The 56207-nt window shown below is 57.1% G+C and carries 63 protein-coding genes and 2 tRNA genes (2 of these 65 only partly in view); 22 read left to right on the top strand and 43 right to left on the bottom strand.

Annotation, left to right across the window (positions count from 1 at the left end; translation table 11 throughout):
* Positions 1-100, top strand: the 3' portion of a protein-coding gene (locus tag C3B54_RS00930; protein WP_104912840.1) for a hypothetical protein. 269 nt of this gene lie to the left of the window's left edge; only the last 100 of its 369 coding nucleotides appear in the window; the start codon falls outside the window, past its left edge; it ends in the stop codon at positions 98-100.
* A gap of 61 nt (positions 101-161) precedes the next feature.
* On the opposite strand, the gene C3B54_RS00925 is transcribed toward C3B54_RS00930, so the two are convergent.
* The 12 genes from C3B54_RS00925 to C3B54_RS00870 all read right to left on the bottom strand — a co-directional run bounded on the left by C3B54_RS00925 (position 162) and on the right by C3B54_RS00870 (position 8992).
* Positions 162-1097, bottom strand: coding sequence for a DMT family transporter (locus C3B54_RS00925; protein WP_104912839.1), 936 nt, complete (start codon positions 1095-1097; stop codon positions 162-164).
* A gap of 105 nt (positions 1098-1202) precedes the next feature.
* Entirely contained in the window at positions 1203-1475 is a 273-nt protein-coding gene (locus C3B54_RS00920) for an HU family DNA-binding protein (protein WP_104912838.1), read from the bottom strand.
* Positions 1476-1539: 64 nt separating this feature from the next.
* Entirely contained in the window at positions 1540-1845 is a 306-nt protein-coding gene (gene rpsN / locus C3B54_RS00915) for a 30S ribosomal protein S14 (RefSeq protein WP_104912837.1), read from the bottom strand.
* Positions 1846-1848: 3 nt separating this feature from the next.
* The gene (gene rpmG / locus C3B54_RS00910; protein ID WP_104912836.1) at positions 1849-2016 is read right to left on the bottom strand and encodes a 50S ribosomal protein L33; all 168 of its coding nucleotides are present in this window, start codon (positions 2014-2016) and stop codon (positions 1849-1851) included.
* On the bottom strand, positions 2016-2252 hold the full coding sequence (rpmB, locus tag C3B54_RS00905; protein WP_104914173.1) for a 50S ribosomal protein L28: 237 nt from the start codon (positions 2250-2252) through the stop codon (positions 2016-2018). The genes rpmG and rpmB overlap by 1 nt, the downstream gene beginning before the upstream one ends.
* Positions 2253-2407: 155 nt before the next feature.
* The gene (locus tag C3B54_RS00900) at positions 2408-2800 is read right to left on the bottom strand and encodes a Fur family transcriptional regulator (RefSeq protein ID WP_104912835.1); all 393 of its coding nucleotides are present in this window, start codon (positions 2798-2800) and stop codon (positions 2408-2410) included.
* On the bottom strand, positions 2797-3600 hold the full coding sequence (locus C3B54_RS00895; RefSeq protein ID WP_104912834.1) for a metal ABC transporter ATP-binding protein: 804 nt from the start codon (positions 3598-3600) through the stop codon (positions 2797-2799). The genes C3B54_RS00900 and C3B54_RS00895 overlap by 4 nt, the downstream gene beginning before the upstream one ends.
* Positions 3597-4442 carry a metal ABC transporter permease gene (locus C3B54_RS00890; protein WP_104912833.1) on the bottom strand — a complete coding sequence of 282 codons (846 nt, stop codon included), beginning with the start codon at positions 4440-4442 and terminating at the stop codon, positions 3597-3599. The genes C3B54_RS00895 and C3B54_RS00890 overlap by 4 nt, the downstream gene beginning before the upstream one ends.
* A 4-nt stretch (positions 4443-4446) precedes the next feature.
* Positions 4447-5508 carry a metal ABC transporter substrate-binding protein gene (locus C3B54_RS00885; protein ID WP_104912832.1) on the bottom strand — a complete coding sequence of 354 codons (1062 nt, stop codon included), beginning with the start codon at positions 5506-5508 and terminating at the stop codon, positions 4447-4449.
* 42 nt (positions 5509-5550) lie between these two features.
* Positions 5551-6882 (bottom strand): dihydrolipoamide acetyltransferase family protein, encoded by a 1332-nt coding sequence (locus tag C3B54_RS00880; protein WP_104912831.1) that lies wholly within the window; start codon positions 6880-6882, stop codon positions 5551-5553.
* Between the two features lie 17 nt (positions 6883-6899).
* Positions 6900-7859, bottom strand: coding sequence for an alpha-ketoacid dehydrogenase subunit beta (locus C3B54_RS00875; RefSeq protein ID WP_104914172.1), 960 nt, complete (start codon positions 7857-7859; stop codon positions 6900-6902).
* An 8-nt stretch (positions 7860-7867) separates the two neighbouring features.
* Entirely contained in the window at positions 7868-8992 is a 1125-nt protein-coding gene (locus C3B54_RS00870; RefSeq protein WP_104912830.1) for a thiamine pyrophosphate-dependent enzyme, read from the bottom strand.
* Between the two features lie 132 nt (positions 8993-9124).
* Between C3B54_RS00870 and C3B54_RS00865 the strand changes: the two genes are divergently transcribed.
* Positions 9125-9544, top strand: coding sequence for a phage holin family protein (locus C3B54_RS00865; protein ID WP_170006119.1), 420 nt, complete (start codon positions 9125-9127; stop codon positions 9542-9544).
* Here C3B54_RS00865 and C3B54_RS00860 read toward each other — a convergent pair.
* The 4 genes from C3B54_RS00860 to C3B54_RS00845 form a co-directional block, all read right to left on the bottom strand.
* Positions 9504-10655: an alpha/beta hydrolase family protein gene (locus C3B54_RS00860; RefSeq protein ID WP_158665450.1), complete on the bottom strand. Its 1152-nt coding sequence runs from the start codon at positions 10653-10655 to the stop codon at positions 9504-9506. The genes C3B54_RS00865 and C3B54_RS00860 overlap by 41 nt on opposite strands.
* Entirely contained in the window at positions 10652-10924 is a 273-nt protein-coding gene (locus C3B54_RS00855) for a hypothetical protein (RefSeq protein WP_104912828.1), read from the bottom strand. The genes C3B54_RS00860 and C3B54_RS00855 overlap by 4 nt, the downstream gene beginning before the upstream one ends.
* Before the next feature lie 100 nt (positions 10925-11024).
* Positions 11025-12527, bottom strand: a complete 1503-nt coding sequence (locus tag C3B54_RS00850; protein WP_104912827.1) for a sensor histidine kinase — start codon at positions 12525-12527, stop codon at positions 11025-11027.
* Entirely contained in the window at positions 12524-13255 is a 732-nt protein-coding gene (locus C3B54_RS00845; RefSeq protein WP_104912826.1) for a response regulator transcription factor, read from the bottom strand. Before C3B54_RS00845 ends, C3B54_RS00850 begins: the two co-directional genes overlap by 4 nt.
* 132 nt (positions 13256-13387) lie before the next feature.
* Between C3B54_RS00845 and purB the strand changes: the two genes are divergently transcribed.
* Positions 13388-14773, top strand: coding sequence for an adenylosuccinate lyase (purB, locus tag C3B54_RS00840; RefSeq protein ID WP_104912825.1), 1386 nt, complete (start codon positions 13388-13390; stop codon positions 14771-14773).
* Here purB and C3B54_RS00835 read toward each other — a convergent pair.
* The 9 genes from C3B54_RS00835 to kdsB all read right to left on the bottom strand — a co-directional run bounded on the left by C3B54_RS00835 (position 14770) and on the right by kdsB (position 20937).
* On the bottom strand, positions 14770-15012 hold the full coding sequence (locus C3B54_RS00835; protein WP_158665449.1) for a hypothetical protein: 243 nt from the start codon (positions 15010-15012) through the stop codon (positions 14770-14772). The two genes, purB and C3B54_RS00835, sit on opposite strands and share 4 nt — an antisense overlap.
* Complete coding sequence (locus tag C3B54_RS00830; RefSeq protein WP_104912823.1) at positions 15012-15584, bottom strand: hypothetical protein; 573 nt, start codon at positions 15582-15584, stop codon at positions 15012-15014. The genes C3B54_RS00835 and C3B54_RS00830 overlap by 1 nt, the downstream gene beginning before the upstream one ends.
* Positions 15581-16657 (bottom strand): polysaccharide pyruvyl transferase family protein, encoded by a 1077-nt coding sequence (locus C3B54_RS00825; protein ID WP_158665448.1) that lies wholly within the window; start codon positions 16655-16657, stop codon positions 15581-15583. The genes C3B54_RS00830 and C3B54_RS00825 overlap by 4 nt, the downstream gene beginning before the upstream one ends.
* Positions 16658-16747: 90 nt before the next feature.
* Positions 16748-17335, bottom strand: coding sequence for a glycosyltransferase family 29 protein (locus C3B54_RS00820; RefSeq protein ID WP_104912821.1), 588 nt, complete (start codon positions 17333-17335; stop codon positions 16748-16750).
* On the bottom strand, positions 17325-17906 hold the full coding sequence (locus C3B54_RS00815; RefSeq protein ID WP_104912820.1) for a glycosyltransferase family 29 protein: 582 nt from the start codon (positions 17904-17906) through the stop codon (positions 17325-17327). Before C3B54_RS00815 ends, C3B54_RS00820 begins: the two co-directional genes overlap by 11 nt.
* 5 nt (positions 17907-17911) lie before the next feature.
* Positions 17912-18415, bottom strand: coding sequence for a KdsC family phosphatase (locus C3B54_RS00810; protein WP_158665447.1), 504 nt, complete (start codon positions 18413-18415; stop codon positions 17912-17914).
* Positions 18412-19239, bottom strand: a complete 828-nt coding sequence (gene kdsA / locus C3B54_RS00805) for a 3-deoxy-8-phosphooctulonate synthase (RefSeq protein WP_211286299.1) — start codon at positions 19237-19239, stop codon at positions 18412-18414. Before kdsA ends, C3B54_RS00810 begins: the two co-directional genes overlap by 4 nt.
* Entirely contained in the window at positions 19236-20216 is a 981-nt protein-coding gene (locus tag C3B54_RS00800) for a KpsF/GutQ family sugar-phosphate isomerase (RefSeq protein WP_158665446.1), read from the bottom strand. The genes kdsA and C3B54_RS00800 overlap by 4 nt, the downstream gene beginning before the upstream one ends.
* The gene (gene kdsB / locus C3B54_RS00795) at positions 20209-20937 is read right to left on the bottom strand and encodes a 3-deoxy-manno-octulosonate cytidylyltransferase (protein ID WP_158665445.1); all 729 of its coding nucleotides are present in this window, start codon (positions 20935-20937) and stop codon (positions 20209-20211) included. Before kdsB ends, C3B54_RS00800 begins: the two co-directional genes overlap by 8 nt.
* Positions 20938-20974: 37 nt before the next feature.
* Here kdsB and C3B54_RS00790 point away from each other — a divergent pair, with 37 nt between their 5' ends.
* Both C3B54_RS00790 and C3B54_RS00785 read left to right on the top strand, forming a co-directional pair.
* Entirely contained in the window at positions 20975-22216 is a 1242-nt protein-coding gene (locus C3B54_RS00790; RefSeq protein ID WP_104912815.1) for a hypothetical protein, read from the top strand.
* Positions 22217-22218: 2 nt separating this feature from the next.
* Positions 22219-23463: a hypothetical protein gene (locus C3B54_RS00785; protein WP_104912814.1), complete on the top strand. Its 1245-nt coding sequence runs from the start codon at positions 22219-22221 to the stop codon at positions 23461-23463.
* Here C3B54_RS00785 and dnaB read toward each other — a convergent pair.
* The 6 genes from dnaB to C3B54_RS00755 form a co-directional block, all read right to left on the bottom strand.
* Positions 23460-24833, bottom strand: coding sequence for a replicative DNA helicase (gene dnaB, locus C3B54_RS00780; RefSeq protein ID WP_104912813.1), 1374 nt, complete (start codon positions 24831-24833; stop codon positions 23460-23462). The two genes, C3B54_RS00785 and dnaB, sit on opposite strands and share 4 nt — an antisense overlap.
* A gap of 432 nt (positions 24834-25265) precedes the next feature.
* Positions 25266-25718: a 50S ribosomal protein L9 gene (gene rplI, locus C3B54_RS00775; protein ID WP_104912812.1), complete on the bottom strand. Its 453-nt coding sequence runs from the start codon at positions 25716-25718 to the stop codon at positions 25266-25268.
* 3 nt (positions 25719-25721) lie between these two features.
* Positions 25722-25985, bottom strand: coding sequence for a 30S ribosomal protein S18 (gene rpsR, locus C3B54_RS00770; protein WP_104912811.1), 264 nt, complete (start codon positions 25983-25985; stop codon positions 25722-25724).
* 46 nt (positions 25986-26031) lie between these two features.
* Positions 26032-26523 carry a single-stranded DNA-binding protein gene (locus C3B54_RS00765; protein WP_104912810.1) on the bottom strand — a complete coding sequence of 164 codons (492 nt, stop codon included), beginning with the start codon at positions 26521-26523 and terminating at the stop codon, positions 26032-26034.
* A gap of 4 nt (positions 26524-26527) precedes the next feature.
* Positions 26528-26866 (bottom strand): 30S ribosomal protein S6, encoded by a 339-nt coding sequence (gene rpsF / locus C3B54_RS00760; RefSeq protein ID WP_104912809.1) that lies wholly within the window; start codon positions 26864-26866, stop codon positions 26528-26530.
* A gap of 122 nt (positions 26867-26988) precedes the next feature.
* Positions 26989-28413: a CCA tRNA nucleotidyltransferase gene (locus C3B54_RS00755; RefSeq protein WP_104912808.1), complete on the bottom strand. Its 1425-nt coding sequence runs from the start codon at positions 28411-28413 to the stop codon at positions 26989-26991.
* A 57-nt stretch (positions 28414-28470) separates the two neighbouring features.
* Here C3B54_RS00755 and C3B54_RS00750 point away from each other — a divergent pair, with 57 nt between their 5' ends.
* The 6 genes from C3B54_RS00750 (at position 28471) to C3B54_RS00725 (ending at position 35775) form a co-directional block, all read left to right on the top strand.
* Positions 28471-30417, top strand: a complete 1947-nt coding sequence (locus C3B54_RS00750) for a DUF6049 family protein (RefSeq protein ID WP_104912807.1) — start codon at positions 28471-28473, stop codon at positions 30415-30417.
* Positions 30410-32077 (top strand): murein biosynthesis integral membrane protein MurJ, encoded by a 1668-nt coding sequence (murJ, locus tag C3B54_RS00745; RefSeq protein ID WP_104912806.1) that lies wholly within the window; start codon positions 30410-30412, stop codon positions 32075-32077. Before C3B54_RS00750 ends, murJ begins: the two co-directional genes overlap by 8 nt.
* Positions 32078-32142: 65 nt before the next feature.
* The gene (gene trxB, locus C3B54_RS00740) at positions 32143-33069 is read left to right on the top strand and encodes a thioredoxin-disulfide reductase (protein ID WP_104912805.1); all 927 of its coding nucleotides are present in this window, start codon (positions 32143-32145) and stop codon (positions 33067-33069) included.
* A gap of 45 nt (positions 33070-33114) precedes the next feature.
* Positions 33115-33438: a thioredoxin gene (gene trxA / locus C3B54_RS00735; RefSeq protein ID WP_104912804.1), complete on the top strand. Its 324-nt coding sequence runs from the start codon at positions 33115-33117 to the stop codon at positions 33436-33438.
* A 72-nt stretch (positions 33439-33510) separates the two neighbouring features.
* Complete coding sequence (locus tag C3B54_RS00730) at positions 33511-34812, top strand: aminotransferase-like domain-containing protein (protein WP_104914170.1); 1302 nt, start codon at positions 33511-33513, stop codon at positions 34810-34812.
* Between the two features lie 12 nt (positions 34813-34824).
* Positions 34825-35775, top strand: coding sequence for a D-alanine--D-alanine ligase family protein (locus C3B54_RS00725; protein WP_104912803.1), 951 nt, complete (start codon positions 34825-34827; stop codon positions 35773-35775).
* A 5-nt stretch (positions 35776-35780) separates the two neighbouring features.
* On the opposite strand, the gene C3B54_RS00720 is transcribed toward C3B54_RS00725, so the two are convergent.
* The 8 genes from C3B54_RS00720 to rpmH all read right to left on the bottom strand — a co-directional run bounded on the left by C3B54_RS00720 (position 35781) and on the right by rpmH (position 40625).
* The gene (locus C3B54_RS00720; protein ID WP_104912802.1) at positions 35781-36731 is read right to left on the bottom strand and encodes a ParB/RepB/Spo0J family partition protein; all 951 of its coding nucleotides are present in this window, start codon (positions 36729-36731) and stop codon (positions 35781-35783) included.
* Positions 36721-37611 (bottom strand): ParA family protein, encoded by an 891-nt coding sequence (locus tag C3B54_RS00715; RefSeq protein ID WP_104912801.1) that lies wholly within the window; start codon positions 37609-37611, stop codon positions 36721-36723. The genes C3B54_RS00720 and C3B54_RS00715 overlap by 11 nt, the downstream gene beginning before the upstream one ends.
* 51 nt (positions 37612-37662) lie before the next feature.
* The gene (gene rsmG, locus C3B54_RS00710; protein WP_104912800.1) at positions 37663-38298 is read right to left on the bottom strand and encodes a 16S rRNA (guanine(527)-N(7))-methyltransferase RsmG; all 636 of its coding nucleotides are present in this window, start codon (positions 38296-38298) and stop codon (positions 37663-37665) included.
* Between the two features lie 10 nt (positions 38299-38308).
* A complete protein-coding gene (locus C3B54_RS00705) occupies positions 38309-38785 on the bottom strand; it encodes a Jag family protein (RefSeq protein WP_245867952.1) in 477 nt (158 codons plus the stop codon).
* Positions 38786-38790: 5 nt separating this feature from the next.
* Positions 38791-39834 carry a membrane protein insertase YidC gene (gene yidC, locus C3B54_RS00700; protein ID WP_104912798.1) on the bottom strand — a complete coding sequence of 348 codons (1044 nt, stop codon included), beginning with the start codon at positions 39832-39834 and terminating at the stop codon, positions 38791-38793.
* Positions 39835-39837: 3 nt separating this feature from the next.
* The gene (yidD, locus tag C3B54_RS00695; protein WP_425440315.1) at positions 39838-40098 is read right to left on the bottom strand and encodes a membrane protein insertion efficiency factor YidD; all 261 of its coding nucleotides are present in this window, start codon (positions 40096-40098) and stop codon (positions 39838-39840) included.
* A 53-nt stretch (positions 40099-40151) separates the two neighbouring features.
* Positions 40152-40424, bottom strand: a complete 273-nt coding sequence (rnpA, locus tag C3B54_RS00690) for a ribonuclease P protein component (protein WP_245868025.1) — start codon at positions 40422-40424, stop codon at positions 40152-40154.
* A gap of 63 nt (positions 40425-40487) precedes the next feature.
* Positions 40488-40625 carry a 50S ribosomal protein L34 gene (gene rpmH / locus C3B54_RS00685; protein ID WP_104914169.1) on the bottom strand — a complete coding sequence of 46 codons (138 nt, stop codon included), beginning with the start codon at positions 40623-40625 and terminating at the stop codon, positions 40488-40490.
* A 164-nt stretch (positions 40626-40789) separates the two neighbouring features.
* Here rpmH and dnaA point away from each other — a divergent pair, with 164 nt between their 5' ends.
* The 9 genes from dnaA (at position 40790) to C3B54_RS00640 (ending at position 50594) form a co-directional block, all read left to right on the top strand.
* Positions 40790-42235: a chromosomal replication initiator protein DnaA gene (dnaA, locus tag C3B54_RS00680; RefSeq protein ID WP_425440306.1), complete on the top strand. Its 1446-nt coding sequence runs from the start codon at positions 40790-40792 to the stop codon at positions 42233-42235.
* Positions 42236-42553: 318 nt separating this feature from the next.
* Complete coding sequence (gene dnaN, locus C3B54_RS00675) at positions 42554-43696, top strand: DNA polymerase III subunit beta (protein WP_104912794.1); 1143 nt, start codon at positions 42554-42556, stop codon at positions 43694-43696.
* Between the two features lie 13 nt (positions 43697-43709).
* Entirely contained in the window at positions 43710-44825 is a 1116-nt protein-coding gene (recF, locus tag C3B54_RS00670) for a DNA replication/repair protein RecF (RefSeq protein ID WP_104912793.1), read from the top strand.
* On the top strand, positions 44818-45306 hold the full coding sequence (locus C3B54_RS00665) for a DciA family protein (RefSeq protein ID WP_104912792.1): 489 nt from the start codon (positions 44818-44820) through the stop codon (positions 45304-45306). Before recF ends, C3B54_RS00665 begins: the two co-directional genes overlap by 8 nt.
* 148 nt (positions 45307-45454) lie before the next feature.
* A complete protein-coding gene (gyrB, locus tag C3B54_RS00660) occupies positions 45455-47419 on the top strand; it encodes a DNA topoisomerase (ATP-hydrolyzing) subunit B (protein WP_104912791.1) in 1965 nt (654 codons plus the stop codon).
* A gap of 27 nt (positions 47420-47446) precedes the next feature.
* Positions 47447-49978 carry a DNA gyrase subunit A gene (gene gyrA / locus C3B54_RS00655; RefSeq protein WP_104912790.1) on the top strand — a complete coding sequence of 844 codons (2532 nt, stop codon included), beginning with the start codon at positions 47447-47449 and terminating at the stop codon, positions 49976-49978.
* Positions 49975-50385: a DUF3566 domain-containing protein gene (locus tag C3B54_RS00650; protein ID WP_104912789.1), complete on the top strand. Its 411-nt coding sequence runs from the start codon at positions 49975-49977 to the stop codon at positions 50383-50385. Before gyrA ends, C3B54_RS00650 begins: the two co-directional genes overlap by 4 nt.
* A 51-nt stretch (positions 50386-50436) precedes the next feature.
* A tRNA-Ile gene (locus tag C3B54_RS00645) sits at positions 50437-50510 on the top strand.
* Between the two features lie 11 nt (positions 50511-50521).
* Positions 50522-50594 (top strand) — tRNA-Ala (locus C3B54_RS00640).
* Positions 50595-50605: 11 nt separating this feature from the next.
* Here the strand turns inward: C3B54_RS00640 and C3B54_RS00635 are convergent.
* On the bottom strand, positions 50606-51853 hold the full coding sequence (locus C3B54_RS00635) for an MFS transporter (RefSeq protein ID WP_104912788.1): 1248 nt from the start codon (positions 51851-51853) through the stop codon (positions 50606-50608).
* 216 nt (positions 51854-52069) lie between these two features.
* Here C3B54_RS00635 and C3B54_RS09030 point away from each other — a divergent pair, with 216 nt between their 5' ends.
* Positions 52070-52564, top strand: coding sequence for a GNAT family N-acetyltransferase (locus C3B54_RS09030; RefSeq protein WP_104912787.1), 495 nt, complete (start codon positions 52070-52072; stop codon positions 52562-52564).
* Positions 52565-52704: 140 nt separating this feature from the next.
* On the opposite strand, the gene C3B54_RS00625 is transcribed toward C3B54_RS09030, so the two are convergent.
* Complete coding sequence (locus C3B54_RS00625; RefSeq protein WP_104912786.1) at positions 52705-53517, bottom strand: tryptophan-rich sensory protein; 813 nt, start codon at positions 53515-53517, stop codon at positions 52705-52707.
* A 133-nt stretch (positions 53518-53650) separates the two neighbouring features.
* Between C3B54_RS00625 and C3B54_RS00620 the strand changes: the two genes are divergently transcribed.
* On the top strand, positions 53651-54046 hold the full coding sequence (locus C3B54_RS00620) for a nuclear transport factor 2 family protein (RefSeq protein WP_104912785.1): 396 nt from the start codon (positions 53651-53653) through the stop codon (positions 54044-54046).
* Positions 54047-54077: 31 nt separating this feature from the next.
* Here the strand turns inward: C3B54_RS00620 and C3B54_RS00615 are convergent, their stop codons facing one another.
* Entirely contained in the window at positions 54078-55571 is a 1494-nt protein-coding gene (locus C3B54_RS00615) for a glycosyltransferase family protein (RefSeq protein WP_104912784.1), read from the bottom strand.
* Between the two features lie 52 nt (positions 55572-55623).
* On the bottom strand, positions 55624-56207 hold the 3' portion of the coding sequence (locus C3B54_RS00610; protein WP_104912783.1) for a quinone oxidoreductase family protein. Its footprint extends 385 nt past the window's final position; the window shows 584 of its 969 coding nt (coding positions 386-969); the start codon falls outside the window, past its right edge; its stop codon occupies positions 55624-55626.

Genomic DNA, 56207 nt, shown 5'->3' with positions numbered 1-56207 from the left:
AATGGCCATTGGTGCAGCCACCGTTGCCGTCGTGGGTTATGCGATTTGGAGCACTCTGCGTGCTGATGAAGATTTGTGGGTCGAATCAGACGACGCGTAGTTCCCCACTGAGGGCTCTCGCCCCGGTGATCTGATTTACCGAGGTCGGGAAATACGCCTCGTTAGGGGTGCATTGGAAGTCCAATTTCACCCGTCGGCTCCTTCAAGCGGTCCCGCTTCTTGACGTATACGCCTCTGCGTTGCGACGCGAGGAAACTTCCCAACACGACAAGGGGAAACCCGACAAGGAATCCGGGAGTGAGTGGCTCATTTAAGAACACCACTCCGAGGAGTATGGCGACCACCACATTCACGTAAACGATGAGCGTGGAACGGCCCGGACCGACCTCTTTAATGAGTTGAAAAAAGAAGATAAAGCCCAAGGCCGAAGCCACAACGCCGAGGTATGACACAGCGACAAGCGCGTTGGGGGGTGGCCCTGCGGCAATCTCGCCGGGAAGGTTCAACGCTGCCGGAATTGCATACACCGCGGAAACCATCATCATCGACAGAGTGATCACACCGAGGGTGGGGACGTCGTGCAGTTTTCGATCCGCAATGATCGGAGCAACGGCGTAGCCGGTTGCCGCTCCTAAGAGCATCAGCACCGGCAGCAGGGCAATCCGGCCCGAGAAAGCGTCAATGCCGACCAAGGCCACAACCCCAGAGAAACCCAGCACGAGGCCAAGAACAGTCATGGGGTGCCACGCTGAGCGATCACCCAACAACCCGATAATGAAAGCCGCGATGAACGGCACGGTGGTAATTAGTAGCCCGGCCAAGCTCGAGGACACCGAGCGTTCCGCTTCAGTAATCAATGCCCAGGGACCCACCATTTCGATGGCGGCAAAAGCCAACACAAAAGGCCACGCTTTCAGGGCGGGACGTAAGGCACCTCGCGCCAACGCAATCGGCAGCAACACGAGGGCTCCAATGGTCACTCGAATCCACACAATGCTGGGCGTGGAGAAGGACTCAATGGCGAGCGCGATGAAGAAATAAGGCGTTCCCCAAATGATTCCCGTGATGAGGAAGTAGACGAAACCCCGTGCAGACATCAGGCCATGCTAGTACCCCTCAACGCCCCATTTTGACCACTATGGGGGGGAACACAAAGGGGGCGAGTCCGACATGGACTCGCCCCCTTATGAGGTGTCTGTGGGCTACTTGACGGAAGCCTTCAACTTCGATCCAGCCGACACCTTCACACTGTTTGCTGCAGCGATCTGAATGGTCGCACCCGTCTGGGGGTTGCGTCCGGTGCGAGCTGCACGGTGGGTGCGCTCGAAAGCGATCCAACCGGGGATAGTAACTTTGGTGCCCTTCTTCAGTTCACCGGTAACAACAGTGAACATTGCGTCGAGTACACCGTTCACAGCGGCCTGAGTGTGGCCGGTCTCAGCTGCAACAGCAGCAACGAGCTCTGAGCGATTCATTTGGTCTGGTCCTCCTCGGACTTTGTGAGCGAGCTAAACCCGGTATCACCGAGCCGTTAGAAAGCTACCAGCTGGACTTCGTGATGCCCGGTAATTCGCCACGGTGTGCCATATTGCGGAATCTCACACGAGAAATGCCGTATTTGGTGAGCACACCACGCGGACGACCATCGATTGCGTCGCGGCTGCGCACCCGAATGGGGGACGCATCGCGTGGCAGCTTCTGGAGGCCTTTGCGGGCTGCTTCGCGTGACTCGTCGGTACCCTTCGGGTCGACCAAAGCCTTCTTCAGCTCGAGACGCTTTTCGGCGTAGCGCTCGACAATGACCTTGCGCTGTTCGTTCTTGGCAATCTTTGACTTTTTCGCCATCGGTTATCGCTCCTCGCGGAATTCCACGTGCTGACGCACGACTGGGTCGTATTTCTTCAGCACCAAACGGTCGGGGTCATTCCGGCGGTTCTTCCGGGTGACATAGGTGTAGCCGGTGCCAGCTGTCGACTTCATTTTGATGATCGGTCGAACATCTTGTGCCTTAGCCATTAGAGCTTCACCCCCTGATCGAGAAGCTGGCGCACAACGGCGTCGATGCCTCTCGCGTCAATCACTTTGATGCCCTTTGCGGAGAGTGTCAGGGTGACACTGCGCTTCAAAGAGGGCACAAAGTACGTCTTCTTTTGGATGTTCGGGTCGAAGCGTCGCTTCGTCCGACGGTGTGAGTGCGAAATGTTGTGGCCAAAGCCTGGCTTCGCACCTGTTACTTGGCAGACTGCTGCCATGGTTTCCTCCTGTTGATTACCGTGAGACGAAAGGGCCTCACCCAAGATCACTTGTCGGCACGCAGCTCAAAGAATCGATTTCTCGAGGGTCTGTGAGCGAACGCACAAGATGGGCGGAAAACCGCTCAACCCTTTGAGTGTAGGGGGTTGGAGGGTCAATTACCAGTCGAGGCGTTGTGACAGTCAGGGCAGAGGCCAAAAACGTCGACGACGTGTTCCGGTTCGAAGTAGCCATGCGCCTTGGCCACCCCTGAAGCCCACTCTTCGACTGGCTCAGCAGAAATCTCTGTGGTGGCTCCGCAGCGGCGGCACACCAAATGGTGGTGGTGGCCGGGACGACAGGCCCGGTAGACGGTCTCACCCTCTCGAGTCAGCGAGTCAGCAACTCCCTCATCAGCCAGCGCGGTCAGCGCCCGGTAGACAGTGGCAAGGCCGATTGCTGACCCAGAATCTCGCAGCGCCTGGTGCAGGTCTTGTGCGCTGGCAAAGCCTGGCGTCCGGTCGAGTAACTCCCGGACTTCATCGCGTTGTTTGGTTCGACGTTTCACGGCATTTTCCGTCGGTTGAATACTTCCTGGCCATCGGCAGGGTCGTCGTGGATGACATCTAACACGTTGTTGCCCACTCCATGTTCGGGATGTAGGGCACCGAGGCCGTACGCCTCGGCGAGGTGCTCCGCGGTGAGTACTTCTTCGGGGGTGCCACTGGCCACTACTCTTCCGGCCATCAGTAAGACTTGGTCGGCAGAGCGGGCTTCCTCAAGATCGTGGGTGGTGTAAATCACCGTGCAACCCTGTTCTGGTTCGTCGTGAATGATTTGATCAATCACTTTTGCCGAGGGAACATCCATGCCCGTGAGTGGCTCATCGAGCAACAACATACTGTGGTCTTGGGCGAGCGCTTGGGCCACAAACACGCGTTGACGCTGACCACCGGAGAGTTGGTGGATACTGCGGTTGGCGAGATCGACAATGTCGAGTTGTTCCATTGCTTCCAACACACGCTTCTTATCTTTGGCTCGCAATCGTCCAAGCGCCCCCAGGGTCGCAAACCGTCCCATCCGCACCACTTCACGAACAGTCATCGGAATTCCTGGTGTGATGGGCATGTGCTGCAGCACATATGCCACATCCGATAGCGCTTCTTCAGGTTTCTTGCCGAGGACCTGTAGCTCCCCCTGGTCCACTTCGAGAAGGCCGGTGATGGCGTGGAGGATGCTCGACTTTCCACTTCCGTTGGGGCCAATGATGGCCACTGTGGACGCTGGGGCAATACTGAAGCTGGAGGGTTCGACAACAACAGTGCCCTCGCGGACTATCCGAATGTCTGTGGCGACAATCGCGTTCATACGCTGGCCTCCACCCGGGGGGTTCTGATCAGACCCATCAGTTCGCGAACCCCCATCACGAGGAAAAACAGGACAACGGGGATGAGTGCCATGGTGGCGGAACCAGCAGTACCCAAGTAGAAGCTGAGCGTCAGCCCAAGCCATACGGATCCGACACCAATCAGCGCCGCCACGACCATGAGCCGGGGAATGGTGCGCACGAGGAGGCTGGCCACAGCGGGTGGTCCAATGAGCAAGCCAAGGACCAGAAGTGTTCCCACCGACTGGTAACTACCGATGATGGCTAATGCGATGAGGGCCAGCAGGATTGCGTGTGTGGTTCGAGGGTGGAGTCCGAGTAAGTGCGCTTTGTCTCGATTCACACTCAAGACCACCAGCGGCCGGTACAACAGAAGAGACACAATCAGCACAATCGCCAACAACACGAGTTGTCCAGTGATGTCCGACCAGGAGACGCCCAGGGCGTCACCGAAGAGGATGCTGGTGAGAGAGCCGGCATAGGAATCGAGTCTCGACAGGATCACCACACCGAGTGCCAGCATTCCGACAAACAACAAACCAATAGACGTATCAACACCCAGTGGGGTGCGCCGCTGAACCCATTCGATGGCGACCACCATCACGATGGCCGCGAGCGCCGCACCCAGTAGTGGGCTTTGGCCCAACACGAACGCCGCCGCCACACCGGGAACAACACCGTGCACGAAAGCGTCCCCAAAGAAACTCATCCCTCGCAGGACCAGCCAGGTTCCGACCGTGGAGGCCATCAACGCAGCAAGCGCGCCCCCGATGAGGGCGCGCTGCTGAAAGCCGAAGCTAAAGGGTTCTAACAGCCAATCCACACCCCTAGCTTCCCAGGGCGTTGGCCATTGCGCGAGCATTCGCTCGCATCATGTCCTGGTAGGTGCCAAATTCGCTCTCTGGCTCCCCGATACTGCCCAGGTAGAGGGGCACTACTTGGACGTCGCCGCTTTCCGCGGCAATGGAGTCCAGCAGATCGGAGGGCACGTGGTAGTTACCAAACAGTGTGGTGAGCCCTCGGGCTTCGATTTCTGAGATCAGGGCGGCCAGTTCTTGCGAGCTTGGCTCGGCAAGTGTGCTGCCCCCTTCAATGAGTACGCCGGCGATGTCGAAGTTGTAACGCTCAGCGAAGTAACCCATCACTTCGTGGTCGGTCACCAGGACACGGTCCTCCTCGGCGATGACCGACAGGGTGTCAATCACTTCTGCTTCAGCATCTCGAATGGATTGGGCCACTTCCACTCCGCACTGCTCAAAGGTTGCCCCCACGGTGGCCTGGAGTTCGCCACCGAGTAGTTCAGTGGCTTGCGCCACCCGTTCCATGTCGAGCCAGAAGTGTGGGTCAAATTCACCGTGGTCGTGACCATCATGCGCGTCTGCGCCTTCTTCTTCTGCATGGTTTTCTTCGCTGTGCTCATCTTCAGCGTGATCGTCGTGACTGTCATGCTCGTCCTCAGCGTGATCGTCCTCCGCAAACGGCAGAGGGTCGGCCATTTCCGCTAACCGGTAGACGACACCCCCTTCTGCTTCGAGTTCTTCCAGCGGGCCCACGAGGCTTTCTTCGAGGGTCAAGCCGTTGGCGATGACTACTCCAGATTGGGCAATGGTCGCCAGTTGTGCAGAGGAGGGCTGGTAGTCGTGGGGGTCAACGCCCAGTGGCATTAACACTTCCACCTGGTAGGCGGGGTCATCCACACAGGCCACCATCTGTTCGACGACGCTGCCCAGCACAGTGGTGGTCACTGAGAGGGTAGTGGTCTCGGGCGATGCGCTAGGCGCCGTTTCTGTCTCGGTGTTTTCGTTGGCGGCTGGGCCTTCTTCTGCGGTGCAACCCGCGAGAGAGAGTGCCGATACTGCGGCCAAAGCAATAAGGGTTGATGTTTTCATAACCGTGACGTTACACGATATTGAGAATCATTGTCAATAAGGCTAATCGAGGAGGAGGGCGGGCTCCTCCATCACACTGGCCACATCCGCGACAAAACGGCTCGCCACATCGCCATCGACCACTCGATGGTCGAAACTGGCCGCGACTGTGGTGACCATCCGCGGCAGCACCTCACCATCAACCACCCACGGCTTAGGTTTAATCGTCCCCAGCGCCACAATCGACACCTCACCGGGATTGAGAATCGGCGTTCCCGTATCCACCCCAAACGACCCCAGGTTGGTAATCGTGATGGTCCCCTGCGCCATATCTTCCGCAGTGGCTTTCCCCTCGCGGGCTTTGGTCGTCAAAGCCTCCAGGGCTGCAGCAAGCTCGCGCAAACTCATGGTGTGAGCGTCCTTGATGTTGGGCACAATCAAACCCCTGGGTGTCGCGGCAGCAATGCCCATATTCACAAAGTGGTGGACGATGATCTCTTCATCGGTCCAGGTGCTGTTCACGGAAGGGTTTCGCTGAACCGCCCAAATCATGGCCTTCACCATGATCAGCAGCGGCGAAATACGAATACCCGCGAACTCGTGGGACGCCTTCAGGCGCTTGACAAACTCCATGGTGCGAGTGGCGTCGACGTCGACAAACACTGACACGTGCGGCGCACTGAACATACTGGTGACCATCGCATTGGCAATGGCCTTACGAACGCCCTTGACGGGAATCCGCTCTTCACGCTCGCTTGGCCAACCAGGGGTATCCAGGTTGCGAAACACTTTGGCCTGGTCGGCGTGACGTGTGACATCTTCTCGAAGAATCTCACCACCGACACCGCTCGGGCTCACCTCAGCAAGGTCCACCTCGAGCTCCTTTGCGAGTTTTCGCACCGGAGGTTTCGCCAGCACCGGAACACTGTCCTGAATGGGTGCCCTCGCCTCAGACTTCCCCGCACCAGCCTCTGCCAGTTTCTCTCCCGAGACATAGCGTCGGGTGCGGGTCGGCTTCTCATCGGACGCCGCCCCATAACCCACCAAGTTTTTCGGCTCAGCGGAGCCTTCATCGTGAGCGACCGTGGATTCCACGTCGCTCACGGCCTCACTCACCTCGGCGACCACCGGATCCGGAGCAGGAGCATCCGGAGAGGCATCCCGAATAGTGAGAATTGTTGCCCCCACAGCAACCGTGTCACCCTCCTTCGCCAATACCGCCTCGACGGTTCCTTCAAAAGGTGACGGCAACTCGACGAGGCTTTTGGCCGTCTCAATCTCGCAGACCACCTGGTTCAAGCTCACCTGGTCACCGGGAGCCACCTTCCAGGAGACAATTTCGGCCTCGGTGAGACCCTCCCCAACATCGGGTAATGGGTAAGAAACCAGCGCCATGTCACACCTCCACAGATCTAGTACGCCATTGCCCGGTCAACCGCATCAAGTAGGCGGTCAACGCTTGGCAGGTACACCGACTCGAGTTGAGCCGGTGGGAAAGGCGCATCAAAACCAGAAACCCGAATTACCGGTGCTTCCAAAGAATAAAACGCCCGCTCGGTCAAAGTCGCAGCAATTTCACTACCCACACTCACAAAACCGGGAGCCTCCTGGGCGACCACGACACGACCGGTGGACTGAGCGGAGCGGACCAACACGTCCCAGTCAATAGGCGAGAGGCTTCGAAGGTCAATGACTTCCGCACTGGTTCCCTCGCCTTCGGCGACCTCGGCAACCTGCATCAACGTAGTCACCATTGCACCGTGACCAATCAGGGTCACATCGGAACCGGGCCTGACGACTACCGCGTCGTGCAGCGCCACCCCTGGATCATCGGTATTGACTTCACCCTTGTGCCAATAGCGACTTTTCGGTTCCAAGAAAATCACCGGATCGGGTTGGCTGGCCACCTCTTGAATCATCCAGTAGGCGTCATGGGGCGTTGCTGGACTGACCACTCGAAGCCCCGGGGTGTGAGCAAAATACGCTTCCGGGCTTTCTTGGTGGTGCTCCACCGCGCCAATGTGACCCCCATAGGGAATACGGATAATCACCGGCATCGAAAGCGTGCCCTCATAGCGCGACGTCAACTTCGCAAGCTGCGAGGTGATTTGGTCGAAACCCGGGTAGACAAAGCCGTCAAACTGGATTTCACAAATTGGCACATAGCCGCGCATGGCCAGGCCAATGGCGGTGCCGATAATGCCCGACTCGGCCAGAGGAGTGTCAAACACGCGCTGTGGGCCAAACTCCCCCAGGAGGCCCTCGGTGATACGGAACACACCGCCCAGTTGCCCTACTTCTTCACCCAGGACTAAGACAGAATCATCGGAGCTCATCGCCCGGCGCAACCCGTCGTTTAAGGCTTTAGCCATTGTCAGATTCACTGGCCATCACCCTTCTGCACAAACGAACCTTCGAATTCTTCCAACCACGCCGCCTGAGCCTCGAGGGGTTTATGCTCACCCGAATACACGTGGGCGAAAATGTTTGTGCTCGGTGGTGGCTCGAGCGCCAACACGTCTTTTCGCAGGTCGCTGACCTCGTCAGCTGCCTGCTGGTCGACCTCGGTGAAAAATGACCCGGGGGTGCCTTTGCCCTCCAAATAGGCGCGAAAACGGGCGATTGGGTCGCGGGCGGTCCAAAATGCTAACTCGTCGTCGTCGCGATACTTCGTCGGGTCATCACTGGTGGTGTGAGCGCCAATTCGGTAAGTCAGCGCTTCAATAAATTGCGGACCCGCACCTGATCGAGCATCATCGAGCATCTGCTGGGTCACGGCGTAACTGATCAACACGTCATTGCCGTCAATTTGCTTGCTCGGCAAGCCATAACCCGCAGCGCGGTGGAACAACGGTGTTCGCGACTGGACTCGAACCGGAGTGGAAATGGCCCAGTGGTTGTTTTGCAAGAAAAACAGCACAGGCGCCTGGTAGCTCTGAGCAAAAACCATTGCCTCGTGGGTATCGCCCTGGCTGGTAGCCCCGTCACCGAAATACACCATGGTGGCTTCATCGCGGGAGGGGTCACCGGTGGCAACATCTCCGTCCAGCGAGATGCCCATCGCGTAGCCGGTGGCGTGGAGGGTGTGAGAACCAATCACCAATGTATAGAGGCGGAAATTGTTGTGCGTTTCCGGGTCCCAGCCTCCGTGTGTGACCCCGCGAAGCATGCGAATGATTTGTAGCATCGATACCCCACGCAGCCGCGCCACCGAATGTTCCCGGTAGGCGGGAAAAATGCTGTCTTGAGGTTTACTGGCCAGAGCAGAACCGACCTGGCAGGCCTCCTGGCCGATAGCCGGCACCCACAGCGCCATTTGACCTTGGCGTTGAAGCGTCCCTGCTTCATAGTCCAACGCGCGGGTGATGGCCATGGTCGAATACATCAACTGGAGTGTTTGTTCGTCCAACGCGTCGATGACGTGCCAGTAGCGATCGTGGGCCTCACCCTGCACCACACTGCCATCAGGGGCGAGGAGGGAAAGGGTGTCCTTCGAGAGAGGCATGCGCCTAGCCTAACCGCGGGCTGTGGTGTCGTTCTCGTAGACCAGACACAATCGAATGCTTTTTTCTCCATGGCTTAGCCACACAAGGGGCATCCTTTTGGTCAATGACCGCAGGGAGGGCATAGTGGAGGGATGTTGAGATTTGTCATGCGCACCCTCGTCACAGCGCTCGCGTTGGGAGTTGCCGTCTGGGCCGTTCCCGGCTTAGAGATGACTTCCTACTCTGAATCCGAAACGGAAATCTTTATTGGCGCCCCGAGTATGGAGACGGCTCTCACCTACCTGCTGGTCGCCATGGTGTTTGGTGTCATTAATGCCATCGTGGGCAACACCATCAGAATTGTCGCTTTCCCCCTCTACATACTCACCCTCGGACTGATCGCCCTGCTGGTCAACGGGCTCATGCTGTTGATCGTCCACCAGTTTTCCCAGTGGATTGGTTTTGGACTCTTTGTCGACGACCTGTGGACGGGAGTTCTTGGCGCGCTGGTATTGAGCATCACCAGTTGGATTATTGGGTTGTTTTTTCGCCCGCTGCTTCGCCGCCGCTGAGCTCTTGAAGGCTGAGGTCTTGACGGGCTTCAAACCAACGAGCCTGGCCTCGTGCTGCAGCGGGTAAATCGTCAGCCCACTGGGACAACAGCTCCGCCTCGGACTGGTCAATTCGGGTAGCCGTCTGAAAATAACGGTCACGGGAATGAGCACCGGCCACATCGCCCGTCACTGCACCACTGTCAGTTTCCACCACAGTGTGCCCGCCGGCGAGTGGCTGACCCGCCAAATCGACGACCAGGTCGTCGCGGTGTTGAATGCGAAGCGCCGGGTAATCACCGCCGGCGGGTTGGGATCCAACCGGCGCCCCAATAGTGATCAAGCCCTTGGTGTCATAGCGTCCCGATTCGGCCAAGGTTGCCGCGACTGCTCCGCCCTGCGAATGTCCCACAAAGACCACCCGATCGCCTGGTTTCACCCCCGCCTGGCGCATCGCCCGCTCCGTCACCATGGTGGCTGCTGCGGGAGCCCCCGCCACCAACGCCAGGTTGGAGCGCATGTCAAAAGGGTCAGTGTTCTCCTCAAGACTCCACGTCCTTGTTCCCGATACGAACACTTCCGCGTGGGAAGAACCATCGGCAATTGTGTAGCGCTCAATGCGCACCGGGTTGGAGCCTTCAGGAATTCGGGCAATCCGCTCAGCTACTCCCCGAGAAATCCCCACCCCCTCTTGGCGGTCCACTTCCCAGGTCGATACCACCGGATGGTAGGGCTGATCGAGACTGCGTAGCGCCTGTGCCGCGTCATCGAGGGTGGCACCAGGCGCACCGCCTCGCACACCGGCTTGACCAAGCAGTGACCAGACCAGTGCGCGACCAAAATGGTCGCGGGTCGAATCCCACAGGGTGGTGCGCCAACGCTCCTGCTCAGCAACCTGTTGGGTGTAGGCGACAAGTGATCTGCGCAACCACGACACATCATCGACGGCGCACGACAGTCGGGCCCTCGTCACCTGGTAGCCGTCAGGCCGATACGACGACCCCGGGTGATTGACGATTTGCTCGACATCGGCCAACACGGAACCGATCGAGTCCAGGCCTTGACTGACCACCAAGATTTCTTCGGTGGCCACCTGGTGGCCGCCTGGGGAGGTAATTACCAAAGTACTCACCACGCACCTCCCGCCAGGCCCTCCTGATCACGGTGTCTTCGAAGGCGCTGAAGGTCTTGTTGACATCGATAGGACAGTTCCCCAAATTCTTGTTGCAGGGCCTGTAGCTCCAGCAGAAGACTGTCTTGCTGCGATGCGGCAAGAGTGTGTGACGACCCCCGCCAGTGGGGGGTCTCAGGAAGGTTGCGCGCGTCGACCACCGCTCTGCCCACCTGTTCCCGGGCTCGGTTCACACTCTCAAGAACTCGCTCGATATCGGCTTCGTCCACAGCAACCCCCGGGGCTACTTTCCGGGTGACACCAGTTGCGGCGGGCCGTCATGAGTCACTCTGGGCAAACCAAGGCGGTGGGCGACGCGGTGGACAAAAGTCAGTCCCCGTGGTGTCCCTCCAGATCCCCACGAAAGAGGGGGAGTTGAACACGAAATTGGGTGCGCCCTGGTTCTGACCAGACATCGACTGAACCGCCACAGGCGTCGGTAATGGTCTTCACAATGGCGAGGCCCAAACCGGTGCTTCCGGTTTTTCTCGAGCGTCCAAAATCACCGCGCCTGAAGCGCTCAAAAAGCTGACCGATCATGTCCGGTTCAATCCCCGGGCCATCATCAATGACATCGACCACGGCGTGCTCATCGCCCACCTCTAGTGAGACTTTGACGGTCGTGCCCTCCGGGGTGTGGACCCTGGCGTTTTGGACAAGATTGGTGAGTACTTGGAAGAGTTGGTTCTTATTCGCCCACACCATTACGGGGTAGTCGGGAGAGTCCAGCTCCCAGTGGTGACCGGGAGCTCTCGCAATCGCATCACTCACCACATCCCCCGCTACGAGGGAGAGGTCCAGTGCTTCTTTCGGGAAGCTGGCCCCTTCATCAAGGCGGGCCAACAAGAGAAGGTCTTCGACCAATCCCGTCATCCGAATCGATTCGGATTCGATTCGCTGCAGCGAGCTACCCACATCTTCGGGAAGGTCCTTCGCGTGACGGAGGGTGATTTCTGAATACCCCCTAATTGACGCGAGCGGTGTGCGCAATTCGTGACTGGCATCAGACACAAACTGGCGAAGAGCATTTTCGGAGTGTTCTCTCGCTTTCAGAGCACCATCGACGTGGTCCAACATCTGATTAAGTGCCACGCCCAGTTGGCCGATTTCTCGATCGGGCCTGGCCAGATCCGCCGGCACCCGTTGGTTGAGGTCGACGTGGCCACGGTCCAACGGCTGGCCAGCAACCTCGAGCGCGGTTTGTCGCATCCGATCAAGCGGCCTCAGCCCCACGCGCAAAGCCCACATTCCCAACAGCGCGGCAATCCCAATCACCAGCGCAGTGATCACAAAAATGGCGCCCTGCAGTTGGGCAATCGTTTTTCTAATGTTGGTCATTTGTAAGCCCACAACGAGGTCCGTCTCACCGGCACTCTCGACGGCGACAAGTCTCGTTTCACGAACAACGCCACCGAGAAAATATGTTGAAGGCTCACCCGGGGTGAACTCTTCTCCCACGAGTTGGCGCAAAGCCAAGGGCTCGATTGCGCGCAGGACACCCTCCGAATCGATGACAGCGCCTTGGGCTTGCTCAGGACCGACCACCGCAATCACGGTCCCCACAGTGAAGCCTGGTCGCTCAAGTCGCGAACGCGGACCAGGAAACAAGGCGGAGTCTTGCTCGAGTGAGGCCGCGACACGGTTCGCCGTCGAAATGAGCTCACGATCAAGATCGGTCAGTAGTTGCCTCACAACCATCGCTGTGCTGGCAAACCCGATGAGGATGCCGGCCAGAAGAATCAGCGAAAGGCCCCCAAAGACGAGGCGTCTGCGGAAATCTTTTGGTGGGCCACTGCGGGTTTCAGCCGCCTTGGTGGGGTTGCTTCCGCTCACGAATCGGCGGCTTTAATCATGTAACCCACACCGCGAACGGTGTGGATGAGGGGTGGGCCCAGGGTGTCAATTTTTTTACGAAGGTAGGAAATGTAAATTTCGACAATGCTCGGCTTGCCACCAAAGTCGTAGCTCCACACCCGATCCAGGATGTGGGCTTTGGAGAGGACCCGGCGGGGGTTGTTCATTAAATAGCGCAGGAGTTCAAATTCGGTCGACGTCAACTCGATGGGAGTATCACCGCGATAGACCTCGTAACTGTCTTCGTTCAAACTCAAATCTCCCACCCGGACAATGTGGGCGTCATCTGTGGTCTCTTGACCCACCCGCCGCAAAATTCCTCGGAGCCTTGCGACAAGTTCTTCCAAACTGAAAGGTTTGGTGACATAGTCGTCGCCTCCCAGTGTGAGGCCTTGGACGCGGTCATCAACGGCGTCTTTCGCGGTGAGAAACAACACCGGGAGCTGGGAATCGCTCTCGCGCAACTGTTTCATCAGCGATAAACCGTCACCGTCGGGAAGCATGATGTCCAACACGGCAATGTCGTGGGGGTTTTCATGGTGAAGCCGGAGGGCGTCTTTCGCCGTATAGGCCACCGAGGCGACCCAGCCTTCGTGACGAAGGGCCATAGCAACCAGGTCGGCTAAGGGTTCTTCATCATCGACAACGAGCACTCGGATACTGGGGGCGGAGCTTGTTGAGGCAGCGGCGTGGTCTTCAGCGTTCATGGGTCACAGTTCACTCGCCTTTTCTGTATAAAGTCTATGAATTTTCTATGACTCGCGAGGGAGTCGGGTTGGGCCGCCCGGCAGCCGATACGCCAGAATGGAAACCCGGCCACAACTTCTGGGGGTTTCGCAGTGTCATCTTCTCTCATTTCACCCCTGTCGCCGCTCGATGGTCGCTACTCCCACCTAGTCGCCGACCTTGCTGACGTCTTCAGCGAGCACGCCCTGAACCGCACCCGGCTCGAAGTCGAAATCGCATGGTTCATCACCCTCACCGATCACGGCGTCGGTGATGCTTCCGCGCTGGAGGCTAAAACCAAGGAGTCGCTTCGCGCCCTAGTGAACCAATTCGACTCGGCCGAGGGTGCTGTCCTGAAAGCCATCGAAGACACCACCCAACACGACGTCAAAGCTGTCGAGTATTACCTTCGTGAAAAGCTCGTCGCGTTGGGGCTTGGCCATCTTCAAGAACTGACCCACTTTGCCGCCACCAGTGAAGACATCAACAACCTCTCCTATGCACTGATGGTGAAGCGCAGTGTGCACACGGTGTGGCTTCCCGCCGCACAACAGGTCCACAAAGAATTGGTTCGCTTAGCTCGCGCGTGGCGGAGTGTTCCCATGCTCGCAAAAACCCACGGCCAGCCCGCGACACCCACCACTTTTGGGAAAGAAATTGCGGTGTTCGCGCACCGACTGGCCGGACAACTTGCCCGGGTGGAGGCGCGCCACTTCCCCGGCAAATTTAATGGGGCAACCGGCACCTACTCAGCCCACGAAGCGGCGTGGCCACAGGCCAACTGGCCCGCGATCTCCCAGTCCTTCGTCGAAGGTTTGGGGTTGACGTGGAACCCCCTAACTACCCAAATCGAGCCACACGACGGGCAAGTAGAACTTTTTCAAGCCCTGCAGCAATCCGGCCGCGTCGCCCACAACCTGTGCACGGACATTTGGAGCTACATCTCCATGGGCTACCTGCGACAAATCCCGGTCGCCGGAACAACTGGCTCGTCCACCATGCCCCACAAAATCAACCCCATCCGTTTTGAAAACGCCGAAGCAAACCTCGAAGTGGCGAGCGGGCTCTTCGACACGCTTGCCCAAACCCTCTCGACCTCAAGGCTGCAGCGCGACCTGACCGATTCGAGCATGCAACGCACCATCGGAATGGCTCTCGGCCACCAGATGGTCGCCTGGAAAAACATCTTGCGTGGCTTAGGCGAAGTGGACATCGACGCCGACACGATGGCAGCTGACTTAGAGGCAAACCACGAAGTTCTTGCCGAAGCAATCCAGAGCGTCATTCGTGCGGAAATCGTTCAAGGACACTCGCAGATTGATGACCCCTACGACGTGGTCAAAGGCCTCACCCGCGGGGTGAGGGTGACCCCTGAGACATTTCACGCCTTCATTGAGTCACTGGATATCAGCGCTGGCGCGAAAACCCGACTTCTCGCGCTCACCCCCCACACGTATGTGGGACTGGCCGATTCCCTCGTGGACTACTTAGAGGACTAGTCGTTGCCCGAATCGGGCTTATCTTTTTCACCCTCAGGGGTGTTGTTGGGAGTGACCGCCAGCAACAGCATCGCAATCACCATAATCACGGCAACAAAAGTGATTCCGGATGCAATAAACGCCGTCACCACATCTCTCGTGACCATCAATACGGTCAAGCCGGCAAACAGCGCCAACACTCCCGCGATTGCCACGAACTCCACCGGCGCCATCAGGCGGCGGGCATTGTTAGTCCCCACTAGTTATCCTCCCCGGACCTATTCTGGTCGTTTGCGCCAGGGCGTGCGCTGAGTGCGGCAATCACCACAAAGACAGTCAACATCGCCGCCCACACACCCGCGAGACCGAGCAACCAGTACACCTCGGGTGGAACAATCAACACCAACAGGCCAAAAAAGAGTGTTCCGACCCCGACAGTGATCCAGTCACTGCGAATCGCCTGCGCACGTTGTTGGCGAAAACCTTGAACGACACTCGCCCCACCAGCGACTACAGCCCACACCACAATTGACCAGGTCAGTAGCGCCACCGACCCGGTGGGCACAAACCACAGTGTGAAGATGCCGATGAGTACCGCGGTGAGACTGTGGCCCACCCACCAGCTCCACCACCCGGTGGGTCGGCCTGAGGCGATCAGAACACTGGTGTGGGCTACACCCAAAATCACCAAAAACCCGCCCCACACGACAAGGCCCACCTGGGCATCTTCGATGCGGTTAAAAATACTCACGACGGCCAACACTGCCGCCACTGCCGCGCTGGCGACATCTAACCGGATGGAGACCTTTACCGGGTCTAGAGCTCCACTCACGAGGATTCGGTTTTCGCCATCGCCAAGATCTTGTCAAACATGGCCTTTTGGCCCCGGCGGGCCTTCTGCACAAACGCTTTCGCTTTTTTCGCGTCCTCTTCGGACCATTCGGGCGGGTGCGCGAGGACCGCCCGGGCATCTGCGGGGCGAACAATTCTGTGGGAGAGGCCAGCGTCTTCGAGCATTCCCTCGACTTTGTGGCTATTGGATGTCAACGCGAGGAAAGGAGTGCCCGTCAGCAGACACAAGCACACTCCATGGAAACGACCCGTCACGACCAGCTCGGCAGACTCCAAAGCCCCCATGAAGCCGTCCAGGGGAACCATCTCCAAGTGTCCCCTCATGCGGCGCACCGCATTCTTAGTTTTCCCCCGAATGAGCAGCGCTCTCTTAAAGATTTGGCGCAGACGAAGGCGCAGCGTGATGGGGAATGTGTCATTGAATGGAGCAGCGAGGCGCTCAAAGTCTTGATCAGAATAGTCACCGCGGTGTCCCCGCGGTGGCGTCATCGTCACGTAACGAGAACCGGGATCTTCACGGAATAAGCGGTAGAGCAAATCGGTGGCCGGCATCCCCACAGCGTCGGTATACACCCGACCGGAGCGCTCCGGTAACGGTGTGGCTGAGCGGTAATCCCACCCAAGTGTCAAGTCCGGAACGGTCTTTGCTGTGAGGCCCGCGGCAACAAACTGTGCCTCACTGCGCGACTCGCGCACAAAACGCAACAGAAAATCTTCCGCCTGATGGGCCATCTCGGAGTTGTTGTCCTGCCACACAGAATTAATGAGGAAGACCGGAATGCCGCGTTCTTTGCAGTAAGGCGCAACAGCGACCAGCGCTTGGGCCCGCTGAGCTGAATGGTGCAGGGTTCCCTCGCCATTAACGATTACCGCTGCCGCCTGATCAATCAGTTTGGTGTGGACCCGCCAGGTGGAATACACCGACACCGTTTTCACGTCGAAGCCGGCAGCGGCGACAACATCCACGATGCGCATCATCACGACCTTGCAGCCGTAGTGGGGGATTGCTGCCGTGTCGTTTAACACCACAATGGTGCCTCGGTGTTGCGCCACGACGTGTCCTCTCTCGGTGCTGGGTAATTCTTTTTTCAGTGTGTGTGGGGGCTTCTTCGGTGAGACCCACCAGGCCACCACGCTAGTGGCTTAGTTCACCTCGGGTGAGGCGTGAAAGCGCTCGGGTGGAACCTGGCCCAGGATGTAAGACCTCTCAACATCAGGGTCGTGTGCCACCACCCGGTTTCGCCCGTGGGCGATATCCGGGGTGCGAAAAAAATCAAAGCCATACAGATCGAGCTGCTCTGGTGACGCCAACGTCCTAGTCAGAAGATCGACGGCCATCGCCCCGGTCGAGGGGCGGTGGCCCAACTGTGTAATGAGCGCATCCTGCCAGGACGCCGGGTAATGCAAAAAGAAGCCCGCGAGATCGATACCAAAAAGGCTGCGCCCTTTTTGAGACATCAAGACCACACCGCGGCGTGCGGACCTCTTCGCCTTCCATAAAAACATGGCCTTTGCGCGAATGGTGCCACCGGTCAGAGTGAGAAACACATAGTCGGTGCGTAGCCCTGTGCTCTCTGGTTGCAGGGCGGCGAAGGCGCCCTGATTGATGCGCACCACAATGTCGTGGGAATCAATATCGGGCCCGAAATCGGAACTCAACAGGCTCTCGGCACTACCCACGAGGGCCACAGTTTTCTCGTGCCACGGAAACACACCCGGGTTAGCCATCATCGCCTCCGGTGGCGACTTGGAACACTCGACCGGGTGCCACGGCCGATCGGACAAATTCTTCTTCAGCAACCGGGTCGTGGGGTGCCGCTTTGATAATCCCGGTATAGGTCGTCGGTGAACCCCAAAAATCGAACCCGTACACACTAATTTGTGACACGTCGGCGACGGTTCGACGCAATAGGTCGACGGCCATCGCGCCCGTTGAGGGCCTCGCACCCAATAACTCGTGAAGTTCTCGGTGCCATTCCACCGGGTACACCGGAATGAGATGTTTGAGGTCAATACCGAAAAAGGTTCTCGCTTTAGGCGTCATTGCCACCACGGTGCCCGCCCTCATGCGGCCCCTGCTATACATCCACGCCTTATCCCAGGCGTAACCCGAGAGCGACATGAGTAACACGTCAGTGCGCACCCCGGTCGATTGAGGGCGAAGCTCGATGAAAGCTCCCTGGTTGATTCGAATCACACACTCCGCGCGATCAATCTGTTCACCGAACTGTCCCTGCCACACGCTGGAGGCATTGCCCACCAACGAAATGGTCTTCTCAGTCCACGGAAACGGCTTCACCACGGGCGTTACTCCCCCGGCCAGGCGCCGTCAACAATGAGGTCAGAGAGTTCCCGAACCGCTCCTCTGCCGCCACGAGCTGTCGTGACATAGTTCGCCACCTTCTTGACCGCAGCAACCGCATCAGCCGGGGCGACTGCCACTCCTGCTTTTTCAAGACAGTCAATATCCGGCAAATCATCACCCATGTATGCCACAACAGACCAGTCCATGCCCCGCTTTGCCACTTCAGCTTCTAACACGTCAATTTTTCGGGACACTCCCACGTGGACGGGGTCAATTCCCAGTCGGCGTAAGCGTTCCACTCCCGCCGTTGAGGCAGAAGAAGAAATCACCACCACATCCCGCTCAGATTGAACAAGCCTCACCACACCGAGGCCGTCTTTGATGTCGAAGACCCGACGGTGCTTGTCCTCATCGTCAATGGACACGGTGCCATCACTTAAGACTCCGTCGATATCGAGAACCACCAGGCGAACCGCCTGGAAGGAGGCGATATCGAGGGCGCTCACCGCGAGAGTTCCCAAATGGCCTTGAGTTTGGCGAGGATACCCTCCAACTGACCAGTGGGGATCATGTTGGGCCCATCGCTGAGGGCATTATCCGGATCGGGGTGAGTTTCTAAGAACAAACCATCGACTCCGACCGCAACGGCACCTTGAGCCAACGGGGCCGCAAGCCAACGCGCACCGCCGGAGCTCCCGTCCATCGCACCGGGCTGTTGGATGCTGTGGGTGACGTCGTACACCACGGGAGCGAACTCGCGCATGATGGGGAACGAACGCATATCAACGATGAGGTCGTGATAGCCAAACGTCACGCCGCGTTCGGTGAGGAACACATTGGGGTTACCCGACTGTTGCACTTTCTGCACCGCAAAGCGCATATCCCGAGCAGCCATAAATTGGCCCCTCTTGATATTCACCGCGCGGCCAGATTTACCCGCGGCAATCAGAAGGTCCGTTTGACGACACAAAAATGCCGGAATTTGCACGACGTCGGCCACTTCCGCGACAGTCGGAATTTGACCGCTTTCGTGGACGTCGGTAATGACCGGCATCTCAAACTCATCTTTGACCCGCTGGAGAATACGCAGCCCTTCGTCCATGCCGGCCGAGCGGTAGGAACCAATCGAGGTGCGGTTGGCTTTGTCGTAGGAGGCTTTAAACACGACATCGATGTCCAACCGCTCACCCATGGCTTTGACGTCTTTGGCGACCTGGAGGGTGAGGTCTTCGGTTTCAATTGCGCACGGCCCCGCAAAAATCACCAAACGGTCACCACCGAGTTGAATCTTGTCGGTGATGGAAATAGACGGTGCTCTAGTCGGCATCATGCGGGGATCTCTCTGTGTAGTTGGTGGATTGTCACAACACCTTTCACCACGTCATCACTGACGACGGGGAGGGCAGAAATAGCTCCGGGCTGGTGGCCCTCCATGACCGACAGGGCGTGGGCCAACAGGGCCTCCGGTCCAATGGTGGTGGGTTGTGTGGTCATCACTTCGCCCACCGTCACGCCGGAGAGGTCGCTCACTTCAGTGAGTGCGCGACGGAGGTCACCGTCACTGACCACACCAAGCAGGTGATTGGAGTCGTCTCGCACCACGGCAAGGCCGGTCGGGTGCTTACTCATTTCAATGGCCAAGTCGCGCACACTGTGCTCAGGGTTCAGGCTGGGGATTTCATTCTCACCGGCCATGATGTCGGCCACGGTGCGATTAAGTCGTGCGCCTAGTGCCCCATTCGGGTGGAACTGTGCGAAGTCGGCACTGGTAAAGCCTCTGGCTTCCATCAAACACACCGCGAGCGCGTCACCCAGTGCGAGGGCAACAGTGGTCGACGATGTCGGCACGAACCCTTCGGGATCTGCTTCTCTTTGCACGGACGCGTCAATAAACACATCCAGTTTCGACACGATGGGGCTGTGGCGATCTCCCACAATTCCAATGAGTGCGATGTTTCTCCTGCTTGCAAAATCGACCAACTGAGCGAGATCAGCACCCGAACCGCTCTTAGAGAGCAAGATGATGGCTCCTGCCCGATCCACGGAACCCAGGTCGCCGTGAAACATTTCTGAAGTGAGGTAGTAGTGGCTGCGTGTTCCCACACTGCTCATGGTTGCCGCGAGTTTGTGGGCGATGTGTCCGGATTTACCCGCACCGGTCAGGATGACGTCTGCGGGTTCTCGCTCCAGGATGAGCCGGGCCGCAGCGGCGACCTGCTCCGCACAACGAGCCGCGACGGCGTCAAGAGCTGCCCGTTCGGTCTCTAAGACCTCTCGGGCTCTGGCTACCAGCGCGTCATTAGTCATTAACGCCATCTTTCAGCATCCGCTCGAGGTCTTCGGGCACATCGACGGCGCGGGGACGATAGTCGGTCACAAAAGTGGCGATCGGGATGTCGTTTTCGAGAAAGCGCAGCTGTTCGAGCTTTTCGCGCTTCTCGAGCTCGCTCTCTCCAAAGGACGCAAAAGCTTCCACCGCTTCAGGGCTATAGACATACAGTCCGACGTGGCCCCACAGTTCAGCGTCAGGTTCGGCGCCGTCACGATCGTGAGGAATGACAGCCCGGGAAAAATACAGGGCTCGACCCGAATGTGATCGAGCAACTTTCACAATGTGCGGAGTCTGGCCGTCCTCGAGCGAAATTCGAAAGATCGGAGTGCACACGGCTAGCCCCCGATCGAAAAAGGAACTGATGGACTCATTAATGAGGGCCGAGGAAATAAAAGGGTCGTCAGCTTGGACATTGACTAACGCCGACGCATCGAGTGCGCCCGCAAGTTCGGCCACCCGCTCTGTCCCACAGCGCGCGTCCTCTGAGGACATTGTGACGTCGGCGCCGAACCCTCTGGCAACGTCTGCCACTTCTTCGGAGTCGGTGGTGACGTGGACGAAGTCCGCACCCACAGCGTCTTTGGCTCTCTCCCAAACCCGCTGAACCATAGGTTTTCCACCGACATCGGCAAGAACTTTGCGGGGGAAACGCGTAGAGGCCAGCCGTGCTGGAATAATGACGTGGGGCTCTGGCACCCGTCCAATCTAGCGCGAGCCCCCAGAGGAGGACGACATGAGGTTGCCTCGTCCTCTCCGACGCCTCTTAGATCCACACACGGCCCTCATTACCGGCTTCAAGTCTGCGCTGAGGGCTGGTGATTCCGAAACCATCGCAAAGCTCGTCTCCTCCCACGGACGCCGACTGTCTCTCGGCTCGAGCGAGCGCGACACTCTCACGGCACTGCTGGTGGGACGCCTCGACGATTCGGTGTCACACGAGGAGGCCAGCCGCGGTTTTGTGGAACTGGCTCAGACCCTGGGTAAGGGTCGTCTTTCCTCGAGAAGCTGGATCACACTGGAAAACCTCTCCCGAACGGTGGGGTGTTTTCTGGCTTCTGATGCTTTTCGTCGTGCCGCCGTTGCCGTGATTTCGGAGGGTGGAACACCTTCGGAGCATTTTCTCGCAGCCCTCCACGACAGGAACCTCACCGAAGCAATCCGTATATGGGAGAACACCACCGGTGGTAATCCGGGTAGCCCGCTGTGGGCCGATGCGGGCCATTACTTGTTCCTGTGGAGTGGGGGCCACTCGGGCATGTCCCAGTTCGACACCGACTCAGAGTTTTCTCGCGTGGTGTCGAACCATCCGGCGATTGTGATGGGCCCCGCTCCCACCTCACTGACCACACAAGACCTGAACGGCCAGACGTTAACCGCGCGGGTCATCATGCAAGATGTCTTAAGTTGGGACCCCGCCACTGACCCTCTGGGCGGTGCGTGTGACTTGGCTTATGCCAGTCGGGAGACGAGGAACTGGATTAGTGAGTCCGATTCTTGGTCTGCCCTTGGAGCGTTCCAGGCGGTGAGTTTTCGATTAGACCAGTCGAATGCGTCCCTTCCAAACAGTAGCTCCACCGTTCTTCGTGCGGCGGCCGACCCTCGGCTGTTGATGTTGGGAGGGTCGTCGCCCAACATGATCCCGTTGATGGTCTGGGACCTGCTCAAAGTGCCCGAGGTGTCTCTCACTCTCGGTGGCACAACATTTTTTGCCTCCCACACCGCGTATACGGCAGGTAACCGACGCTTTAAACACACCCTGGGGCGGGGCACGGATGAAACAGGTAGTACTGGGCAGCGTTTTGAGCGCTGCCCTACCTTTGCCCGACACAACGTCACCGAGAACCTCACCCTGGTGGCGAACCTTCTCCAGGGGGGTGCGTTGGTCGCCGACAAGGAAACTGCGCAGGTCGCGGGGATGTCAACCGGCGAGTACCTGGCGACATTAGATGAGCTTTACGGCAGGGACCGTGCGTAGCGATGTATACACTCTCTGGAATTTCGACCTCACTACGGCTGCGCAAGGCGCGAGTGTTGCTTGACCAGGTAAAGAGGGCGATTGAAAACGCCGAGGGCACAGCAGCCAGAGCCGCCCTCCACCGCAATCACAGTCTGATCGGTGGCCGGCACGCGGCAACCACGTTTTCCGAGGTCATTACTGGCCGCCTCGACGAGAGCCTGTCGCACGAACACGCAAGTAGTGCGCTTCAGGAACTTTCCCACAGCCTGCGACACTCGGCGCTATCGCCCACGGGCTGGTTTGTCTTAGAGAACCTCTCTCGGGCAGTGGGCTGTTTCGGGGCGTCTCACTCTTTTGGGGAACAGGCACGGAGCCTCATCCGTTCACGTCGCCCCAAAAATGACCGACAACGCGCGGAATTGTTTCTCGCCCACCTTTATTCCCGGGACCTCGGCGGAGCAACTCAGACGTGGCATACCCGTGCTCCTGCTTCACATACTGCAGCTTTCTGGGCCGATGCGGGTCACCTTCTGTGGCTTCTCACCAAGGGACAGCACGGTGAACCAGATTTTGTAGGTGCTGGTTCGTGGCGCACCACTCTAGAAGGGCGGGCCGTCGTAGCGATGGGTCCAGCTCCTTCAGGTCTTTCCGCGGCGGGCCTAGACGATGCCTTGGTTGCAAGGGTCATTGCTCCTGGGGTCACCGGTTGGCCATCAGGTGACGCGTTGGGGGGCCGGTGCGACCTTGCTTACGCCAATAGTGACTCGACGAAGTGGTTTGTCGCCCACGAGGAAAGAACCCGCCTTTCCGAATTTACTTTCGTGTGCTTTCGGACATCCTCTTGGAAGGCGATGGAGTTGGACAACGGTCGAACGGCGCGAAACCATAAAGCCCTGATGCCCATGCCTGTCGATAAAACCAATATGGTGCCCCTGATTGCCTGGGATGCCCTGCATGTTCCCGGCGTCACACTCACCGTTGCGGGTACGACATTCTTTGCCTCTCGAACGGCATACACGGCCCACGACGTGCGGCTCAAAGAAGACCGCGGTGGACACACCGATCAGCGCGGAAGCACCGGAATTCGCTTTGAAAGGTGCCTGTCTTTTTCTAGCCATAATGTGAGCGCGCATCACACGCTGATGTCACTCTTGGCCGAGGCCGGAGCACTCGATTTTGATCCAGAGGGCACCGCGGTCGTGGCGCTTTCCAGTGAAGAATATCTTCACGAACTAGACGCGCTATACGGGGTAGACGCCGTCTAAACCTTCGGCATATCCGCAAAGCGCGAATAGTGGCCTTGGAATCCGACCGTGATGGTGCCGGTCGGCCCGTTTCGGTGCTTTGCCACAATCAGGTCGGCTTCTCCCGCGCGAGGGTTTTCTTGCTCGTACGCACTGTCGCGGTGAAGGAGCACCACGAGGTCAGCGTCCTGTTCGAGCGAACCCGACTCGCGAAGGTCCGACAATTGGGGTTTCTTGTCCGCACGCTGCTCGGGTCCACGGTTTAGCTGGGACAGAGCAATGACGGGCACTTCAAGCTCTTTGGCGAGCAGCTTCAGGGCCCTGGAAAACTCGCTGACTTCCTGTTGGCGGGATTCAACTTTTTTCCCAGCGCTCATTAACTGCAGGTAGTCGATGATGACAAGCTTTAAGCCGACTCGCTGCTTCAGCCGACGACATTTTGCCCGAATTTCAACGAGGCTCATATTGGGGCTGTCATCGATGAAGAGTGGGGCCTGGTCAATGCGGCCACGGGTCTGCGCGATAGTCGTCCAATCCCGCTGCTCGACCATCCCTTTTCGCATTTTCTGAAGGGGAACGGCAGCCTCCGCCGCGAGCAACCTCATCGCGATTTCCGATCGACTCATTTCCAGTGAGAACACGATTGAGGGCAAATTGTGTTTGATTGCCGCGGCCCTCGCGAAGTCGAGCGCAAGTGTTGACTTACCGAGCGCAGGCCTGGCGGCAATGAGCACCAACTGGCCCCGGTGGAAACCGTTGGTGAGTTGGTCGAGATCGGCAAATCCTGACGGAACACCCATCATTTCGCCGCTGGAGCCTCGAGCAGCCTCGATCTCGTCGACCGCCTCGCCGACGGCGTCTGTCAGGGGCACGTAGTCTTCGGCTTCTACCCCTCCGGACACCTGATAAATCTCGGTTTGGGCGACATTAACGAGGTCGGCAACCTCGCCTTCACTCGCGTAGCCCATGTTGGCAATGCGCGTGCCGGCATCCACTAAGCGCCGAAGCACAGCCTTGTCGGCAACGATTTGGGCATAGTGACCAGCGCTGGCAGCCGTCGGAACGAGCGACACCACGCTGTGGAGGTAATCAACGCCACCCGCGCGTTGGAGAAGACCAGTTTTAGTGAGCTCCTCGGTCACTGTGATGACGTCGGTGGGCTCTCCGTGCGAGTACAACGACAAGATCGAGTCGAAGATGATCTCGTGTTTGGGGTGATAGAAGTCTTTGCCGCGCAACACCTCAATGACGTCCGCGACGGCGTCCTTGCTGAGCAACATCCCACCGAGGGTGCTCTGCTCGGCCAGTAGATCGTGGGGAGGTGTGCGTTCACCTGAGCGCTGGTATTCGTCGGGAAGGTCCGAAACGAGACCAAGCTGAGGTATCGACATCAACGCCCTTTCCACACACTAGGAATGCCCACTAAGGCAGTTCTACCAGCCACCACAGACAAAGCCCGTGAGGACAAAACCTTTGACTCCGCTCAGGACGGAAAATGTCATGAGCTCTCACCATAAACAGCTGCCGGGCCGGGCTCAACCACCCCTGTGGATAACTATGTGGATTATCGGGGAGCAACTCCGCGCAGCATGTGCATAACCTGGGGAGAAAAGGCCCCTCGTTAGACTAATTTGGCCATAAAAAAGCCGATTTACCGAAGTTAAAAATTCACACATGTGGCCCCGAAAACCTGTATAAACACACGGTTGAGGGTTACTAACCCCAGGGCGCTCTGTGGAAAAAGGTGAAACATTTATCTCCTCCGAAACGCCGACGCCGAGTGCCCCCGAAGGGACACTCGGCGTCAAAGTGGGCGCGAAAAACTACTTCTCTGCGACCACCGAGAGGGTCAAAGCTGCGACAACGCCATCGGCGAGCGACACCGTTGCCTTGTGCTCCCCAACGCGCTTGATAGCGTGAGGGATATCAATGGTCCGGTGATCAATCGCACCCAGGCCCTGGTCGGCAACAGCCTTCTCGATGTCCGCTCGTGTCACGGAACCAAAAAGCTTGCCTTCTTTTCCGGACTTCGCAGGCACACGAATGGGGCCGGCTTCCAGCTTGTCGCGCAAGTTCGCCGCTTCTTCCTGGCTCGCCATGGCTTTGGCTTCACGAGACTGACGAATCTGGTCAACCTGCTTTTGTCCACCCTTGGTCCACGCCATGGCGTAGCCCTGTGGCAACAAATAGTTCCTCGCGTAGCCCTCGCGGACGTCGACGACGTCGCCCGCACGGCCCAAACCAGATACTTCGTGGGTAAGGATTACCTTCGCCATGGTCTAGGACCTCCCAGCGCCTGCGTAGGGCAAGAGGGCCATCTCGCGGGCGTTCTTAATCGCTTTCGCCAGAAGGCGCTGCTCCTGCACTGATACACCGGTGATTCGACGGGCGCGAATCTTGCCACGCTCGGAAATGAACCGCTTCAGTGTTTGGACGTCCTTGTAGTCAATGACACCTACCGTGATTGCCTTGACCGGGGCCTGGGGCTTTCCACCCTTGGGTCCACGAGGCTTGCGGCGGTCACCGCTTGCTTTTCCTGCCATGTTCTTCTTTCCTTCTTATCTCAAGTGGTAAAAACGGGGTGCGTGCCTAGAACGGCACGTCATCGCTGGCCGGGGCGCTCACTCCAGGTGTGGCCCAAGGGTCTTGGGTTTGGCCGCCGGCAGCGGGCGAAGCCCACTGGTCATCAGCAGCTACCTGGCGGTTTCCTCCACCTGATGATTGCTTTGTGACCGCTGCGGTTGCGTAGCGCAGGCTGGGGCCGATTTCGTCGACCTCCATCTCAATGGTGGTGCGCTTTTCGCCCTCTTTCGTCTCAAACGAACGTTGACGTAAGCGTCCGGTGGCAACCACCCTGGCTCCTTTAGTCAATGAGTTCGACACGTGTTCGGCAAAATCACGCCACACACTGGCTCGCATAAACAGGGCTTCGCCGTCTTTCCACTCGCCGCTTTGACGGTCGTAGGTCCGAGGCGTCGACGCGATGGTGAAGTTCGCCACCGCGACACCGTTTTGGGTGTAGCGCAGTTCGGGGTCGGCCGTGAGGTTACCCACGACAGTGATGGGAGTTTCTCCTGCCATCGTCCTAGCTCGCTTTACTCTCTGCGGGGGTCGAATCCTGACCCACGCGGAACGCGACGTCTTCTGCGCGCAACACTTTGGTGCGCATGACTGCTTCGTTCAAGCGAAGCTGACGGTCAAGCTCTGCCGTTGCTGCAGGCTGAGCAGTGAAGTTCACGACGGCATAAATGCCTTCGTTCTTCTTCTGGATTTCGTAGGCAAGACGACGCTTACCCCAAATGTCCACCGATTCGATTGTTCCGCCATCATCGCTAATGACTTTGAGGAACTGGTTGAGACTGGGCTCAACTGTTCGCTCTTCTACCTCGGGATCCATGATCACCATGAGTTCATATTTATGCACGTGTACCCGACCTCCTTCGGACTGGAACGGTTACAGGATTTCTGCAACAGGAGGGTTAGTGCTGTGGTCCAGGATGGACCAACGCTTCAGCCTAGTCAGTCAACACGGGCCGGGGCAAACCTCTACTGCTTGTCCCACCACTCTAAAAGGCGCTCCCTAGCCGCGTCTTCCCCTAACGGCCCGTGGTCAATTCGAAGCTCCAACAAGAATCGATACGCCTGGCCGACCGTGCGGGATGGCCCAATACCCAAAATGTCCATAATTTGCTGCCCGTCGAGATCGGGACGCATCGCTTGGAGTTCTTCTTTTTCGGATAGTTCCTTGATCCGTGCTTCAAGGTCGTCGTAGGCAAACGCTAACCGGTCAGCCTTTTGGCGATTCCTCGTCGTCACATCCGCGCGGGTCACAATGTGTAGACGCTCCAGTTCATCACCGGCATCCCGCACGTAGCGCCTGACTGCCGAATCAGACCATCCCTGGTCGGCATAGCCAAAAAACCGCAGGTGCAGTTCAATGAGCAAACTGACACTGTCGATGGTGTTGTTGTCGAAGCGCAGAGCTTTCAAACGTTTTTTGGCCATCTTGGCCCCCACCACGTCGTGGTGGTGGAAGGTCACGACCCCGCCCGGTTCAAACTTTTTCGTCACCGGTTTGCCAATGTCGTGCAACAGAGCCGCGATGCGGAGGGTCACATCGGGTGGCGAACCGGGGTGGCGTTCTTGTTCTAACTCAATGGCCTGTTCGAGGACAGTCAAGCTGTGCTGGTACACGTCTTTATGGCGGCGGTGCTCGTCTCGCTCTTCCCGCAACAGGGCCAACTCCGGTAACACCAAATGCGCAAGGCCGGAGTCAACAAACGCTTCGACCCCTTCCCGCGGGTGGGGCGTTGACAGGAGCTTGACCAACTCATCTCGAACTCGCTCAGCAGAAATCCCCTCGATACGTGGGGCCATCTCACTCAGCGCACTGGCAGTTTCCGGCTCAATCCGCGCACCCAGCTGGGCCACGAAACGACACGCGCGAAGCATGCGCAAGGGGTCGTCACCAAACGACACTTCCGGTGGGCTGGGTGTGCGAAGCACCCCGTCCATCAAGTCAGTCAAACCCCCGTACGGGTCCACCAAGACGAGGCCAGGCACGCGCACCGCCATCGCATTCAAGGTGAAATCCCTGCGGACCAGATCCTCATCCAACGAGTCACCAAACTCAACGGTGGGTTTCCTGCTCGCCCCGTCGTAACTATCCGCACGGTAGGTCGTGATTTCGATGGTGGTGTCACCAAACTGTGCCGCAATGGTGCCAAACTCTCGACCCACATCCCACACCGCGTCCGCGAGGGGCCGCACGATCTGCTCAATCTGATCCGGGTGTGCTGAGCTGGCAAAGTCCAAATCGTTGACGTCTTTTCCTAAAAAGGCGTCCCTCACGGGTCCACCCACCAGGGAAAGTTCGAAACCGGCGGCATCAAATGCTGACGCCAGGTCGCTCACCGGCGGTCGACCAACCAAAGTGGCCAAAGTGTCGAGGGCCTGGGCAACACGTGTCATGGTCTTCAGAGTCTAGACTCGGAGGGTGTCAGCCGAATGGACTCCACAGCGCGATAGATGAGAATCTCTAGGCCACCCCGCAAGACCAGGTGGGCCCGTGGCCGAGTCCTCCTGGTCGCCCTCCTCGTCGGCATTTTAGGAATCCCCCACGGATTAAGCGTTGCGCAAGCCGCGGCACCGCCCAGTAGTTCAGATGGCACCGTTGATCTGTTCATTCAAGATGGGTCCGTGGTCCAACCTGGCCAAGTGGTCACCGTCCGAGTGACCTTGAGAGCAGCTGAAGCCCAGCCCATACCGGAACGGGCCATTCGGTTATCGATCACCGCGGAGCCTTTGGTCACTGAAGTAGCCATGCGGCGCTTTATTGCCCGGGAAGCCGACCCTTCGCTCACCACCATCGACGTGTCAATCTCACCGGAAGTGTTGGAATTGGAAACTGGTGACGTGCGTATTCCGTTCACCGTGCCAGGCGATCCAGAAGCCGAAGGAGTCCCGCCTCAGCTTTACGGGCTCCAGGCGGACCTCATCGACGATGTGGGTGATCCTGATGCCCAAGCAAGCCTGTCGCAGCGTCAACTTCTTACCGTGGTGCCAGAAGATGCAGAAGTTGCCGCGACACCTGTTGCACCGATTGTGACCGTGTCTGTGCCACCCGCCGGTGGTCAAGCCCTGAGTGTCGGAGAACTTGAGGCATACACCGCCCCCGGAGGGGCTTTGGATGTGGTCGCGGGGGTGTTGGGTCGATATCCGGCAACAATCGCCGTCGATAGTCGCATCACATTGTCCATCCAAGCCCTAGGGGATAGCGCACCAGAAAGTGCCAGGAAATGGGCCGATGGCCTTTCAGGTCTCGGTTTTTCCCAGTTTGCGCTGCCCTGGGCCGACAGTGATCCTCTCGCCACACAGGCCATCGATACATTGCTTTACGCCAGATTGGGCCAATACCCCTGGATTCACAACCAAGAAATCACTGGCCCGCAACTTGAAGCTCTCGCCCAACGCTCCGCAGAAGCGGTGTTGGTGCCCAGCTCGCTGGTCAACAGTGACCGAACGGTGGTCCAGTTCGGTTCGGCCCGGATGGTGCGTGTTGATGTGGAACTGTCCAATGCGTTGCGTGAAGCCACGATCGCCGCGACAGAAGTTGAAGCAGAAGCGGCACTGCAGCGTGTGCAGGGGCTTGTGGCGAAGAGGGCGTTTAGTCAAACAGATGAAGCCCTCGTTGTGGACACAGGACGGTTGCCGGTGACCGCCATTTCACTGCGGCTGGAAAACGTGTTGGAGCGACTCGAAAACGTGGAGTTTGTTGACATTGTGGGCGTCCCTCTGGACAAAGAGGCCAGCGAGCTGGCGTTAGAAATTAATGAATCTTCGCCGTCTGGCGAATGGACAAGTTTCATCGCCGATGTGCGCGAATTGTGGCAATCCGATGTCCGCTACGCCACCATCGCTTCTGACCCCGAATCCGTGGTGGTCCAACGCTGGAATAGGTACCTTGCCCTTTTTTCGTCGGCCTGGATGGGCAACCCTCAAGGTCGTGACGCCCAATGGCAAAGAGCTCAAGAAGATTCGGCCGCGTTCCACAACTCCGTGTTCATCGAACAGGGCAGTGCGATCACTGTCCTCGCAGACCGCACCGAACTGCCCGTGACCATCAGAAACGATTTACCCTCCGCGGTTACCGTTCAGCTGGTCGTGAGCCCCAGTAGGGGAAATCTCCGCGTCGAACAGCCCACGATCAGTGTCGTCGTACCGGCAGAATCCTTCCGCCGGGTTAGTGTTCCTGTTCGTTCCCTAGCCAATGGCACGGTGCCGGTAGAACTTTCCCTCACCAACAGTCTCGGGTTGCCACTGGGTGAGAGCGTCACGCTGCCTGTGACAATCCGCGCCGGTTGGGAAAGTGTCATCACTGTGGGCCTTGCGGTCATCATCGGCTTAGTGTTTGCCATCGGCATTTACCGCGCAGTTCAGAGGCGAATGGCGGGGAAAGAGCTAGGCGATGGCTAACCCGGCAGCCACCGGTGGAGACAATCTGGGCAGGGCGGGAGCTCTACTCGCGTCCGGCACCATTGTCTCTCGAATTTTAGGTTTCGCATCAGCCATTCTTCTTGCCCGCATCCTCGGAACAGTGGGCTCCGGTGCGGACACTTTCGCGCTAGCCAACCAACTCCCCAACAACATTTACGCACTCATCGCGGGAGGCGTGCTCACCGCGGTCCTGGTGCCCCACATTGTGCGAGCAGGTGCCCACGCTGATGGAGGCACCGCCTACATCAACAAAATCGTCACGCTCGGGTTCATTGTGTTTCTTGTCCTGGCGGCAATTGCCACACTGTTGGCTCCCCTCCTCGTCACGCTGTACGCCCAAGAGGCCAACCCCGGCCAACGAGGGTTTAGCGCCAATGACATGGCGTTGGCCACCGCACTCGCGTACTGGTCGCTACCTCAAGTGTTGTTTTACGCCCTCTACAGCCTGCTCGGTGAGGTGCTGAACGCTCGGAAAGTGTTTGGGCCCTTCACTTGGGCGCCCGTGCTCAACAACCTCGTCTTTATCGCGGGACTTCTCATATTCAATGCGCTGTTTGGCAACCGCGATGTGACGAACGCGTTGGAGTGGACTGGATCGATGGTTGCCCTGTTAGCCGGTGGCGCAACCGCGGGTATTGCCGCTCAGGCGTTCATCCTGCTGGTGTTTTGGCGACGCGCAGGCGTGTCCTACCGCCCGGACTTTCATTGGCGTGGGGTGGGGTTGGCGAAGACCGGTCGGGCAGCCGGCTGGCTCTTTGGAATGATTTTTTTGGCGCAAATTGCCGGCGTTGTTCAAGCCAATGTCGCCACGTTGGCCACCAGTGAGGGACAACCCGGCCTGGCAGTTCTTCGCTTTTCTTGGCTTTTGTTTATGGTGCCGCACTCGGTGATTGCGGTATCTCTTGCCACGGCGTATTTCACCCGAATGGCCACCCATGCCAGAGACGGCGATACCGACAAGGTGGTCTCGGATGTGACGAGGTCAATTCGCCAAATTGGGGCGATGATGATTCTCGCCTCCGCGGGACTGTTAGTTCTGTCGTTACCCTTCGCCACACTGTTTGGCGGCACCGCAGAGAACATCGAAGCGATGGGGTTGGTGATTTCCGCCTACGCCATCGGTTTGGCGACCTTCAGTGTCGTGTTTGTGATTCAGCGAGTGTTTTATTCGTTGGATGACACCAGGACACCGTTTGTGTTCCAACTCGTCCACACCGGCGTGTTCATTTTCTTAGCCCTCTCGACGTCCACTTTTGCCAGCGACCAGCTCGCGGCAGGTTTAGCAATTTCGGCATCTTTAGCGTCGTTTGCCCAACTCGCTGTCGCATTGCTGTTTTTGCGTCGAGCGCTCCCGGCCTTAAAGCTCGGGGCAATTGTGTTGAGGCTTGCTGGATTTGTGCTGGCAACACTCCCGGCAATCCTCGTGGGTGTGTTGATTGTTGTGGCGGCGGGCGGTTTGGAGCCCACTGGTTTCGCCCGCGCTTCAGTGTTTGGTGCCGCGAGCGTGATCGCGGGTGTGGGCTTGGTGATGGCGACGATGTATATCGGTGTGCTTCTCGTGGTGAAAAATCAGGACATGAGGGAAATCGTGGGTGGGACACGGCGTCTGATTCAACGCGTGTTCACCGGGCGGGAATAGTCCACTCTTAGACTTCGTTAGCGCAAGTAGCTGAGAATGAGAATTTAACGAGAGGTAATCACCCTATGCATGACGTCGTCATTATCGGATCTGGCCCCGCCGGCTACACGGCGGCAATCTACGCGGCCAGAGCAAACCTGAACCCGATTGTGGTGGCGTCTTCTGTGGAATTTGGTGGCGACTTAATGAACACCACTGAGGTGGACAATTACCCGGGGTTCCCGGAGGGCATCATGGGCCCCGACCTGATGATGAAGATGCAGGCTCAGGCAGAACGTTTTGGGGCGAAAATCCTTTTCGACGATGTCGCGGATTTGGACTTAGACGGTCCGGTCAAAAAGATCACTCTCGGCAACAAAGATGTGCTTGAAACTAAAACGGTGATCTATGCGACCGGTTCTGCCTACCGAAAACTCGGGCTAGCTGAAGAAGAGCGACTCAGTGGGCACGGATTGTCGTGGTGTGCCACCTGTGATGGTGCTTTTTTCCGAGAAAAGACAGTAGCCGTTGTGGGTGGTGGCGACTCCGCGATGGAAGAGGCCACCTTTTTGACGCGCTTCGCCGCCAAGGTGTACATCATTCACCGCTCAGATAATTTGCGGGCCTCTGCCGCGATGCAGGATCGTGCACACAACGACCCCAAGATTGAGTTCCTCTTCCACCAGCAAGTTGCCCACATTTACGGCGACGAGCAGGTCACCGGTGTGGGCTTGGTCCACACACAGACGGGTGAGAAAACCGCTCTGGACCTCGATGGGGTGTTTGTCGCTATTGGCTCAGACCCCCGCACCCACATCGTCCACGACAAGTTGAATCTGACCGAGTTTGGCACCGTGTGGGTGGATGGTCGCAGCTCGCGCACGTCGGTCGACGGTGTGTTCGCCGCCGGTGATGTCATCGATCCGACCTACCGTCAGGCGGTCACTGCCGCCGGCTCGGGCACTGTCGCCGCACTTGATGCCCAACACTACTTAGAGGCCCAGGCAGGTTAAGGGTCACCTTTTCGACACAGCAGGAACCGATTGAAGGAGAGACACATGTCAGCACGTGAGGTAACCGACCAAAGTTTTGCGGAAGATGTTCTCGCAAGCGACAAGCCGATCATGGTGGATTTTTGGGCCGAGTGGTGTGGCCCGTGCCGGGCTGTATCGCCCATCCTTGACCAGATTGCAACCGAGCACGCCGAAAAAATCGATGTCGTAAAGCTCAACGTTGACCACAACCCCGAAACGGCTATGAAGTACCAGATCACGTCGATTCCGACGATGAAGGTCTTCAAAGGTGGCGAAGTGGTGAAGACCGTCATTGGTGCGAAGCCCAAGCCGGCACTCGAGTCCGATTTGAAAGAATTTTTAGCCTAACCAGGTAAGCGTGAGTTCCCTGCTCTACCCTGGAGGGATGCGCGCACGACCAGCCGGGGGGACACCGTGACGATGACTCCTGCCCACGGGATTTCTCTCGACCCCTGGTTCGACCACTATGCGGATCGCTCGAGTGGTTTATCCGCTTCTGAAGTGCGGTCGCTGTTCGCTGTTGCGAGCAGACCGGAGGTGGTATCGCTCGCCGGTGGCATGCCCTATGTGCGGGCCATCCCCGACGAGATGATGAAGCAGACGCTCAATCGGGTGATTGACGAGCGAGGCGCAGAAGCCCTGCAGTACGGTTCGGGTCAAGGCCATCCTGAGTTGCGTGAACAAATCGTCGACATCATGGCGTTGGAGGGTATTAGCGCCAGGCCCGACGATGTGGTGGTCACCACGGGTTCGCAGCACGGTTTGGATTTAATCGCCCGTTTGTTCATTAATCCAGGCGATGTGGTGATTGCTGAAGCGCCCAGCTATGTCGGAGCGATGGGGGTTTTTCGCTCCTACGAGGCCGATGTTCGCCACGTCGAAATGGATGCTGACGGGATCATTCCCGAGGCCTTGAGCGAGGCGATTAGCCAGGCACGCTCAGAGGGTAAACCGATCAAGATGATTTACCTGATCCCCAACTTTCACAACCCTGCGGGGGTGACCCTCTCGGCCAGTCGCCGCTTGGAGGTCCTCGACATTGCTCAGCAGGAAAACATCCTGGTGGTGGAGGACAACCCTTACGGGCTTCTCTGGTTCGACCAGCCAGCACCGCCAGCCATGCGGGCCGCCGGTGACCACGGGGTCATCTACCTGGGGTCGTTTTCGAAGACTTTTGGTCCTGGCCTCCGGGTTGGATGGGTTGTCGCCCCCCACGGTATTCGAGAAAAACTCGTGTTGGCGTCGGAGGCTGCCGTCCTCTCGCCCAGCTCGTTTTCGCAACTTGTCGTCGCTGATTACTTCCAACGCTCCGACTGGAAGGGTCAAATTGACACGTTCCGCGGCATTTACCAGGAACGCCGAGACGCCATGGTGAAAGCGCTCGCCCACGAACTACCGACCATCGAACACACCAAACCCAGTGGTGGTTTCTACCTGTGGCTGACTCTGCCCGATGGGTTGAACTCGAAGGAGATGCTCCCTCGGGCGGTAACGGAGCTTGTGGCGTACACACCGGGTACGGCGTTCTTTGCCGACCACCGAGGGACACAGAACATGCGCCTCGCCTTCTGTTACCCCACACCGGAAGACATCACCGAAGGGATCAGCCGTTTGGCGAAGGTCATTCGGGAAGAAATCGAACTCATCGAAACCTTTGAGCCGGCCCGAAATAAGCAGGTTCGGGATAGTCACGTCGAATCGCCCCCACCAAACCTCACCTAGACAAGGTTCACTGTGTCCTCTAGCCCCTCTGTCCTTGTTCTCGCGGGCGGCATTTCCCACGAGCGCGACATTTCACTCAAATCCGGCCGACTGGTCGCTGACGGACTGACCGCCCGCGGCTTAAGCGTGGAACTGGCCGACCCCGACGCGACGTTGGTGAAAAGACTGGCCGATAACCGTCCCGATGTCGTGTGGCCGGTACTCCACGGAGCGAGCGGTGAAGATGGCACATTGCGATCCCTGTTGGAGATGATGGAGCTGCCTTACGTCGGGTCCTCATCACACTCCACCCGCCTCGCATGGGATAAGCCTTCGGCAAAGACGCTCGTGTCCAGAGCCGGAGTGCAGACACCGCCTTCGATTGGCCTCAGCCGCGATGCCTTTCGCGAGCTCGGAGCAGAAAGTGTCCTGGAGCTTGTGGCGGACACGCTCGGGTTCCCGCTGATTACCAAGCCTTCACGGGGTGGTTCGGCTCAAGGGGTGAGCTGGGTATCAAACACCGAAGAGTTACGCCGAGCCATGGTGCACGCGTTTACCTACTCGGACGACGCCCTAGTGGAGCGTCAGATTCTTGGTACCGAAGTGTGTGTGGCCATCATTGACACCGGTGATGGCCCACAGACGCTCCCCGGTGTGGAGATCGACCCGATCAGTGGCCATTACACCTTTGAAGCCCGCTACACCGCCGGTGAGACCCTTTTCTTCTCGCCTCCGCGACGAGACGCATCAGTGTTAGAACACTCTGCTGAGCAGGCGCTTGTGGCCCACAACACAATCGGCCTTCGAGACCTCTCCCGCATTGACTTCATCATTGATGACAGCGGTGAGTGTTGGTTCCTTGAAGCCAGTGTGATGCCTGGCCTGACAGAGACCTCCACCGTTGCTCTCGCGCTCGACCAGGCCGGCTTTGACGTCACCGGTGTGTACGCAGCTCTCGCCGAACAGGCCGCCTCACGCCAGTAGCGAAGCTACCTGGGAGAGGAAGAAAACCCTTCCATCCCCAAATCGCCAAGAATGCGATTTAAATCTGCGACGGTAGCGAAATCGATTGTCAGTTGACCCTTAGTGCGAGAGAGCGAAATCTTGACCCGAGTGTTGAGGCGGTCGCCCAGCTGTTCAGCGAGCTCATCGAGTTGACCGGCCCTCCCCCCGGGCCTGGAGCTTCGACCGGGTTTCTTCTGTCCCACCGCAGAGCCGGCGCGTTCTTCAACCTGGCGCACAGTGAGCGACTGGGAAATGATGTCTTCGGCAAGTTTTTCCTGAGCCTCTGGCTCACTCACCGCGAGAAGCGCCCTGGCGTGGCCAGCGCTCAGAACACCGGCCGCAACGTGAACCTGCACTCGCGGTGCAAGGTTCAAAAGACGAAGCGTGTTGGTCACTTGGGGACGCGATCGGCCGATTCGGTCCGCGAGCTCTTGCTGTGTCGTGCCGAAATCATCCAAGAGTTGTTTGTAGGCAGAGGCCTCTTCCAGTGGGTTCAAATCAGCCCTGTGGAGGTTTTCCAGCAAAGCATCTCGCAGCATGTCGCCATCGCTGGTGTCTCTCACAACAGCTGGAATGGTCGCTAAACCCGCGGCCGTTGCGGCGCGCAGGCGTCGCTCCCCCATGATTAATTCGTAGGGGGCTTCCGCCGCACTCGCTGCCGGGCGTGGCCGCACCACGATGGGCTGCAAGACACCAAACTCCCGGATTGAATGGGTGAGCTCGTTGAGCTCTTCCGCCCGGAACTCACTGCGGGGCTGCCTCGCATTGGGGGTGATATCCGCCAGCGGTATCTGTTTGAGGGCGAGGCCTGGAACAGCGTCGAGGGAGGAATCCTCGGAGCCAAAGAAGACGTCGACAGCGCTTTCACTCTCCGGTGCTTGTGCAGGAATAAGTGCACCAATGCCCCGACCTAAACCACTGCGCTTAGCCGCCATGTTGTCCTCCAAAACGCCCCGCAAATTCGAGTGCAGCTTCAGCATAAGACAGAGCACCCGGAGATCCCGGGTCATAGGTAATAACCGACTGGCCGTAGCTGGGTGCTTCGCTAATGCGCACCGACCGAGGAATGATGCTCGCTAAGACGTCGCTGGGAAAGTGTTCTTGAACGTCTTGGGCTACCTGCTGAGCAAGATTGGTGCGCTGGTCATACATGGTCAGCGCGATCGTCTTTCGTTGAAGGTCAGGGTTGACGTGCGCACGGATTCTCTCAATGGTGTCCAGGAGTTGGCTGAGGCCTTCAAGGGCGTAGTACTCACACTGGATCGGAATCAGGACCTCATTCGCCAGGGCAAACGCGTTAATCGTCAAGATGCCGAGAGATGGTGGTGTGTCGATGAAAATGTAATGAAAGCCCTCACGCTTTCCCTCTCCTAGATAACCAGCGAGTGCCTCTTTCAATCGAAACTCCCGGCGTTCCTGGGACACCAGCTCAATTTCTGCTCCGGCGAGGTTAATGGTTGCTGGCAGGCACCAGAGGCCCTCAGCTTCCGGACTGGGTGTTATGGCGTCCTCCACAGCGGATTCACCGAGTAACACCTCATAGCTCCCAATCACGCCGTCATGGTGGGGCACACCAAGGGCCGTTGACGCGTTGCCCTGGGGGTCCAGATCGATTACCAACACCTTGGCGCCGTGAGCTGCCAGGGACGCAGCGAGATTCACCGTGGTCGTGGTCTTACCAACACCACCTTTTTGGTTGGCTATCGTGACAATCCGGGTGGCGGAGGGTAGTGGCCAGGTAGCACGCCGAAGGCGCTCCCGCCGCACGGACACTGCCAATAACTCATCGGCTAGTGGCGTCGAGTCAGTTGACATGCCGTAATACCCCCAATGTTTCACGTGAAACATTCACACAATCGCGCGAAGTTAAGACTCCAGCGTAGCTCGGAAAATACGGGTTTCCTCGGTGTGGTAATCCGCACCGACTACCAAAGACTCAACGTTAGTCAGTCCACTCTTCACCAGCACGCTCTTGGCGTCATCAATCTCTTGATCTAGGCGTTGGCCCTTCAAGAACACCATCTGTCCACCGGGTGCTACTAAACGTCTGGTCATCGGTACGAGTTTTTTCAAGGCGCTGACGGCTCGAGCCGTCACCGTGTCAAAACGCCGATCTGAGGGCACGTCTTGGGCGCGTGAGCGCAGCACGTCAACGTTTTCTAGTTCAAGTCGATCAGCCTCCTCCCTCAACCAGGTGGCACGCCGCTCCATCGGCTCAATGAGCGTGCACGACACGTCGCGGCGCATAATGGCCACCACTAGCCCCGGGAAACCCGCGCCGGAACCGATATCGGCTAACGTTCCAGCCTTTACAAGGGTCCCCACCAGGGCTGAGTTAACCAGGTGCCGCGTCCAGAGCCGTTCCAATTCTCTTGGGCCGATCAGTCCCAGAGTCTCGCCGTACTCGATGAGATCGTGAGCGAACTGCCTCGCAACGCCAATGTGCTCACCGAAGAGCAGTAATGCTGCTTCTGGCTCCTGCTCCACCCCTGAATGTTTCACGTGAAACGTCCTACTCCCCGGGGGTGATCACCGTGTGGCGGTCGGCTCCTTCGCCGTGGGATTCAGAGTGATACCCACGCTCTGAGGCCAGGTCGTGGACCAGTTTCCTCTCATAACTACTCATGGATGGAAGCGCGGCCGATGCGGCCCCATCTTCAATGGTGTTGATCGCAGCATCGACAAGGCCTTTCAGCTCATCTGCCCTCTTATCGCGGGAACCCGCAACATCGAGGATTAGCCTCGAGAACTCACCGGTCTTCTGTTGCACCGCCAGCCGGGTCAGCTCTTGAAGGGCCTGGACCACGTCAGGCTTTGACAGCCGCTGTAAGTCGCCGGTTTCCTCACTCACGACACTCAAGTAAGTTCGACCGTTTTTGGCCTCGATTTCAATATCCCCGTCAAGGTCGGCAATGTCCAGAAGAGCCTCTAAATAGTCGGCCCCCAGTTCACCCTCATCTAATTCGTGTCCTGACGCTGTCTCGGTCACCGTTGTTATCCCTTCGGCTTCGCGGCTTGACCGGCGAGGCCATCGTCATCACCGGGTTTTTTCTGTGGCTTGGGACCTTTTTTCTTCGCGCGTGATTTACCCACCGGCTGTTGGCGCTGTGCCGGCTTAGTCGGCTCGGGCGCGTCATCTTGCTCAACCTCACCGAGGGGTGGCAAACCCAGCTTCTCGCGCTTTTTGGCGATCCGTTCTTCACGAGCCTTTGCCGCTTGGCTACCCGGTGTGGGCATGTTGCGAATCACCAGGAACTGCTGACCCATCGTCCAGAAGTTCGAGACCAACCAATAGAACATCACGCCCAGTGGGAAGAACACACCGGAGAAGAGGAACACCAAGGGCAACACGTACAGCAGGACACGTTGCTGGCGGTACATCGGACTCGCCATCATCTCTTCAGACTGGTTCTTAGCCATGATCTGAAGTTGGGTGATGAACTGGGAGGCCGACATCAAGACGACCATCACCGCGGCGATCAACACCACGGCCGTCGTGCCGCCTTCTTCGAGGACGGCTTCACCGCTGATAGCCGCGCTCATCGTCGCGCTGAGTGGTGCCAAACCGAAAAGCTCGGCGTTGGCGAATTGAACGGCCAAATCTTGTGTCATGTAGGACACACCAGCGTTACCGAGACCCGCTTCACTCAATACACGGAAAAGCCCGAAGAAGATGGGCATCTGGAGAAGCAGTGGCAGACAGGAACTAAAAGGGTTCGTTCCGGCTTTGGAATACAGCGCCATCGTCTCTCGGGACAGAGCTTCCCTCGAAAACTGGTCTTTCTTACCCTTGTACTTATCCTGAATTTTCTTCAGCTGTGGCGCAATTTCCATCATCCGCCGTTGGCTTTTGATCTGCCGCACGAAAACCGGAATCAACGCTGCCCGGACCACAAGCACCAACGCGGTGATTGCCAAGACCCAACTAATGCCCGATGCACCCTCGAGACCCCACGCCTCAAACAGGCTGTGGAAGCCCACAAGGATGGCCTCAATCACCCACCGGATCGGCCAGAGGATAGTGTCAATAGCCCCCATGGGTTAGACCTCTTTTCTTGGCCGCACAAAGCCATGTTCAGTGATGTCGAAGTAAGTGTGGTGCGCCTCTGGGGGATCATCGATGCCCCCGCGAGAAAAAGGATTACACCGCAACACGCGCCACGCAGCAAGCCCAGTTCCCTTGAAGGCTCCATGATACTGAATAGCCCTAAAGGCGTAGAGCGAACAACTCGGATAGTACCGACAGACTTGTCCGTAAAGCGGTGAAATCACCTTTCGGTAAGCCCACAGAAACCCCAGCATGGCGTTTCTCGGCACAAGGACAAGCCACAATCCAAGGCTTTTTACCCCGGAAATCATCTACTGAGGACCTTGCGAAGCTCGTGTTCTGCCTCAGCAACAGTCACTTTCGTAGCGCCTGGAGCAGCCCTCACCACGACATCGACTGAATATGGCTCACCCAGTAATCGCTGGGCCGCAGCCCGCAAGCGACGCTTCACGAGATTCCGCAACACCGCGTTGCCAACGGCCTTCGACACCACAAAACCGAAACGTGGAGAACCAAGCGCGTTGTCTAACACGCTCACCAGGCCCAAGGGGGTCCTAGACTTAGACCCACGACCTAACACGCGACGATAATCTTCGCCACGGGTGATGCGGTGCTGAGCAGGGAGCACCAGGGTTCAAAGGATCTACGCAGAAAGCTCGGAGCGACCCTTGCGCCGACGCGCTGTCAGGATAGCTCGGCCTGCGCGTGTGCGCATGCGGGCACGGAAACCGTGGACCTTTGCCCGACGACGGTTATTAGGTTGAAACGTTCTCTTCGACATGTACACCACTCCTGGCTGGTCCTGACACGCGCCAGGAAAGACTTTGAATCGACCCTTCAGGATAGGCCCCTTGGCTGAGCGGGTCAAACAGACATACATTAGTTATCCACAGCAAGAGTGGATTTCCCGTCTTTCATTGTCGGCATAGGGCGACGACGAATAGAGTGACCACGAGTTATCCACAGGAGAAGGAGCCAAACGTGGCTGAAGCAGATTACGACATTGATGCCTACTGGACGTCGGTCCTCGCTCACCTTGCTACTGATAACCGAATTACCCCGCAGCTGCGTGGCTTCCTCGACCTGGTGAAACCTCGAGGAGTACTTGCCAACATCCTGTATCTCGAAGTACCCAACGAACTCACTCGCGGAATGCTGGAGCAGCGAGTGCGCATTCCTCTCATGTCAGCGATGGAAACCATCGAAGACAACGACATTCAAAACTTTGCGCTAGTGGTGAACCCCGAGATTGAAACCAGTATCAATCCGACACCAAACCCTCTCGGACCGAGCGACCCTGAGGCAGATCTGATTGCCGTGGACCCCACACCCACACAGCCGATCACCAGTGCGCCCTACACGCGGCTCAATGACAAATACACTTTCGACAGTTTCGTCATTGGGCCTTCCAACCGTTTCTCCCATGCGGCCGCTGTCGCCGTCGCTGAAGCACCCGCTAAGGCGTATAACCCTCTCTTTATTTATGGTGGAAGTGGTTTGGGGAAAACCCACCTCCTTCACGCCATTGGCCATTACACGCAAAACCTTTACAAAGGCATCCGTGTGAAATACGTCAGCTCCGAAGAATTCACCAATGACTTCATTAACGCCATCGCCAACAACAGGTCGCACGAGTTTCAAAACCGCTACCGCGAAGTGGATGTCCTCTTAATCGACGACATCCAGTTTTTACAAGGGAAAGACTCCACCCAGGAGGCTTTCTTTCACACGTTCAATACACTCCACGACCACAACAAACAGGTCGTTGTGACCAGTGATCTTCCCCCAAAACAACTCACCGGGTTCGAGGACCGCATGCGGACCCGATTTGAGTGGGGGCTGATTACCGACGTCCAAGCACCAGACCTCGAAACACGAATTGCGATTTTGCGGAAAAAAGCATCAAGTGAGTCGCTCAATATTGGTGACGACGTATTAGAACACATGGCCTCGAAAGTCTCCACCAACATCCGGGAGTTAGAGGGTGCTCTTATCCGGGTCACCGCCTTCGCCAACCTGAACGGTTCCGACATCACGATGGCACTTGTCCAAACGGTGATGAAAGACCTCATGTTGTCGGAAGAAGCAAACGTCATTGCACCGACCGAAATCATCGCCCAAACCGCTCAGTACTTTGAACTCACCGTGGAGGACCTTTACGGTTCGTCGCGTTCGCAAACTATTGCGCTCGCCAGACAAATCGCGATGTACCTGTGCCGAGAACTCACAAACCTTTCTCTACCCAAAATCGGTCAGCTCTTCGGAAATCGAGATCACACCACCGTGATGTATGCCAATAAGAAAATCAGCGACCTCATGAAAGAGCGCCGGAGTATTTATAACCAGGTCACGGAACTGACCAGCCGCATCAAACAGAAGTACGCTTACTAAAAAGTGTGACCACTTTGGATAAGCCCTGTGGATAAATAGTCAAATCTGTGGAAACTCAACACATCTTGTGGATAACGAATAATTCGACGACACTGAAGTAATAGGTTGCAACTCCTCTATCACCATGAACTACACAACTTTCACGCATGTGGTTCAGGACACTTTTCAACGAACAGCGCAGACTATCCACGATTTCCACAACGGTTATTACTGTTACCTCTTAAGTAATAAGAAGAAATGACATCCCACGAACCTTTACCTCACTGCCTTCGGCACAATGTGCGACAATCGTGGAACGTTTGAGAAAGGTCGTTGCCCGTGAAACTCACTGTGCACCGCGATGTATTTGCTGATGCGGTGAGCTTTGCCGTGAAGCTGTTACCCCAGCGCACCACCCTGCCCATCCTGAGTGGTGTTCTCCTTCACGCGGATCAAGACTCATTGACACTGTCCTCTTTTGATTACGAAGTGTCCGCACGCACGAGCGTCGCCGCAGACATTCAACACCCCGGCCACGTCCTCGTGTCTGGCCGTTTACTCTCCGACATTGCTCAGCGCCTACCCCAACAAGACGTGACTCTCGAACTTGACGGATCATCCATGAAAGTGGTGTGCGGTTCGGCGAAATTCAGCTTGCTCACGATGCCCATTGAGGAGTACCCGCAACTGCCGGAAGTATCGGGAGTATCAGGTGAAGTATCCGGTGACGATTTCGGACACGCGATCGCACAAGTAAGTCCGGCTGCGTCACGCGACGATGTTACGCCGGTAATCACCGGCGTCCTTCTTCACATCACTGATGAAAACTTGGCGTTGATGGCCACCGACCGGTACCGCGTCGCGGTGCGGGAAATGCCCTGGGCAAGTAGCGAATCCGGACTAGAGGTCAGCGCACTCGTCCCCTCGAAAACATTGTCCGAGGTAGGTAAGACTTTCCAGAATGCCGACAAGGTGAACATCACCATCATGACGGGAGCTGAGCGGGAATTAGTCGCCTTCAGTGCTGACGATAAAACAGTCACGTCACTGCTGATCAAGGGCAGCTTTCCACCAGTACAGCGGTTATTTCCGGAAAGCGTCGACAACTACTGCGTAGTCAATACCGCGGAATTGATTGAAGCAACCAGACGTGTGGGATTAGTTGTTGAGCGTGAAGCCCCACTGCGATACAGCTTTAGCGCTGATGGCGTGATGTTGGAAGCCTTGGGGTCCGAACAAGCCCAAGCTTCTGAAACCACCGACGGCCATTTGGTCGGAGAAGACTGTGTCGTGTCACTGAAACCGCAGTTTCTGATTGATGGCCTCAGTCACACTGGTAGTGAGTTTGCTCGGGTGGGATTTAGCCCAACGGACAACCCGAACAAACCGGGTCCAGTACTCATCACTGCCCAAACTTCTCGTGAGGGGGATCAGGAAGCGTCTTATCGCTACTTGCTCCAACCTAACCTGTTGATGCGCTAGTCGGTGGCAGGCCTTGTGGGTCTCTGAATTAGAGCTGCATCACTTTCGTAACCACTCCCACACTGGGCTGTCGCTGACTCCGGGTGTGAGTGTCTTTGTCGGTTCTAACGGTCAAGGAAAAACAAACCTTGTCGAAGCGATTGGCTATTTGGCTTATCAGTCCTCCCACCGGGTTTCACAAGACCGGGCGCTCGTTCAAGAAGGTCACGACAAGGCTACGGTCAGAGCGCGGGTAAATCACGAGGATCGCCACGCTGATGTCGCGTGTGAGGTCTCGCTCCGCGGGGCAAACCGCGCGAAGCTCGGCGGAAACCCGGTCGCGATGGGTGATCTATCCGGTTGGGTGAAAGCGGTGTTGTTCACCCCTGAGGATCTGTCTCTCATCAGGGGTGAGCCAGCGGGCCGACGACGCTATCTCGATACAACGATGATTTCACAGCGCCCCGCAACCGCGGCAATCGTGGCTGATTATGAACGCGTCGTCAAACAACGAAATGCACTGTTGAAATCGCATCGTGGTCGGGTAACCCCGGAACTCCAGTCGACTCTTCGAGGGTGGGATGATGCTTTCGTTGACCTTGCCGGCGCTTATACAACAGCCCGTCTGCAACTACTTCGTCAGTTAGAGCCGGCGGTGATGGATGCCTATTCGACTATCGCAGCGGATAACACTGTCTCGTTAAGTCTGGACTCTGCCGCAGTCGATGAGGATGGTGTCCTGAGTGATGATTTGCATGGGCATTATCAGTCTCAGTTAGTGAGCAACGCTAAGGCCGAGTGGGAGCGCGGAATGACTCTTGTGGGTCCCCACCGAGATGATTTATCCCTCACGCTCAACGGGCTACCCTCTCGCACCCATTCCAGTCAAGGAGAGGCCTGGTCTCTGGCGTTGGGGCTGCGCATGGCGCAAGCCGTTTTATACCGGGCAGATTCTTCAGCCGGTGATCCGGTCATGATTTTGGATGATGTGTTCGCGGAACTTGACCGGTCTCGTCGGGGAACTCTCGAGCGTTTAGTGGCCGATTATGAACAAGTCCTCGTCACTGCAGCCGTCTGGGAAGACGTTCCAGAATCATTTAGTGGTCGGGTGTTTGATGTTGTGGCGGGGGAAGTGAGGGTCCGTGACTGAGCGCGGTATGGCTCGCACATCCGGTGAACCCTCACGGGTGTATCGCCATTTTCGACACGTTTTTGGTGACCGCCGACCCACTAGACACAGGGTTATTCCGGACGAAGATCAACCGTTCCAGCCAGGACGCGACCCCCATTCGGTGTCAGGCGCAATGGACAAATTAAGCAAAGACATGGGGTGGTCGTCTTCGATGGCGGAAGCTTCGATTGCGTTGCATTGGCCGGAGTTGGTGGGAGAAAACATCGCCGAACATACAGAAGTGGTCGATATCAACGCCGGAACGCTCACTGTCTCCTGTGATTCCTCGGCGTGGGCCACACAGTTGCGCATGATGCGCCACGAACTTCTTGTGCGTTTCGGCGAGAAAGTACCTGAAGCGCAAATCGAAAAAATCATCGTCAAAGCTCCTGGCACGCCCAGTTGGAGAAAAGGACCGCGCAGTGTGCCCGGGAGGGGCCCTAGAGACACCTACGGTTAGCCGCAGAATAGCGTGAGAGAAACGTCTAAGGGTGGTCATATATCCCCGTATTAGCAGGGGGTCTGGGATAGACTGGAAGCCGTCTAGCCCTTGAAATCCGTGGGGGTTGGAAATCCGGTTTCTGACCACTGTAGGAGCTAACTGAAATATGTCGTCTGAGCCGAAGAATAACAAGCAGGAACCCTCTTACGGCGCGAGCGACATTCAAGTTCTCGAGGGCCTTGAAGCGGTCCGCAAACGCCCCGGCATGTATATCGGGTCTACTGGACCCCGCGGTTTGCACCACTTGGTGTACGAAATTGTCGACAACTCAGTTGATGAAGCCCTCGCCGGTCACTGCACAAGCATTGACGTGCGCATCCTCCCCGATGGCGCTGTGCGGGTCAGCGATGACGGACGGGGTATTCCTGTTGACGAACACCCCGTCGAAAAACGCTCCACCGTTGAAGTGGTGTTGACCACACTCCACGCGGGTGGAAAATTTGGCGGCGGCGGTTACGCGGTCTCTGGTGGTTTGCACGGCGTCGGCTCCAGTGTGGTCAATGCCCTTTCCGAAAAACTTCACGTTGAAGTTCGTCGCCAAGGAAACCTCTGGACTCAGAGTTACTCGGTCGGTGTTCCTGATGCGCCTCTGGCAATGGGCGGCAAAGCTGACGAAACGGGCACCACCATTACCTTTTGGCCGAGCTCCGATGTCTTTGAAACGACAGATTTTGACTACGAAACGCTGCGGACCCGTTTTCAACAGATGGGCTTTTTGAACAAAGGCCTCCTGATTTCCCTCGTTGATGAGCGCGATGGCGCCGAGGGTCGCAGTGATCAGTTCAAATATGACAACGGACTGATGGACTACGTCAGCCACCTGAACTCATCGAAAAAAACGGACGCCGTTCACGACGAAATCATTTCTTTCGAACGCGAAGACCCCGACGCCACCATTGCATTGGAAGTCGCGATGCAGTGGACGGAAGGATTTTCCGAAAGCGTTCACACGTACGCCAACACCATTAACACCCATGAGGGGGGAACCCACGAAGAGGGTTTTCGAGCGGCACTCACCTCGTTGATCAACCGATACGCCAGGGCAAATAATTTACTCCGTGAAAAAGATGAAAACCTCACCGGTGAGGATGTTCGAGAAGGCCTCACCGCAGTGGTCTCCATCAAACTCGGTGAACCACAGTTTGAAGGTCAAACAAAGACCAAATTGGGTAACACGGAAGCCAAATCTTTCGTGCAAAAGACCACCACTGATGCGCTCGGTGACTGGTTTGAGCGAAACCCCGCACTGGCAAAAGACATTGTGCGAAAAGCCATCGGTGCATCGCAAGCGCGTATCGCCGCGCGCAAAGCGAGGGAAAACACCAGACGTAAAGGACTTCTAGAGTCAGGTGGAATGCCCGGAAAGTTGAAGGATTGCCAAAGTAAAGACCCGTCCAACAGTGAAATTTTCATTGTCGAGGGTGACTCTGCAGGGGGTAGCGCCGTCCAGGGCCGAGACCCTGAAACACAAGCCATTTTGCCCATTCGCGGAAAAATCCTGAATGTGGAAAAAGCCCGACTCGATCGGGCAATGGGCAACACCGAAGTCCAAGGGATGATTACGGCCTTCGGAGCGGGAATCGGTGAAGATTTCGACATTGACAAAGTCAGGTACCACAAAATTGTTCTGATGGCGGATGCTGACGTGGATGGCCAACACATCACCACACTGTTGCTGACCCTCCTTTTTCGCTATATGCGCCCACTCATCGAACAGGGTTATGTCTACCTGGCGCAGCCACCGCTGTATCGAATCAAATGGTCAAACGCGGAACACGAATTTGTCTTCAGTGACCGCGAACGTGACGCCCTGATGGAAGAGGGCAAAAAGGCGGGTCGCAAACTTCCCAAAGACAACTACATCCAACGCTACAAAGGTTTAGGTGAGATGAACCACCAAGAGCTGTGGGAAACAACGATGAATCCCGAAAGCCGCACCCTGCTTCAAGTGACCCTTGACGATGCGGCCATCGCCGACACCATTTTCACCACCCTCATGGGTGACGACGTGGAATCCCGCCGGGCTTTCATTCAACAAAACGCTAAAGACGTCCGTTTTCTCGATATCTAGACACACTCCGTAGCCGGAGGAGGCATTGTGGCAGACAGCACCGTAGAAGGACCCACCGACCGCATCGATCAGGTGGACCTGCAATTAGAGATGCAGCGCTCTTACCTGGACTACGCGATGAGCGTCATCGTGGGTCGAGCACTCCCCGATGTACGGGACGGGTTAAAACCCGTCCACCGCCGGGTGCTCTACGCGATGTTTGACGGTGGGTACCGTCCCGACAAAGCGTTCTCGAAATGTTCTCGCGTTGTGGGTGACGTCATGGGTAAGTACCACCCTCACGGCGACTCCGCTATTTACGACGCCCTGGTGCGACTGGTGCAACCCTGGTCGATGCGCTACCCGTTAGCTTCCGGCCAAGGAAACTTCGGCTCACCCGGTAACGACGGGGCTGCAGCACCGAGGTACACCGAAACACGCATGGCGCCGCTCGCCATGGAAATGGTTCGCGATATCGACGAAGACACTGTCGATTTCCAAGACAACTATGACGGGCGAACTGAAGAGCCCACCATTTTGCCCAGTCGCTTTCCGAACCTTTTAGCGAACGGTTCCGTGGGTATTGCGGTGGGAATGGCCACCAATATCCCGCCGCACAACCTCCGAGAAATTGCTGATGCTGCCACCTGGCACCTTCAACACCCGGATGCCGCCCCAGAGGAACTGCTGGAGGCGTGCATTGAGAGAATCAAAGGCCCTGATTTCCCCACCGGTGCCCAGATTTTGGGTAGTAAGGGCATTCACGATGCCTACCGAACCGGTCGCGGCTCAATCACCATGCGCGCTGTGGTCAGCGTGGAGGAACAGGGCGGGCGGACAGTCCTTGTCGTCACCCAGTTGCCATATCAGGTAAACCCCGACAACCTGGCCATGCGTATTGCTGAGCTTGTCAAAGAGGGCAAGATTGCCGGCATCGCCGACATTCGCGATGAAACCTCTGGTCGCACCGGCCAGCGTCTGGTGATTGTTCTCAAGCGCGACGCGGTTGCCCAAGTGGTGCTGAACAACCTGTACAAGCACACCCAATTGCAAGAAAACTTTGGCGCAAACATGTTGGCCATTGTGGATGGCGTCCCCAAGACCCTTCGAGTCGACCAATTCATCCGTTATTGGTCTGATCACCAAGTCGAAGTGATTGTCCGTCGCACGCAGTATCGCTTGGCGAAAGCTGAAGCCGACTGGCACATCCTGAAGGGTTACCTTCTGGCCTTGGATGCCCTCGACGCGGTAATCGACCTGATCCGTAAATCTCCCACAGTGGACGACGCGAAAACAGGTCTTCAACAGCTTCTTGGTGTTGATGATGAACAGGCCACCGCAATCCTGAACCTCCAACTGCGGCGCTTGGCAGCTCTTGAGAGACAAAAAATTCTCGACCAAGCTGCCGAGTTGGAAAAAGAAATCGCTGGATACAAGGTGATCCTGGGCAGTCCAGAGCGCCAAAGGGAAATCATCGTCGAAGAATTGACCGATGTGGTGGACCGGTTTGGCGATGACCGTCGGACCGAAATCCTCGCCGGGTTTGACCCTGAAATGCGCTACGAGGACCTCATCCCGGATGAGCAAATGGTCGTCACCCTCACCCGCGGCGGTTACATCAAACGCACTCGGGCGGATTCTTACCGCCGTCAACACCGAGGCGGTAAAGGTATTCGCGGCGCCCAGCTGCGCTCCGATGATGTCGTCGAACACTTCTTTGTGACCAGTACCCACAGATGGTTGCTGTTTTTCACCAACCTTGGCCGGGTGTATCGCGCGAAAGCTTACGAAATCGCTGAAGCCGGCCGGGATGCCAAAGGCCAGCACGTGGCCAATGTCTTAGCTCTTCAACCCGATGAGCATGTCGCTCAAGTGTTGGATATCCCCGATTACGAGGTGGCTCAGTACCTGGTGCTCGCCACTAAGCAGGGAATGGTCAAAAAGACTGCGCTCACCACCTATGACACCCCCCGCCAGGGTGGAGTCATTGCCATCAACCTCCGCGAAGGCGATGAAGTAGTCCGTGCTTTGTTGGTCAACGCTGACGAGGACATCATGCTGATTTCTAGAGCCGGGCAATCTCTGCGCTTTAGTGCAACCGACGACGCGCTTCGTCCGATGGGTCGAGCTACCGCAGGTGTGATTGGAATGCACTTCCGTGGGGACGATGAGCTACTAACTGCCGACGTTGTTAATGACGATTGGTATGTCTTCGTGGTCACCGAAGGCGGTTACGCCAAGCGCACCGCGGTCGGCCAGTACCGCCAACAAGGCCGTGGCGGCATGGGGATCAAAATCGCCAAACTGAGCGATAGCCGGGGAAACCTCGCGGGTGGGTTGATTGTTGGCGAAGACGATGAAGTATTGGTCGTCTTGGAAAGCGGCAAGGTCGTACGAAGTGTGGTCTCCGAAGTGCCGGCAAAAGGCCGCGACACGATGGGGGTCGTATTCTGTCGCCTCGTTGACGAAGACAAAGTGCTTGCCATCGCCAGGAGCAGTGAGCAGGTCATCGAGGCGGAGGTTGAGGATAGTACTCTCGAGGAGTCAGATGACCAGCCCGCTGAGGAGACAACCCCATGACCGAAGCCGCTGCACCGCAGATGCGCCAAACCAAGCCAGCTCCCGCACCCGTGAAACAGGTGCGCTTGCGCCTGACCTACATTGACCTGTGGTCCGCGGTGAAAGTGTCGGCGATGGTGGCGGTCGTTGTTGCCGTCGCCATTTTGGTGTTGAACATTGCGATTTGGGGCATTTTGAATGCCACCGGCATTTTAGGCGCGCTCGAGGGAGTGATTTCCGACATTTTGGGTGAGGGTGCTGGCGGAATTCTTGCGCTTCTTGAGTTTTCCCAGGTGTTTGCCCTCTCGTTGGTCAGTGCGGTAATAAACCTCGTGTCGATCACTGTTCTGGGTTCACTCGGAGCCCTCATCTACAACGCGATTGCGAAAATCACAGGGGGTTACCTACTGGGTTTCCAATCAAATTAGTGGCCTGATTGTGAGAGCGGGCGCAACCTGCGCTACGCTCTTATCCGGTTCGGGGCTATAGCTCAGGCGGTTAGAGCGCTTCGCTGATAACGAAGAGGTCCCAGGTTCAAGTCCTGGTAGCCCCACCCCTTACTAAGGGGCCTTAGCTCAATTGGTAGAGCGCCTGCTTTGCAAGCAGGAGGTCAGGGGTTCGATTCCCCTAGGCTCCACAAAGCAACACTTATCGTTTCGGTGCAACATCATCTTTCCGAAGTAGCCAGAAAGCAGCGACCGCAACTAAGCAGAGGACAGCTGCAGTAATCCATGCGAGGAAATAGCTTCCTTCAAGATCACGAATCACCCCTGCATAGGTTGCTGCGACGCCCGCACCGACCATGTGGCTTGCAAAGACCCATCCCCAAACGATTCCCGTCTTGCCAAGTCCGAAATATCGTCGGATCAGCTCGATTGTCGGCGGCACAGTCGCAATCCAGTCCAGCCCATAAAAAACGACAAAGAAGAGGAGAGGCGGCTCTACAGTCGGCCCAAGGACGAACGGCACGGAGAACAGAGCGAGACCTCTGAGCCCGTAGTAAATGACGAGCAGAATTCGAGAATCGAAACGATCGGTTAGCCACCCAGAAAGGATTGTCCCGACGAAGTCAAAGATGCCGACGACTGCCAGGAGCCCAGCTGCTGTGGTAGCAGGCATTCCGTGGTCATGAGCAGCTGGGATGAAGTGTGCCCCGATAAGTCCGTTTGTCGTCCAACCGCACACAAAAAACGTCCCGCTCAGTACCCAGAATTGCCGGGTTCTAGCAACTTCAAACAAAACTGTAAAAGTGTCCAGAAGGCTTCTCGGGGCTTCTGTGTAGGTGGGTTCATCCGCCGTCGCCCCATATGCCGAGCTGTTGGCTTCCGCAGGGCTATTTTTAAAAAACAGAATGAAGATGGGTATTACCACCGCCACAAATCCCGCGACAATCAGCGAGCCTGTTCGCCAACCGAGTTGTGTGACCATGTTGGCGATGAGGGGAAGAAAGACAAGTTGACCCGTTGCGTATGCAGCCGAAAAGATTCCCGTCACGAGCCCTCGGCGTTTGACGAACCAACGGTTAGCGACAATTGAGGCAAACACGAGAGCAAGGCCTCCTGTCCCTGCCCCGACCATCACTCCCCAGTAAAGAACTAGTTGCCAGAGGCTGGTCATCCAAACAGTCAGTACAGTTCCCAGCCCAATTAGTCCGAGTGCGGCAAGAGCGACTTTCTTTACCGAATACTTCTCCATGAATACGGCAGCAAATGGAGCTGTCAGGCCATAGAAAATGAGATTTAGTGTGACCGCAGCAGATGTTTGAGTTCGTGTCCAGGCGAATTCCGTTTCGAGAGGCACGAACATGACCGAAGTCGTTGAGCGAAAAGCAGCAGCGGCGATGAGCGTCAGAAAAGTAACACCACCGACAATCCAAGCGGGGTGAATTCTTTTCATTGCGAAAGTCTAGTTCGTCGGTGTTTGCAAAATCGGCGTAGTCGTATTCCGGACTGTGGACGCAATATTGAGATAGTGACAGAGACTGACTGGAATAGTTGTAATTTTTAGTTGTAATTTGTAAAAACAGAGGCTTATACAAGCCGATGTAGGGGCGAGTGGATCCAACTAGGCTCCACAATTTGATGATCTGTAGCTGTCTGCTTGACTAAGAAGATGATTGGCATCACTCAGCTGACGGAAGCGGACTTTGACTATCTGTCGGCTCGCCTCGACGAATGGTGGGGTGGCCGATCAATGTCAGCCATGCTCCCCCGACTCTGGTTCAAGCATTTCTCGGAAACCTGCTTCGCGGTGCGGGATGACGAAGGACGACCAGTTGGATTTCTGGTGGGCTACGTCCAAAACAATGACGAGGCAACCGCTTACGTTCATTTCATAGGAGTCGACCCTACACAGAGGGGCAGAGGGCTCGGGCGGCGACTATATCAACATTTCGAAGAACAGGTTGTGTCTGTTGGGTGCTCAAACATCGAAGCCGTGACTTCTCCGTCGAACCAGAGCTCTTTGGCGTTCCACGAGGCACTCGGTTTTGTGGCGGTGGAGCCAAATGGGTCGACCGCGTTACCGAGCGAGGCGCAAGGCGTGAGGGACTACGACGGGGCGGGCGAAGACAGGGTGCTTCTCCGAAAGTCGCTCAGCCAGAGATAGTTGTAATTTATTGTTGTAATTTCCCAAAACAGCGCCTCAAACAAGCCGATGTAGAGGGCTTGTGAGCCGATTAGGCTCCACAAAATCCGATTTCAGGGATATTGTCCGCGAAACTAGTCGGGGAAAGCCCGGTACCAGACCTACGTGGTCCGCTTCGCCCACAAAGATGCCGTGGGTAGTGGTGTTACTGGCTTTCGGGCCCACCGGACCAATGCCACCACGCTCACAAGAGCCAATAACGGCAGTAACACTTGGAGCGAAAGGATTACTCCCGGGTATTCCTGATTCCACTCCTCGGGTGAGAGGTGTCTGGCGAGTATGCCCCAATAGGCCCAGACCAATACCAGGGCATAAGCGGGGGAAGCGTTGATCAATGCGACAGTGGTACCAATCGTAGCCGCCACAATCAACACGGCCACAGTCCAACCTGTGGGGCCCCAGAAGCCTTCGCCCTGCCAACCCCACTGGACCAGCATGGCCGAAACGTTCGCCACGGTCGCGACAGTAACCCAGCCGAAGTACACGGCAAACGGTAGGCGTACCGCCAAGGTGTTGGGCCAGTCCACACGCTCAGAGGTGGTGACCTGGTTGATGCGAATCAAGGTGTACAGCAGACCGATAATGATCAGCAGCGCCAACCACAACACTTCAAAGTGCCAGATCACAATCCAAGAAGCGTTTAGCAGACTGCTGGCAATAAACCACGGGGTGATTCTGTCAATCACACTGTTGGTGCGCACCAACTGGCCCACAGTGTAGATACCTAAAAGGAGGTAGATGACGCCCCAGATTGAGAACGTAAACCCGATGGGGGCAAACAGTGTGTCGTATTTGTCCGAAATATCACCCGTGGGGATGCCATTAAGGGGAAGGGTGGTCGCCAGAGTATTCATCACAATCATGAACACGTAAGCAATGGCCGCGAAAATTCGGAGAAAACGTTGCTGGGTCATAACGCCAGTCAATCACGCTGGGGTGATTGACACCAGGGCGGCGCTACCCCAACGACTGGCCGGTCATTGGCTGATATGTGGGCAAGCCGAATACAACGAGTGCTGGATACACACAGGGCCTACCCTTCACAGTATGAACCCTCTCACTATTGACGCCCTTCCTGCCGAGATTCACGCCCTCGCACGTGACTATTTCGACCTCATGCACCATCAAGATATGGACGTGTTCGATCGGGTTTTCCACCCCGACTCAGTCCTTTATGGAGTGGTCGATGGGCAGTTGAACATTCGGCCGTGTGCCATGTACCGCGAAGCTGTCGTGGCGCGCCAATCTCCTGCCGAACTCGGCAACCCCCGCCGTGATGAGATTCTTGGCTTCGATCAGATTTCACCCACACTTGCCCTGTTGAAAATGCAACTCGAAATGTTTGGCGGGGTAATGCAGGACTACCTGAACCTTTCTTACCTTGACGGTCAATGGTGGGTTGTGGCAAAAATGTGGGAGAAGGTTGGCGATTCCAGATGGTAATTTTTTGCTCCGGCGGTAAGGCTCGAACCCGCTATCCCTCTTCGGTCGAAGCCTTTTCTGGCGACTCGCTGCGAGTGCCCTCGCCTACACTCATCTCGAGTTCGCGTAGGCGCTCTCGCCGGCGGGCAAGGCGTTTTTCATTGCGGGTTGACTCGCGGCTTGCCTGGAGCTGTTCGATGAGGACGGGTCCGACGAGCCATTCGGTTTTTGTAGAGTCGAAAATGTAGGCGAGGTTGTCGGGAAGTCGTTGGAACACAAAACCGCTATCGCCGTTCATTTCTGCCTGATCAACAATGTCGCGCAGGACTGTTTGGTCCGAATCTTCGCCTGTCTGCTGCAGTTCACCTGAGTCTCCGTCGCGACGAAGGTCAGATTTTTCCACCCACCTTTTGAGAATTTCCGCTGCGCCAGGAGTGTCATTAATCCAGATGGTGGCGCTATTAAGGATGCCGTTGTTGTAGACCGCGGCAAGGTCACCGTCGTAATGGTTCAAATAAGGCCAAGGATCTTCGTGGACAAACGCGTCCACGTCAATGTAGAGAAGCGGACCATCTAGACTTTCCCGCGCTTGAGACATCCACAGGGGTTTTAATAGTGTCGTTCGCACCCAATTCTTTTCCGGTTCTACTTCAAAGAAGTGGTACTCCAGCCCCAGACGATCCAACGTTGACTTAAGCCTGGCCGCTTCCGCGCGATACACCTCATCAGGGGTATGAAACGCGATGACTGTTCCGGAGGTCGGCTCAACCCGACGTGACTGGGGAGGCAACAGATTTTCTGCCTGCGGGTAGCCCATCTCGACCGCTCGTGCCTCCAGTTCGGGACTCAAGGCAATTTGTTGGACAACCCGACGGGTTGTGCTGTCTTTGCCTGTCCATGCCGCGGTGGGCGGCATCGAGATCATGTGCTCTGTGAGAGCAGTCAATGCTGCGTGGGGGTAACGGTTTTTTTCGCCGAGGACATTGACGAGTGATTCGATGACACTGCCCGGATCGGATTCGAGTTCAGATCGTGTCATTGTCAAAAGGTTTGCCTGGTGTTGCTCGGCCCATTGGTCGAGGCCAGCGATCCGCGCGAGCACGCCTGGCCCGGTGAAACTCTTTCTGCCATCAGCGCCGAACCGGAAACGGTAGTCAAAACTGTCAACAAACTGATGAGGCAGCCGCGGATCACTCGCGCACACGCTGTCGCGAGGATCAGCGCTTGTGGCGATCAGGACAATGCGTCGGTAGCGGCCCACATCGCTCACTAGCTCTTTCGCGCGTGTGCTGTCATCCGGGTGCCACGACCAGACCACTGGCCGAAAATCATCCTGAAAGGCACTGGCCGTTGTGGGATCTTCCGGAAGATTCAGCGCCGGCGCCACGCGCCGGATTTCTTCAACCAGGTAGTGCAGGCTCGGCAGGTCCGAACCGGTCACAATCACGTGGGTCGCAGGGTGTCCACGAAAAAGAGCCCGAAGCTTGTGCTGGGCAAGGTTGAGTGTTCTTGTGAACCGTGTGCGCAGCGTACGGAGCCTTTTCATAACCTTCCAAGCCTACCGAGCGCTCGCTTTTGCACGCGTTGCTGATTCGGTGTTACGGAATGAGGAGAATTTTGCCCGAATAGTCTCTGGATTGAATCGCCCGATGTCCCTCAGGAGCATCAGACAGGGCAAAGCTGGCGGCAATGCTTACATTGAGCTGGCCCGACTCGATCGCACCGAACAGTTCACTGGTTCGCCACGCTCGCTCTGTGTGGTCGGCCATGAAATGACCGAGAGTGGGCCGGGTCACGATCAGTGATCCCAGTGCCCCTAAACGTTGTAAGTCAAAAGGTGGCACCGGCCCACTGGCAGCCCCGTAGAGAGCGAGTGTTCCCCGCGGGCGCAGGCTAGAAAGGCTGCCCTCAAAGGTGTCCTTACCGACGCCGTCATAGACAACATCCACTCCCCGGCCACCTGTGATCTCTTGAACCCTCTCGGCCCACGGTTCTTTGTCGTAGCGAATGACATGCTGGGCTCCCGCGTCGACGCCCCGCTGTGCTTTTTCGGCGCTCGACGTCGTCCCAATGACTGTCCCGCCCCTGGAGCGAATCATTTGGGTGAGTAACAGTCCGACACCGCCGGCGACAGCGTGTACTACCGCAGTGGTGTGCTGGTCGACAGGGTAAACATTGGTGC

It is taken from the genome of Pontimonas salivibrio (assembly GCF_002950575.1).
GTDB lineage: Bacteria > Actinomycetota > Actinomycetes > Actinomycetales > Microbacteriaceae > Pontimonas > Pontimonas salivibrio.
Note: the sequence above shows the minus strand (reverse complement) of the source record. Positions and strands in the feature narration are given on the sequence as shown.

What these genes read in the sequence shown, in the direction of transcription:
- dnaB (WP_104912813.1), bottom strand. Translation starts at nt 24,833, where the DNA reads ATGTCGATACCTCAGCTTGGTCTCGTTTCGGACCTTCCCGACGAATAC.
- yidC (WP_104912798.1), bottom strand. Translation starts at nt 39,834, where the DNA reads ATGGGGGCTATTGACACTATCCTCTGGCCGATCCGGTGGGTGATTGAG.
- C3B54_RS00875 (WP_104914172.1), bottom strand. Translation starts at nt 7,859, where the DNA reads ATGGCTAAAGCCTTAAACGACGGGTTGCGCCGGGCGATGAGCTCCGAT.
- yidD (WP_425440315.1), bottom strand. Translation starts at nt 40,098, where the DNA reads ATGCTGGGGTTTCTGTGGGCTTACCGAAAGGTGATTTCACCGCTTTAC.
- C3B54_RS00620 (WP_104912785.1), top strand. Translation starts at nt 53,651, where the DNA reads ATGAACCCTCTCACTATTGACGCCCTTCCTGCCGAGATTCACGCCCTC.
- C3B54_RS00920 (WP_104912838.1), bottom strand. Translation starts at nt 1,475, where the DNA reads ATGAATCGCTCAGAGCTCGTTGCTGCTGTTGCAGCTGAGACCGGCCAC.
- C3B54_RS00790 (WP_104912815.1), top strand. Translation starts at nt 20,975, where the DNA reads ATGAGGTTGCCTCGTCCTCTCCGACGCCTCTTAGATCCACACACGGCC.
- C3B54_RS00785 (WP_104912814.1), top strand. Translation starts at nt 22,219, where the DNA reads ATGTATACACTCTCTGGAATTTCGACCTCACTACGGCTGCGCAAGGCG.
- rplI (WP_104912812.1), bottom strand. Translation starts at nt 25,718, where the DNA reads ATGGCGAAGGTAATCCTTACCCACGAAGTATCTGGTTTGGGCCGTGCG.
- rpmB (WP_104914173.1), bottom strand. Translation starts at nt 2,252, where the DNA reads ATGGCAGCAGTCTGCCAAGTAACAGGTGCGAAGCCAGGCTTTGGCCAC.
- kdsA (WP_211286299.1), bottom strand. Translation starts at nt 19,239, where the DNA reads ATGATGCCGACTAGAGCACCGTCTATTTCCATCACCGACAAGATTCAA.
- C3B54_RS00750 (WP_104912807.1), top strand. Translation starts at nt 28,471, where the DNA reads ATGAGAATCTCTAGGCCACCCCGCAAGACCAGGTGGGCCCGTGGCCGA.
- C3B54_RS00865 (WP_170006119.1), top strand. Translation starts at nt 9,125, where the DNA reads ATGTTGAGATTTGTCATGCGCACCCTCGTCACAGCGCTCGCGTTGGGA.
- C3B54_RS00895 (WP_104912834.1), bottom strand. Translation starts at nt 3,600, where the DNA reads ATGAACGCGATTGTCGCCACAGACATTCGGATAGTCCGCGAGGGCACT.
- C3B54_RS00755 (WP_104912808.1), bottom strand. Translation starts at nt 28,413, where the DNA reads ATGACACGTGTTGCCCAGGCCCTCGACACTTTGGCCACTTTGGTTGGT.
- C3B54_RS00650 (WP_104912789.1), top strand. Translation starts at nt 49,975, where the DNA reads ATGACCGAAGCCGCTGCACCGCAGATGCGCCAAACCAAGCCAGCTCCC.
- C3B54_RS00870 (WP_104912830.1), bottom strand. Translation starts at nt 8,992, where the DNA reads ATGCCTCTCTCGAAGGACACCCTTTCCCTCCTCGCCCCTGATGGCAGT.
- C3B54_RS00730 (WP_104914170.1), top strand. Translation starts at nt 33,511, where the DNA reads ATGACTCCTGCCCACGGGATTTCTCTCGACCCCTGGTTCGACCACTAT.
- trxA (WP_104912804.1), top strand. Translation starts at nt 33,115, where the DNA reads ATGTCAGCACGTGAGGTAACCGACCAAAGTTTTGCGGAAGATGTTCTC.
- C3B54_RS00765 (WP_104912810.1), bottom strand. Translation starts at nt 26,523, where the DNA reads ATGGCAGGAGAAACTCCCATCACTGTCGTGGGTAACCTCACGGCCGAC.
- rpsR (WP_104912811.1), bottom strand. Translation starts at nt 25,985, where the DNA reads ATGGCAGGAAAAGCAAGCGGTGACCGCCGCAAGCCTCGTGGACCCAAG.
- C3B54_RS00635 (WP_104912788.1), bottom strand. Translation starts at nt 51,853, where the DNA reads ATGAAAAGAATTCACCCCGCTTGGATTGTCGGTGGTGTTACTTTTCTG.
- C3B54_RS09030 (WP_104912787.1), top strand. Translation starts at nt 52,070, where the DNA reads ATGATTGGCATCACTCAGCTGACGGAAGCGGACTTTGACTATCTGTCG.
- C3B54_RS00880 (WP_104912831.1), bottom strand. Translation starts at nt 6,882, where the DNA reads ATGGCGCTGGTTTCTTACCCATTACCCGATGTTGGGGAGGGTCTCACC.
- rpmG (WP_104912836.1), bottom strand. Translation starts at nt 2,016, where the DNA reads ATGGCTAAGGCACAAGATGTTCGACCGATCATCAAAATGAAGTCGACA.
- C3B54_RS00615 (WP_104912784.1), bottom strand. Translation starts at nt 55,571, where the DNA reads ATGAAAAGGCTCCGTACGCTGCGCACACGGTTCACAAGAACACTCAAC.
- gyrB (WP_104912791.1), top strand. Translation starts at nt 45,455, where the DNA reads ATGTCGTCTGAGCCGAAGAATAACAAGCAGGAACCCTCTTACGGCGCG.
- C3B54_RS00885 (WP_104912832.1), bottom strand. Translation starts at nt 5,508, where the DNA reads ATGAAAACATCAACCCTTATTGCTTTGGCCGCAGTATCGGCACTCTCT.
- C3B54_RS00925 (WP_104912839.1), bottom strand. Translation starts at nt 1,097, where the DNA reads ATGTCTGCACGGGGTTTCGTCTACTTCCTCATCACGGGAATCATTTGG.
- trxB (WP_104912805.1), top strand. Translation starts at nt 32,143, where the DNA reads ATGCATGACGTCGTCATTATCGGATCTGGCCCCGCCGGCTACACGGCG.
- C3B54_RS00820 (WP_104912821.1), bottom strand. Translation starts at nt 17,335, where the DNA reads ATGATGGCTAACCCGGGTGTGTTTCCGTGGCACGAGAAAACTGTGGCC.
- C3B54_RS00800 (WP_158665446.1), bottom strand. Translation starts at nt 20,216, where the DNA reads ATGACTAATGACGCGCTGGTAGCCAGAGCCCGAGAGGTCTTAGAGACC.
- C3B54_RS00625 (WP_104912786.1), bottom strand. Translation starts at nt 53,517, where the DNA reads ATGACCCAGCAACGTTTTCTCCGAATTTTCGCGGCCATTGCTTACGTG.
- rpmH (WP_104914169.1), bottom strand. Translation starts at nt 40,625, where the DNA reads ATGTCGAAGAGAACGTTTCAACCTAATAACCGTCGTCGGGCAAAGGTC.
- C3B54_RS00845 (WP_104912826.1), bottom strand. Translation starts at nt 13,255, where the DNA reads ATGAACGCTGAAGACCACGCCGCTGCCTCAACAAGCTCCGCCCCCAGT.
- murJ (WP_104912806.1), top strand. Translation starts at nt 30,410, where the DNA reads ATGGCTAACCCGGCAGCCACCGGTGGAGACAATCTGGGCAGGGCGGGA.
- rpsN (WP_104912837.1), bottom strand. Translation starts at nt 1,845, where the DNA reads ATGGCGAAAAAGTCAAAGATTGCCAAGAACGAACAGCGCAAGGTCATT.
- C3B54_RS00720 (WP_104912802.1), bottom strand. Translation starts at nt 36,731, where the DNA reads ATGGCGGCTAAGCGCAGTGGTTTAGGTCGGGGCATTGGTGCACTTATT.
- C3B54_RS00715 (WP_104912801.1), bottom strand. Translation starts at nt 37,611, where the DNA reads ATGTCAACTGACTCGACGCCACTAGCCGATGAGTTATTGGCAGTGTCC.